This window comes from Pseudomonas sp. LLC-1, assembly GCF_002992185.1.
GTDB classification, from domain to species: Bacteria; Pseudomonadota; Gammaproteobacteria; order Pseudomonadales; family Pseudomonadaceae; genus Aquipseudomonas; species Aquipseudomonas monteilii.
In genome coordinates this window covers 113971-162039 of the sequence record NZ_LUVY01000005.1, presented here as the reverse complement: position 1 = coordinate 162039, position 48069 = coordinate 113971, and the positions used below count along the sequence as shown (strand labels likewise).

The window sequence follows — 48069 nt, the reverse complement described above, 5'->3', positions numbered from 1 at the left end:
CGTCGCCGTGTTCGGTAAAGGCATCTTCCGCCTGGTGCCGATCATTGCAGGCGTGCTGGTAGGCTTTGCCCTGTCGTTCGCCTTTGGCGTGGTCGATACTACCAAGATCGCTGCTGCGCCGTGGCTGGAGATTCCCAACTTCACCGCACCGGCGTTCAACTGGCAGGCCATCCTGTTCATCGTTCCGGTAGCCCTGGCTCCGGCGATCGAGCACATTGGCGGGGTGATCGCAGTGGGCAGCGTGACCGGCCGTGACTACCTGAAAAAGCCTGGCCTGCACCGCACATTACTGGGTGACGGCCTGGCCACCACGGCAGCCGGCCTGTTCGGTGGCCCGCCCAACACCACCTACGCCGAAGTGACTGGCGCGGTGATGCTGACCAAGAACTACAACCCGAAGATCATGACCTGGGCGGCGGTCTTCGCCATCACCCTGGCATTTATCGGCAAGTTCGGCGCGCTGCTGCAGAGCATCCCGGTGCCGGTGATGGGCGGCATTCTGTGCCTGCTGTTCGGCTCGATCGCGGCAGTGGGCATGAACACCATGATCCGCCACAAGATCGACCTGGCCGAAGCGCGCAACCTGGTGATCGTGTCGGTCACCTTGGTGTTCGGTATCGGCGGCGTGCTGATCGGCAGCGGTGACGGCCCGGATGACTGGGGCCTGAAAGGCATCGCCCTGTGCGCCATCGTGGCGATTGCCCTGAACCTGATCTTGCCGGGCAATGATGGCTGGAAGCACAAGAAGCTGGATGATCAGTTGCCTTGATCCAGCTTTAACCTGAACCGGCCTCTTCGCGGGCAAACCCGCGAAGAGGCCGGTTCAGGCAACCATCAAATCAGGCCTTTTCGCACATCTGCGCCAACACCCTCACCCACTCGGGGTGATCATTCAGGCACGGCACCAGCACCAGCTCCCGCCCGCCGGCCTCGACAAACTGTTCGCTGCCACGCATGCCGATCTCTTCCAGCGTCTCGATGCAATCGGCCACGAATGCCGGGCACATCACCAACAACTTCTTCACCCCTGCCTTGCCCAGCTCATCCAGCCGCGCTTCGGTATAGGGCTCGATCCACTTGGCCCGCCCCAGCCGCGACTGGAACGACACCGACCACTTGCCATCCGGTATGCCCATCTTCTGCGCAAAGGCCTTGGCCGTGGCCAGGCACTGCCCGCGGTAGCACACCGCACGCATCTCGGCGCTGGCATCCTTGCAGCAGTCGGCTGCCTGGAAATCGTGTTTGCCGGTCGGGTCCAGCTTCTTCAGGTGCCGCTCCGGCAAGCCGTGGAAGCTCAGCAACAGGTGGTCGTAATCCTGCTCCAGGTACGGCCGCGCGCTGGCGGCCAGCGCCTCGATGTAGTCCGGATGCTCGTAGAACGGTTGCAGCACACGCATCTGCAACGGCAACTGACGCTCGTTGACCGTCTGCCTGGCCAGCTCGACCACAGTGGTCACCGTGCTGTCGGCGAACTGTGGATAAAGCGGTGCCAAGGTCACCTTGCGTACACCCTGGGCCGCCAGGCGCTCCAGCACGTCAGGCAGGGCCGGCTGGCCATAGCGCATGGCAATTTCCACCGGGCCGTGGGGCCAGTGTTCGACCATGGCGGCCTGCAGACGACGGGTCAGCACCACCAGCGGCGAACCCTCCTCCCACCAGATCGAGCCATAGGCATGTGCCGACTGCTCCGGGCGCTTGACCAGGATCAGCGACACCAGCAGCCGCCGCACCGGCCAGGGCAGGTCGATCACGTACGGGTCCATGAGGAACTGGTTGAGGTAACGGCGTACATCGGCCACCGATGTGGAGGCCGGGGAACCCAGGTTGACCAGCAGCAGGGCGTGATCGGTCATGCAGCGTCCTATGTCAGAGGCGGCTGGACAAGTTGTCCAGGGCCGATTGCAGATCGTTGAAGCGGAAGGTGAAGCCAGCCGCCAACAAGCGTACCGGGCGTGCCCGCTGGCCACCCAGCAGCAAGGTCGACAGCTCGCCCAGTCCAGCCTTGAGCAGCAGTGCCGGCACCGGCAGCAACGCCGGCCGATGCAGGGTGCGCCCCAGACGCCTGGCGAACTCGCGGTTGCGCACCGGCTCCGGGGCGCAGGCATTATAAGGACCGCTGGCATCCTTGTGCTGCAAGAGAAAATCAATCAGGGCGACCTGGTCGTCTATATGGACCCACGGCATCCACTGCCGACCATCGCCCAAAGGCCCGCCCAGCCCTAGCTTGAAGGGCACGCGCAGCCGCGACAAAAAGCCGCCATCGCTGGCCAGCACCAGCCCGGTTCGCACCAGCACCACGCGGATGCCCTGTGCCTGGGAACGCAGGGCCGTTTCCTCCCAGGCAATACACAACTGGCTGGCAAAATCTTCGCGCACCGGCGGTGATGCCTCGGTCAGCTCGCGCTCACCACCATCACCGTACCAACCGACCGCAGAGCCGGAGATCAGCACGTCTGGTCGCTGCTCGCGGGTACCCAGCCAGCTCAGCAACTGCTCGGTCAGGGTAACGCGGCTGGCCCACAGCAGGTTACGCCGGGCTGCCGTCCAAGGCCGGTCGGCAATCGGCGCGCCGGCCAGGTTGACCACCGCATCCAGGTGATCGTCCGCTTCCAGTTGCTCCAGGCGGGCAATGCCACGCACACCACTGCCACACATTTTCGGCACTTGCTCAGGTCGCCGGCTCCACACCGTCAGGCGATGGCCTTGGCCAAGCCAGTGCTGGCAGAGGTGCCTGCCTATCAACCCGGTGCCGCCTGTCAGCAATATATGCATGGCTGTGTCCTCGCAGAATGCGGCGGTGGTCTATTTTTAACATCAAGGCACTTTTTTGACCCGACGCTCTCGGATAAACATAGGCCAACCTGCCCGCCAAAGCGGAATAACCTTATACAGAAATTCTGGATTGTACAGGTTTGCCTGACAGCGTAGTCTGCTTACAGCAAGGTTTGAAGAGGCCATCATGACAGTACCTATCGCCATCATCGGGGCCGGTATCGCCGGCTTGTCAGCTGCCCAGGCCTTGCAGAAGGCGGGGCAATCCGTGCATTTGTTCGACAAAGGCCACGGCAGTGGCGGTCGCATGGCCAGCAAGCGCAGCGAAGCTGGCGCGCTCGACCTCGGCGCGCAGTATTTCACTGCCCGTGACCGGCGTTTCGTCGAGCAGGTACAACAGTGGGTCGCCGCTGGCTGGGCCGAGCAGTGGAAGCCGCAGCTGTACAACTACCGTGACGGCGAACTCACCCCCTCTCCCGACGAGCAGACGCGCTGGGTAGGCGTGCCCCGCATGAGTGCCATCACCCGTGGCTTGCTCAAGGATGTGACGGTGAACTTCGGCTGCCGCATCGCCGAGGTGTTCCGCGGCAAACAGTACTGGCACCTGCAGGACACCGAAGGCTGCAGCCATGGCCCCTACAGCCGCGTGGTGATCGCAGTACCGGCACCACAGGCTACGCCGCTGCTGGCTGCCACCCCAAAACTGGCTGCCGTGGCCGCTGGCGTGCAGATGGAGCCCACCTGGGCCGTCGCCCTCGCCTTCCAGGCGCCGCTGGATACGCCGATGCAAGGCTGTTTCGTGCAAGACAACCCGCTTGACTGGCTGGCCCGCAACCGCAGCAAACCCGGCCGTGACGAGCAACTCGACACCTGGGTGCTGCACGCCACGTCTGACTGGAGCCGGCAACACATCGACCTGCCCAAGGAAGAAGTGATCGAACAGCTGTGGGGCGAGTTCGCCGAGCTGGTCGGCTGCGTGGTGCCCGCACCTACCTTCGCCCTGGCCCACCGCTGGCTCTATGCACGCCCCAGCAGCAACCACGAATGGGGCGCACTGGCCGATGCCGACCAGGGCTTGTACGCATGCGGCGACTGGTGCCTTTCCGGGCGCGTCGAGGGCGCCTGGCTCAGCGGCCAGGAAGCGGCACGGCGACTGCTCGAACACCTGGAATGATGTAGCGCTATACAAAAATAATGGTTTGCATAACTTCAGTGCTGTGCTGGAATAAACCTGTACAAGTTTTTTGTCATGTACAGGTTTACCGGAGGCAGCCATGCACGACCCTTCCGCCCACAGCAAGCCGCGTATCGCCATCAGCGCCTGCCTGACGGGTCAAAGCGTGCGCTATAACGGCGGCCACAAGGCCTCCGACCTGTGCCTGACGCAACTGGAACAACATTTCGACTGGCAGCCGGTGTGCCCGGAAGTGGCAATCGGCCTTGGCGTCCCGCGTGACCCTATCCGCCTGGTAGGCAACCCCGAACATCCCGAAGTGGTCGGCACCCGTAACCCCGGCATGGACCTGACCGGCCCGCTGCGCACGTATGGCGAACAAATGGCCGACGAGCTCGACGACATTTGCGGCTACATCTTCATGCAGAAATCACCGTCTTGCGGGCTGGAACGGGTCAAGGTCTATCAGGACAACGGCCACCCGGCCTTCCAGGGGGGACGCGGCGTCTATGCGCAAGCGTTCTGTGTGAAACGCCCGGACCTACCCGTGGAAGAAGAAGGCCGCCTGCACGACGCCGTGCTGCGAGAGAACTTCATCAGCCGCGTGTATGCCTACGCTGACTGGCAGCGCCTGCTGGCCGAGGGCCTTAGCCGTGGCGCGCTGGTGCGCTTCCATTCGCGTTACAAATACCTGGTGATGGCCAACAACCCCCAGGCCTACCGCACCCTCGGGCGCCTGCTGGGTAGCATGAGCCGCGATGACGACCCGCAAAGCATCGGCCCGCGCTACTTCAGCCAACTGATGCAGGCCCTGCGTCGCTGCGCCAGCCGCGGAACCCACAGCAATGTGCTGCAGCATCTCTGCGGCTATTTCAAGGACAGCCTGACGCAACAGGACAAAGCCGAACTGCAGACGGTCATCGGCCAGTATCAAAAAGGCGTGGTACCGCTGGTGGTGCCACTGACCCTGCTCAAGCACCATTTACGCAACCATCCCGACCCCTACCTGCAGCAGCAAGCGTACCTGCAGCCGCACCCCGAAAACCTGGGCCTGCGCAATGCCGTCTGAAACCTTGTTGCCCATCGGTGAGCTGGCCCGCCGCACCGGCGTCAACCCGGTCACCCTGCGCGCCTGGGAGCGCCGATATGGCCTGCTCAAGCCACAGCGCACCGCAAAAGGGCACCGCCTGTACCCGCTGGAACAGGTCGAACGGGTCGAGGCCATCCTTGCCTGGCTGCAGCGGGGGGCCTCGGTCGGGCAGGTGCGCGAGCTGCTCGACAAACCCTCCAGCACTGCGCCCAAAGGCGACTGGCAGGCCCGGCAGCTCCAGCTGATCGAGGCTATCGCCAACCTGTCACAGCGCGCCCTTGACCACCAGCTCAACCAGGCAATGGCGCTGTACCCTGCCGTTACCCTGTGCGAACAATTGCTACTGCCACTGCTCGACCTGCTCGACCTGCGCTGGCGCAATTACTTCAACGCGCAACTGGAGCAGGTGTTTTTTCACAGCTGGTTACGCAGCAAGCTCGGCGCCCGCGTGTACCACGACAACCAGTTGCTGCAGGGCCCGGGCGTATTGCTGGTGGAAGACGGTGAACGTGCTTTCAGCCCCGGTTTATGGCTATGCGCCTGGTTGCTCACCAGCAACGGTTTCCCGGTAGAGGTGCTGGAGCACCCGGTCACCGGCCCACACCTGCAACGTGCCGTAAGCACGCTTGCCCCGCGTGCCGTGCTTCTGCACCTGGGGCCACGCTTTGATGGCAAGGCACTGCAACGCGCCCTGCACAACCTGCCCGTGAAAACCTTGGCCGGTGGTGCGACGGTGGTACTACATGAAGCGCAGCTGCGTGCCCTCGAGCTGCCAGACCTCGCCCTGTTCGACACCCCTCAGGCGGCATTGCGCTTGCTTCAAGCCCATGACCGCCAGCCTGAAGAGACGCCTGCCCCATGCATTTGACCTGGCTGCGCAGTGACCTGCGCATCGATGACAACACTGCGCTCAGCGCCGCCAGTGAACGCGGCCCGACCATCGCCCTGTGGCTGGTCAGCCCCGGTCAGTGGCTGGCCCACGACGACGCCGCCTGCAAAGTCGACTTCTGGCTACGCAACCTGCGCGACGTGCGCCAGTCGCTGGAAGGCCTGAATATTCCCCTGCTGATCCGCAGCATCGACACCTGGGACCAGGCACCACAGGCCGTGCTTGAGGTATGCCGCCAGCACCAGGTGGCAAGCGTTCACTGGAATGAAGAGTACGGCATCAACGAACAGCGCCGTGACGATGCCACCCGAGCCCTGCTGGAGAAGTCGGGCATTCAGGCACACAGCCACCTCGACCAGCTGTTCTTCCGCCCAGGCACAGTCCTCACTCGCAGCGGTGATTACTTCCAGGTTTTCAGCCAGTTCAAAAAAACCTGTCTGGAGCACCTGCACCGTAGCCTGCCAGCCATGGCTCACCGGGTTAAACAGCAAGCGCCCCTGCAGATCCAGAGCGACCCGATTCCGCAGCATGTGGAGGGTTTTGAAAAGCCCGAGCGTGCCCTGCAAGCACATTGGCCGGCGGGTGAAGCCGAAGCGCAGGGGCGATTGTCTCGCTTTCTCGATGAAACCATTGATGACTACCAGCAACTGCGTGACCTGCCAGCCAAACCCGGCACCAGCCAGCTTTCGGCCTACCTGGCCGCAGGGGTGATCTCGCCGCGCCAGTGCCTGCACGGTGCCCTGGCCAGCAACCGGGGCGAGTTCGACAGCGGCAGCACCGGCGTGCAAACCTGGATCAACGAGCTGCTGTGGCGCGAGTTCTACAAGCATATCCTGACCGGTTACCCACAGGTCTCGCGCCACCGCGCCTTCCGCGCGCAAACCGAAGCGCTGCCTTGGCGCGATGCACCGGCAGATCTGGAAGCCTGGGAACAGGGCCGCACCGGTTTCCCGATCATCGACGCCGCCATGCGCCAGTTGTTGCACACCGGGTGGATGCATAACCGCCTGCGCATGGTGGTGGCCATGTTCCTCAGCAAGAACCTGCTGATCGACTGGCGCAAGGGCGAGCGCCACTTCATGCGCCACCTGATAGACGGTGACCTGGCCGCGAACAACGGCGGCTGGCAGTGGAGCGCGTCTACCGGCACCGATGCAGTGCCCTACTTCCGTATCTTCAACCCGATTTCGCAGTCGCAGCGTTTCGACCCGCAGGGGCGGTTCATTCGGCACTGGCTGCCGGAATTACGTGACCTCGACGATAAAACCATCCATGAACCCGTGAAATTCAGGGATCTTTTTGATAATAATTTGTATCACTGTCCAATGGTGAATCTCAGTAGCAGTCGCCAGCGTGCACTGGAAGCCTTCAAGGGGCTACCACGTCGGCAGAATTAGAGGGCACAACGTCTTGACTAACTCACGCAGTTTTTGGGTTACAGGCGCCAGCAACGGATTAGGTCTGGCTTTGGTGGAACGCTTGCTCGAACAGGGCCATCGCGTTGCCGCCAGTGCTAAGGAAAGCGATGAATTGAACGCCTTGGCGGCACAGCATGGGCGGCGCTTCTTGCGCCTGCCCTGGCAGTTGCATGCCGATGGGCAAGCGGCGGATGCGTGCCGGCAGATATGCCATGCCTGGTGCACGTTGGATGGCCTGATCCTCAACGCCGCTACCAGCGACTACCTGGATGCCCCTCTGGCGGGCAGCGATGTGTTCGAGGCGATTGTCACCAGCAACCAGGTGGCGGGTGAACATAGCCTTGCCAATGCGCTGCCTTTGCTGTTGAAAGGTGAATCACCGCAGGTGATGGCCGTTTTCAACCGCTATTCGGCGCTGCAGCTGTACGCACCAACCCAGGTGAGCGCCGGCTGGAACAACATGCCGCAATGGATACGTGAACAGCGCAAGACGCTGAAAGGCCAAGGGGTAGACGTTACGGTGGTCAGCCCCCAATCGCTAAAGACACCCGTGACACCGGCGCAAGCGATACCGGAGGAATGGACGCCGCAGCGTGCGGCTGAAGAACTGCTGCGGCGGTGGCCACAGAGAGAGCCAGAGTTGGTGCTGGAAACACTTGATCTGAGCAGTCTATGGCCGCTGCCACGCAGCTAGTCGGCTAACGTGCGGCCTACAGCGCCATACGGTAATGCAGGCTATAACTCTCTACTCCATCGTTGGGCTCTTTGATGCCCGCGTTGGAGTAGTGAATGGCCCGTACGCCGATCTCATGCCCGCCGGCAAAGCGCAAGCCAAAGCCGATGCGGTCTTCGAACTGGAATGCCGAGCCCAGCTCGTTGCTTTCCAGCTCGGTGCTGGAGAACGCTGCAACACCGATTCCCGCCTCGATGTAAGGCTTCACCGACTCCCCGGCAAACTCATAGACGAACACTGGCGCAAACGACAGGCTATGGTTGCTTGCCGTCTTGTCGCCACCCCAGTAGGTGTATGCCCCATCCCAATAGCCGGTCAGGCGACCGACGCTGGTTTGCCACCAGCTTGTATCCCAGTTCGATTGCAGCCCCAGCCGGTAGACCATGGTCGAATCACCGGTCTGCCCCACTGAAAAAGAAAGGTCCGCAGCTTGCGCCGCCAGTACTTGCCCCAGGGTAAAGGCAGCAGTCGCCGCCAAGCCGAGCAGCTTTTTCATGAGCAACATCCTTCTTTGCTGTTATTAGTGTCCGCCTCATGTCAGGCAAAGCGGTAGAAAGCGGCAGTGGAACGATAGTTCAGCTGGTTTTCACGTTTTTTTCACAACGCAAAGCTTTGCACACTGCCGGACTTATGCCACAGCAAAGGTAGGATTTTTCTGAGAGATTGCGGATCGGCACTGGTCCAGAAGCGGGTATCCCGGGCCGGCCCGTCGGCCAGCAGGTCATTCGCGCCCAGCAGCCGCTGCAACTGGCGCGCCACCGCGGCGCCGGTGTCGATGATGGCCACATCGGCTGGCACCATGCCGGCCAGCAACGGGCGCAGGAAGGGGTAATGGGTGCAGCCCAGGATCAGCGTGTCGCAGCCAGCGGCCAGCAACGGCTGCACATAACCTTGCAACAACTGGCGCATTGCCGGGCTGGCCAGGTCGCCGGCCTCGATCAACTCGACCAGCCCCGGGCAAGGTTGGGTGATGACCTGTACGTCATTGGCAAAACGGTCGAGCAAGGCGGCGAACTTGGCGCTTTGCAAGGTGCCGGTAGTGGCCAGCACACCGACCACGCCCGAGCGCGTGGCGGCGGCAGCGGGCTTCACCGCCGGCTCCATGCCCACCAACGGCCAGGTCGGATACAACTCGCGCAAGTCGGCCACCGCCGCCACCGTGGCGGTATTGCAGGCCAGTACCATGGCCTTCGCGCCCTGTTCATGGAAGAACGCAGCAATGCGCCGGAGACGCTCACGGATATAATCTGGCGACTTCTCGCCGTAGGGTATGTGGCCGCAATCGCCCACGTACAGCAGCGTCTCGTTGGGCAGCAGCCGCTGGATCTCGGCGAGCACCGACAAGCCGCCAACCCCGGAGTCCATTACGCCGATCGGCGCCGAACGCTCAGCCATCGCGCTTGCCGCAGACTGCACAGGCCGGGTCGCGCTTGACCCGCAATTCGCGGATGCGCGTGCCGAGAGCATCGATCAACAACAGGCGGCCGACCAGCGGCTCGCCGAACCCGGCCAGCAGCTTCATCGCTTCCAGCGCCTGCAAGCTGCCCACCAGCCCCACCAGTGGGCCGATCACACCGGCTTCGCTGCACGTCAGCTCGGCTTCGCTGCCATGCCCGTACAGGCAGTGGTAGCAAGGGCTGTAGTCACGTCGTGGGTCGAACACCGACAACTGCCCTTCCAGGCGGATCGCCGCGCCGCTGACCAGTGGCTTGCCAGCCGCGACACACGCGGCGTTTACCGCCTCGCGGGTACCGAAGTTGTCGGAGCAATCCAGTACCAGGTCGACCGCCGCCACGGCGGCAGCGAGCGAGTCCTCGTCCAGTGCCTGGCGGTGGGCAACCAGGCTGATTTCCGGGTTGATCGCCTCCAGGCGCTGCAAGGCCGAGTCGACCTTGCTCATGCCGACGCTGGCACTGTCGTGGATGACCTGGCGTTGCAGGTTGGTGAGGTCGACGGTGTCGAAGTCGGCCAGGTGCAGCTCACCCACCCCGGCGGCGGCCAGGTACAGGGCAACTGGCGAGCCAAGGCCACCGAGCCCGACGATCAGCGCCTTGCTCTGCTTGAGCCGCAACTGGCCATCGATGTCGATCTGGGCCAGCAGTACCTGCCGGCTGTAACGCAACAGTTCCTCATCACTCAGCATGGCAGGCGCCCCAGGGTAATGCGTTCATGGCCGCCCAGGTCCGTGCGGCTGGCAACCTCGATAAAACCGTGTTCCGCCAGCAAGGCGCGCACCGCTGCTGCCTGATCGTAGCCATGCTCCAGCAACAACCAGCCCCCCGGCAACAGGTGCACAGGGGCCTGGGCGGCGATCACGCGCAGGTCGTCCAGGCCATCGACGCCAGCGACCAGCGCACTGCTGGGCTCGAAGCGCACGTCACCGGCCACCAGATGAGGGTCTGCAGCTGCGATGTATGGCGGGTTACTGACAATCAGGTCAAAACGCTCGCCGACCAGGCTATCGAACCAATGGCTTACCCGCACCTGGGCATTAGCCAGGCCCAGACGCTGGCGGTTGCGCTCAGCCAGGGCAGCGGCCTCTTCTACCCGGTCAACCGCAGTCACCTGCCAGGCCGGGCGATCGCTGGCCAAGGCCAGGGCAATCGCGCCCGTACCGGTGCCCAGGTCCAGCACCTTGGCTGGCGAGGCGGGTTGCAGTTCGAGGGCCGTCTCGACCAACAGCTCGGTGTCTGGCCTCGGGATCAGGGTATGCGGCGCCACTTCCAGGTCGATTGTCCAGAAGCCCTGCTGCCCGAGGATATAAGCGACCGGCTCGCCGCCACGGCGGCGCTGCAGGTAACCCGCGTAAGTCTCGGCATCTTCGCTGCTGACGATACGCTCAGGCCAGGTGTGCAGGTAGCTGCGCGACTTGCCGATGGCAGCCGCCAACAGCAGTTCGGCATCCAGCCGTTCGGTGGGCGATTCGGGCAACTGCGCGTTGCGCAGCAGGCTGGCGATGATGGTCATCAGTCCCCCAGAGCGGCCAGTTGATCGGCCTGGTATTCGGCCAGTAGCGGTTCGATCACCGCCTCTACGCCACCACTGAGGATGTCGTCCAGCGAGTACAGGGTCAGGTTGATGCGGTGGTCGGTCACCCGGCCCTGTGGATAATTGTACGTGCGGATGCGCTCGGAGCGGTCGCCAGAGCCCACCAGCAGCTTGCGCTCGCTGGCGATGGCATTCTGTGCTGCGCTGGTCTGCATGTCGTTGAGCTTGGCCGACAGCCAGGACATGGCGCGAGCCCGGTTCTTGTGCTGCGAACGCTCTTCCTGGCATTCGACCACGATGCCGGTAGGCAAGTGAGTGATACGGATGGCCGAGTCGGTCTTGTTCACGTGCTGGCCACCGGCGCCGGATGCACGGTAGGTGTCCACGCGCAGGTCGGCCGGGTTGATTTCGATGGCGGCCTGTTCGTCCGGCTCGGGCAGCACCGCCACCGTGCATGCGGAGGTGTGCACACGGCCCTGGGATTCGGTCTCGGGTACGCGCTGGACGCGGTGAGCGCCCGACTCGAACTTGAGCTTGCCGTAAACGTTTTCACCCTCGACACGGGCGATGATTTCCTTGTAGCCGCCGTGCTCGCCTTCGTTCTCGGACAGAATCTCCAGGCGCCAGCCACGCTTTTCAGCGTAGCGCGAGTACATGCGGAACAAGTCGCCAGAGAAGATCGCCGCCTCGTCGCCACCGGTGCCGGCGCGGATTTCGAGGAACACGTTGCGACCGTCGTTAGGGTCTTTGGGCAACAGCATGCGTTGCAGCTGCGCCTCCAGCGTCAACAGTTGCTCCTTGGCTTCACGCACTTCTTCCACGGCCATTTCGCGCAGGTCCGGGTCACTGTCCTTGAGCAGCGCCTGGGCGCCTTCGAGGTCGTCCTGCACTTTGCGCCACTCTTTATAAGCAGCGTAGACCGGCTCGACCTCGGCGTACTCACGGGAATACGCGCGAAAGCGTGTCTGGTCGGAAATGACCTCGGCGTCACCGAGCAGGGCGGTGAGTTCTTCGAAGCGGTCCTGGAGGATTTCCAGTTTGTTCAGCAGCGACGCTTTCATTGCGGGGATTTGTCCGTGGAGCCCTCGTTGAGGGCAAAGAGTTCCTGGGCCATGGCCAGCGCATCGAGGCGGCCCTCGGCCGAGAGCTTTTTCAACTGCACGCTGGGCGCATGCAGGAGTTTGTTGGTCAGGCCCCGGGCCAGTTGGGCCAGCACGTCTTCGGGGTTGCCGCCGTTCGCCAGCAGGCGCTGGGCTTTTTGCAGTTCTTCGTCGCGCAGGCGCTCGCTTTGCTGGCGATAGGCCTTGAGCACATCCACCGCAGCCAGTTCACGCAGGCGCAGCATGAAGTCTTCGGCGCCCACCGACACCAGCTCTTCGGCAGCCTGGGCAGCGCCCTGGCGGCTCTTGAGGTTTTCCGCCACCACGTCGTGCAGGTCATCGACAGTGTACAGGTAGACATCGTCCAGTTCGCCGACTTCAGGTTCGATGTCACGCGGTACGGCGATGTCGACCATGAAGATCGGCTTGTGCCGGCGCTGCTTGAGCGCACTCTCGACCGCGCCTTTGCCCAGGATCGGCAACTGGCTGGCGGTGGAGCTGATGACGATGTCGCTGTTGGCCAGCTCCTGGGGGATGTCGGCCAGCAGCACGGCATGCGCACCGAACTGCTCGGCCAGCGTGCTGGCGCGCTCCAGGGTACGGTTGGCCACAACGATACGACGTACGCCCTGCTCGTGCAGGTGGCGGGCGACCAGGGTGATGGTTTCGCCGGCACCGATCAGCAAGGCCTGGCTGCGACCCAGGTCGGCGAAGATCTGTTTGGCCAGGCTGACCGCGGCAAACGCCACTGAAACCGGGTTTTCGCCGATTGCGGTGTCGGTACGCACCTGCTTGGCGGCGCTGAAGGTGGCCTGGAACAGGCGCCCGAGCAACGGGCCGACAGTACCTGCTTCACGCGCCACGGCGTAGGCCGACTTCATCTGGCCGAGAATCTGCGGCTCGCCGAGCACCAGCGAGTCCAGGCCCGAGGCCACGCGCATCATATGCTTCACGGCATCGTGCTCTTCGTGCACGTAGGCGCTGGCGCGCAGTTCGTCGAGGCTGAGGCGGTGATAGTCGGCCAGCCATTGCAACACGGCGTCGGCGGACAGGTGGTCCTGCTCTATATAGAGCTCGCTGCGGTTGCAGGTCGACAGGATCGCCGCTTCGCGGCTGGATGTCAGTCGGCAGAGCTGCTGCAGGGCGTCTACCAGCTGCTCTGGGGTAAACGCCACGCGCTCGCGTACGTCTACCGAGGCAGTCTTATGGTTGATACCAAGTGCAAGAAAGGCCATGCAAGGTCGCTGGTTGTGACGGGAAGCCGATAATTGTCCTCTTTCGCAGGTTTTTGGACAACCACCGTTCGCTATTGTCGTAATGGCCACACTTGATCGGAACCCGCACTGTCCTGCCATGGTCGCAGTTAGCCGAATGCTTCGCAGGTGGGTTTGCCACCGCGCTTGTGTCATCATGCTCCGACCGCCGGTGAGTCCTTCTAAAGCCTTCTATGAACAAACCATACGCATTGCTGCTTGCCTTCGCCCTGCTCCAGGGCTGCCAGAGCCTGGCCCCGCAAAAGGCCGAGCCTCCCGTCGCCGAGGCCGCAAAGAGCGAGGCCCAAAAGCCCGTGGTGTATGGCTCGTTCAAGCAGGACACACTCTATAGCCTGCTGGTCGCAGAGCTGGCCGGCCAGCGCAACCGCTTCGATATCGCCTTGGCCAACTACACCGACCAGGCCGCCAAAACCCAGGACCCCGGGGTTTCCGAGCGGGCCTATCGCATCGCCGAATACCTCGGCGCCGACGAGCCATCGCTGGAAAACGCCCTGGTCTGGGCCCGCAACGACCCGCAAAACCTCGACGCCCAACGCGCCGCCGCCATCCAGCTGGCCCGCGCCGGCCGCTATGACGACGCCATGGCCTATATGGAAAAGGTGCTGCAGGGCCAAGGCGACACCCACTTCGACTTCCTCGCCCTGTCTGCCGCCGAAACCGACCAGAGCACCCGCGATGGCCTGCTGCAAAGCTTCGAGCGCCTGCTGGTGAAATACCCGAACAACGGCCAGCTGGTGTTCGGCAAAGCGCTACTGCTGAATCAGGACGGCAAGGCCGAAGAGGCACTGGAGCTGCTGGAGTCGCACCCGGCGCAAAACGGCGAAATCGCCCCGATCCTGCTGCGCGCCCGATTGCTGCAGGCCCTGGACCGTGGCCCGGAAGCCCTGCCACTGCTGCGCGGCGCTATCCGCGACAACCCGGATGACAAGCGCCTGCGCCTGACCTACGCCCGCACCCTGGTCGAGCAAGACCGCATCGCCGATGCCAAGGGCGAGTTCCTCAGCCTGGTCCAGCAGTACCCTGACGATGACGAACTTCGTTACTCCCTGGCGTTGGTGTGCCTGGAGAACAAAGACTGGGATGAAGCCGAAGGCTACCTGCAGGAACTGATCGAGCGTGACAGCAACGTCGACGCCGCGCACCTGAACCTGGGCCGCATCCGGGAAGAGCGCCACGACCCCGCAGGCGCCCTGCGCGAATACGCACTGGTCGGCCCTGGCCCCGATTACCTGCCAGCGCAACTGCGCCAGGCCGACATCCTGATTGCCAACGGCCGAGGCACCGACGCCTCGCGCCTGCTCGCCGAAGCCCGCGAAGCCCAGCCGGACCTCGCCATCCAGCTGTACCTGATCGAGTCGGAAAGCTACAGCAACAACAACAAGGACGCCCAGGCCAACCAGGTGCTTCAACAAGCCATCCAACGGTACCCGGACGACCTCAACCTGCTGTACACCCGCGCCATGCTGGCCGAAAAACGCGACGACCTGGCACAGATGGAAAAAGACCTGCGCGCCATCATCACCCGCGAGCCAGAAAATGCCATGGCCCTGAACGCCCTGGGTTACACCCTGGCCGACCGCACTACCCGCTACGGCGAAGCCAAGGCGCTGATCGACAAGGCCCACCAGTTGACCCCGGACGACCCGGCAGTGCTCGACAGCCTGGGTTGGGTCAACTATCGCCTGGGTAACCTCGACGAGGCCGAAACCTACCTGCGTCAGGCCTTTGCCAATTTCCCCGACCATGAAGTGGCCGCCCATCTGGGCGAAGTGCTGTGGGCCAACGGCAAGCGCCGCGAAGCCCGCCAGGTGTGGGCCAAAGGCTTCGAAGCCCAGGCCGACAGCCCCATCCTGCGCAAGACCCTCCTGCGCCTGACCGGATCCGAGACCCTTTAACGCCATGTTCCTGCGCCATTGCATCACCTTCACCCTGATCGCCCTGCTGGCCGGTTGTGCCGGTTTCGGTAGCCGCGAGGCCCTGCAGGGCCACGGCAACCCACAACAGTGGCGCGCCCATAAAGAACAACTGAGCAGCCTTGATGGCTGGCAGATCAACGGCAAGGTCGGCATCCGCGCCCCGCGCGACTCCGGCAGCGGCACGCTGTTCTGGCTGCAGCGCCAGGACTACTACGACATCCGCCTTGCCGGCCCGCTGGGCCGTGGTGCCGCACGCCTGACCGGCCGCCCGGGTGGCGTGGTACTGGAAGTGGCCAACCAGGGCCGTTACGAGGCCACGAGCCCCGAAGCCCTGCTGGAAGAGCAGCTTGGCTGGCAGTTGCCGGTGTCGCACCTGGTCTGGTGGGTACGCGGCCTGCCCGCCCCCGACAGCAAGAGCAAGCTGACCCTGGACGGTGACAGCCGCCTGGCCAGCCTCGACCAGGACGGCTGGCAAGTACAGTACCTGAGCTACACCGAGCAGAACGGCTACTGGCTGCCCGAGCGCCTGAAACTGCACGGCAAGGACCTGGACGTGACCCTGGTGGTCAAGGACTGGCAGCCACGCCAGCTGGGGCACTGATCACATGCAAACGCTCACCCTGCCCGCCCCGGCCAAGCTCAACCTGTGGCTGCACATCATCGGCCGCCGCCCAGATGGTTACCACGAGCTGGAAACCGTGTTCCAGTTTCTCGAGCATGGCGACGAACTGAGTTTCGCCCTGCGTGACGATGGCGTAATCCGCCTGCACACCGAGATAGAAGCCGTACCGCACGACAGCAACCTGATCGTGCGCGCCGCCCGCAAGCTGCAGGAGCAATCCGGCACCCCGCTCGGCGCCGACATCTGGCTGACCAAAGTACTGCCCATGGGTGGCGGCATCGGTGGTGGCAGCTCGGACGCCGCCACCACCCTGCTGGCCCTGGCCCACCTCTGGCAGCTGGACTGGGACGAAGACCGCCTGGCCGCACTGGGGCTGAGCCTGGGCGCCGACGTACCGGTATTCGTGCGCGGCCATGCAGCGTTCGCCCAGGGCGTGGGCGAACAACTCACCCCGGTAGACCCGGAAGAACCCTGGTATGTCGTACTGGTGCCGCAAGTGTCTGTCAGCACAGTAGAAATTTTTTCACATCCACAGTTGACACGTGATTCACTCCCCCTTAAGATGCGCCCCGTTCCCAAGGGAAACAGTCGAAATGACTGCCAACCGGTGGTAGAGCAGAATTATCCAGAAGTTCGCAACGCGTTGAATTCACTGGGGAAATTCACTGAGGCTCGACTAACCGGCACTGGAAGTTGTGTGTTTGGGGCCTTCCCAAGCAAAGCCGAAGCTGATAAAGTTCTGGCCCTTCTTTCAGCGACCCAAACAGGGTTTGTGGCGAAAGGAAGCAATGTTTCGATGTTGCATCGCAAGCTGCAAAGTCTGGTCAAGAAGTCGAGCGCATAAGCGTTCGCAGCAACAGATACAGGGGCGTCGCCAAGCGGTAAGGCAGCAGGTTTTGATCCTGCCATGCGTTGGTTCGAATCCAGCCGCCCCTGCCATTTTCCTTATACTCATCCAGGTATACCCTCAGCCTTCAGGTACTGCGCGTGTCCAAGATGATGGTCTTTACGGGGAACGCTAACCCCGATCTGGCTCGGCGTGTCGTACGTCAGCTGCATATCCCTCTCGGTGACGTCTCTGTCGGTAAATTCTCCGACGGTGAGATCAGCACTGAGATCAATGAAAATGTTCGCGGTAAAGACGTTTTCATTATTCAGCCGACCTGTGCCCCGACCAACGATAACCTGATGGAACTGGTAGTGATGGCCGACGCCTTCCGCCGCTCCTCAGCATCCCGAATCACCGCCGTGATTCCTTACTTCGGATATGCCCGCCAGGACCGCCGTCCGCGTTCGGCACGTGTAGCCATCAGCGCCAAAGTCGTCGCTGACATGCTCACTGTCGTGGGTATCGACCGTGTTCTCACCGTCGACCTGCACGCTGACCAGATCCAAGGCTTCTTCGATATCCCGGTCGACAACATCTACGGCTCGCCCGTACTGGTCGACGACATCGAAGACCAGCGTTTCGAGAACCTGATGATCGTCTCCCCGGACATCGGTGGTGTCGTGCGTGCACGTGCAGTCGCCAAGTCCCTGGGTGTCGACCTGGGTATCATCGACAAGCGCCGCGAAAAGGCTAACCACTCCGAGGTTATGCACATCATCGGCGACGTCGAAGGGCGCACCTGCATCCTGGTAGACGACATGGTCGACACCGCCGGCACCCTGTGCCACGCGGCCAAAGCCCTGAAAGAACACGGCGCTGCCAAGGTTTATGCCTACTGCACGCACCCTGTCCTGTCGGGCCGCGCGATCGAGAACATCGAGAAGTCGGTACTGGACGAGCTGGTGGTGACCAACACCGTTCCGCTGTCCGCCGCAGCTCAAGCCTGTGACCGTATCCGCCAGCTGGATATCGCACCGGTTGTCGCTGAAGCGGTACGCCGCATCAGCAACGAAGAATCGATCAGCGCGATGTTCCGCTAAGCGGAACGCGTGTTGATATGAAGCGCCCCGCCCCAACATGTGTTGGGGCGGGGCTTTTTTGCCATCCCCGTTGGCGCTGGTCGCAAACGCCCTCGGGGGGCTATTTTGGAGAAGCAAAATGACTGATTTCATCCTGAACGCCCAAGCGCGTACTGACCTGGGGAAAGGTGCGAGCCGCCGCCTGCGTCACTCGCTGAGCATCCCAGCCGTTGTCTACGGTGGCGATAAAGAAGCTCAATCCCTGACCATCCTGGCCAAGGAAATCACCAAGCTGTTCGAAAACGAAGCTGCCTTCAGCCACGTTATCGAGCTGAACGTTGACGGCGTTAAGCAAAACGTCATCATCAAGGCCATGCAGCGCCACCCAGCCAAGCAGTTCATCATGCACGCCGACTTCGTTCGCGTTGTTGCTGGCCAGAAACTGACCGCTGTTGTTCCAGTGCACTTCATCAACGAAGAAGCACCGGTCAAGAAAGGCGGCGAGATCTCCCACGTTGTTTCCGAGATCGAAGTTTCCTGCGAAGCCAAAGACCTGCCTGAGTTCATCGAAGTTGACCTGGCCAACGCCGAAGTCGGCACCATCATCCACCTGTCGGACCTGAAAGCTCCGAAAGGCGTAGAGTTCGTAGCTCTGGCCCACGGTGATGACAAAGCTGTTGCCAACGTTCACGCTCCACGCGTTGCTCCAGAAGCAGAAGGCGCTGCCGAGTAATCTACTCGCACGCCGGCGTTGATCGGGTTACAGTGCCGCGCGCCCTGTAACCCACCAACTCCAAGGAAGAGCCCCTGACGTGACCGCCATCCAGTTGATCGTCGGCCTGGGTAACCCCGGCCCCGAATACGAACAGACCCGGCATAACGCAGGGGCTCTTTTCGTTGAACGCATTGCCAGCGCCCAGCGTGTTTCGCTGACCGCTGACAAGAAATATTTCGGCCTGACGGCTAAGTTCAGCCATCAGGGCAACGACGTTCGTTTGTTGATCCCCACCACCTACATGAACCGTAGCGGCCAGTCCGTGGCGGCCTTGGCCAATTTCTTCCGCATCAAGCCGGAAGCGATCCTGGTGGCGCACGACGAACTCGACCTGCCTCCGGGCGTTGCCAAGCTCAAGCGCGGCGGCGGCCATGGTGGGCATAACGGTCTGCGCGACATCATCGCGCAGCTCGGCAACCAGAACGACTTCCACCGCCTGCGGCTTGGCATCGGCCACCCGGGCGACGCCAAACTGGTCTCCAACTTCGTCCTGGGCCGCGCGCCGCGCGCCGAGCAGGAGAAGCTCGACGCCAGCATCGATTTTGCCCTCGGCGTGCTGCCGGACGTGCTTGCCGGCGACTTCGCCAAGGCGATGCGCGAGCTGCACAGCCAGAAGGCCTGATTTCCTTTAGAGAGGGGAATACCCATGGGTTTCAATTGCGGCATCGTCGGCCTGCCCAACGTCGGCAAGTCCACCCTGTTCAACGCCCTGACCAAGTCTGGCATCGCGGCGGAGAACTTCCCTTTCTGCACCATCGAGCCAAACAGCGGCATCGTGCCGATGCCCGATGCGCGCCTGAATGCGCTGGCTGAAATCGTCAAGCCAAACCGCATCCTGCCAACCACCATGGAATTCGTCGACATCGCCGGCCTGGTGGCGGGTGCGTCGAAAGGCGAAGGCCTGGGCAACAAGTTCCTCGCCAACATCCGCGAGACCGACGCCATTGCCCACGTGGTGCGCTGCTTCGAAGACGAAAACGTGATTCACGTTTCCAACAGTGTCGACCCCAAGCGTGACATCGAGATCATCGACCTCGAACTGATCTTCGCCGACCTCGACAGCTGCGAGAAGCAACTGCAGAAGGTTGCCCGCAACGCCAAAGGCGGCGACAAGGAAGCCTTGGCGCAGAAGGCTATCCTGGAGCAACTGATCCCGCACTTCACCGAAGGCAAGCCAGCGCGCAGCCTGATGAAGAACATGAGCGCCGAAGACAAGGCGGTCATCCGCGGCTTCCACCTGCTGACCAGCAAGCCGGTGATGTACATCGCCAACGTGGCGGAAGACGGCTTCGACAACAACCCGCACCTGGACGTGGTCAAGGCCATTGCCGAGGAAGAAGGCGCGGTGGTGGTGCCGGTGTGCAACAAGATCGAAGCGGAAATCGCCGAGCTGGACGACGGTGAGGAGAAGGACATGTTCCTAGAGGCCCTGGGCCTGGAAGAGCCTGGCCTGAACCGCGTGATCCGCGCCGGTTACGAACTGCTGAACCTGCAAACCTACTTCACTGCCGGCGTGCAGGAAGTACGTGCCTGGACCGTACGCGTGGGTGCCACCGCACCACAAGCCGCTGGCGTGATCCACACCGACTTCGAAAAAGGCTTCATCCGCGCTGAAGTGGTGGCCTATGACGACTTCATCCAGTTCAAGGGTGAGAGCGGTGCCAAGGAAGCCGGTAAATGGCGTTTGGAAGGCAAGGATTACATCGTCAAAGACGGCGACGTGATGCACTTCCGCTTCAACGTCTAAGCGCTAGCCTGCTGTAACCAAAAACCCCTTGAGGCTCGCGCCTCAAGGGGTTTTGTTTTCAGGGTCACGCAGCTGCTGCAGTGTGAGTTCAGGCTGCAGCCGGCACCGATACTTGCTCAGTTTGCCCGCCCCTCCCTAGAATCCCGCTTCATTGAAAAGGGACGAACAATGTCATTCAGGGTTCTGGTAGTCGGTGGCTACGGCAATTTTGGCTCAATCATCTGCCGGCACCTCGCCGGGGCCGCCGGTATCGAAGTGATCGCTACAGGTCGTGATCGCACGCGCCTTGATGCCCTGGCCGAGCATCTGCCACTGCAAACCGTATGCACAGATGCACAAGGTGCGGGCTTTGCCGACACCTTGCGAGAACTGCAGGTGGACTTACTGATACACACGGGCGGGCCTTTCCAGGGCCAACCTTACCGGGTTGCCGAACACTGCATCGCAGCGGGTGTGCATTACTGCGACCTTGCCGACTGCCGTACCTTCGTCAACGGCATCGATGTGCTCGACCAAGCCGCCAAAGCGGCCGGCGTGGCGGTGCTCAGCGGTTGCAGCTCGGTGCCCAGCCTTGCGGCAGCGTTACTCGATGAAAACCGCGCCCCCTTCAAACGCATTGACCGAATTGAACACGGCATCTCGTCTTCCGCGAAAATGCCTGGCCTGGCGACGGTGGAAGGCGTGTTGGCCTATGCCGGCAAACCGATCCTGCAACGGCGCAATGGCAAGCCATACGCAGTGCCGGGCTGGCTCGGCCTGCAACGGCGCAACCTGCCGGGCCTGGGCTGGCGCTGGCTGGCCAATGTCGATGTACCGGACATGGACCTGTTCGGCGAGCGCTACGGCGCCACCGACCTGGTGTTCAAGGCAGGCCCCGGCCTGATGCCCGGCGCACTGGCGAATGCAGCCTTGGCCTTGGCGCGCCGCGTCGGCCTGATCGGCGACCCAACGCCTTGGGCCAAGCGCTTGCACCGCCTGGGCAGCGCCTGCGAACGCTTTGGTGACGGCCTCAGCGCGCTGTATATCGAGGCGAGCGGTATCGACCACAACGACCAGCCCCGGCACTTGAACATCCAGCTCACCGCTCGATGCAACAAAGGCCCGGAGATCCCCAGCTGTGCCTCGGTAGCCCTGGCCTTGAAGATGATGAACGGCTACCGCCCGGCTGCCGGGGCTCGCCCTTGTGTTGGCGAGATCAGCGTGGACGAGTACCTGGCCGCGATTGACGCGCCACAGGACATACAGCTCGACATACGTCATCAGGGCCAGCCGTGAGCTATTTCTACCTCAAGTACCTGCACATCATCGCGGCGGTGTTTCTGTTCGGCTTCGGCATGGGCTCGTACCTGTACCTGATCGCAGCCCAACGTACCCGCCACCCGGCCGTGATCGCCCAGGTGGCCAGGCAAGTGGTGCGCTTCGACACCTGGATCACCACCCCGGCCGGTGTGCTGCAACTGGCCAGCGGCTTGGGCATGCTGCACCTGACGGGTATGCAACCTACCCTGCCCTGGCTACGTGATGCACTGATCATTTTTGTCGCTGTCGGCCTGTTATGGCTACCGGTGCTGGTCCTGCAGAAGCGCATGCAACGCCTTGCCGAACAAGCCGCCGCCAACAACACACCATTACCTGCAAACTGGCAAAGGCTTTACCGCCCCTGGCTGTGGATGGGGGTGGCAGGTTTTGCCGGAATGTTCGTGATCGTGTGGCTGATGGTGTCCAAACAAGGGCTGTTTTGACGCTACGCGGCAAAGGCCCCCACAGACAGACTGTGCCCACAAGAGCAACGAATGGCTGTGGGGCCAGGCCTTAGAAGTCCCCGCGCAAACTCAGCATGTAGCTGCGCGGCATGCCGTAGGTGGTACCGCGCGTCCAGTAGCCGGTCGAGTCGAAGTACTTGCGGTCCAACAGGTTCTCCACGTCCACGCCTACCGTCCAGTGCTTATCGAGCTTGTACGCCGCCCGTGCATCGAACACCGCCCGGCCGCTGTTGCTCACACCGTTGTAGGCATCGTAGTAATGGGACTGGGCCGACACGCCACCCCCGACACTGAGGCGGTTCCACTCACCCGGCAGGGTGTAGTTGGTATTCACCCGCAACAGGTGCTTGGGCGTTTGCGCCGAGATCGGCCCACCCGTCTCTGACTGCGTGGTGTTGAAGGTGTAGCCAGCTGCCACTTGCAGGCCTGGCAGCAACTCACCGCTGGCCTCCGCTTCGAAGCCCTTGCTGCGGCTGATGCCATCGCTGTTCACGTAGCAACGGCCGGCAACGTCGGTCGGGCAGTTGCCGTCGTTCTCGTAGTCACGAGCGGCAACGTCTTTCTGCTCGATGTAGAACAACGCAAAGGACAGGTTCAGGCGCTTGTCGAACAATTCGCCTTTGATGCCGGTTTCGTAGTTGGAACCGATGGCGGGGTCGAGCATCTTGCCGCCGGCACTGCGGTAGCTGGCCTGTGGCATGAAGATATCGGCGTAACTGGCGTACAGCGACCAGTTGTTGTCCAGGTCGTATAGGGCACCGACAAAAGGCGTGAACTCATGCGTCTGTTCGTTGGTGCTTTTCAGCCCGCCGCTCCAGGCCTCGGTCTTGTACCAGCTCAGGCGACCACCCAGCACCAGGCTCAGGTCCTCGGTCATGTGCAGGCGGGCATTGAGATAGGTGCCGTAACGGGTATCGAAGGTATCTTCCTTGTAGTCCCAGCCCTGCCGCGAAGGCTCGGGGACAATGCTGTGGTCCGGGTCGAACACATTGAGCGGGATGGGGCTATCCAGCTTTACCGTGGCGTCCTTGTCATTCATCTTGCGCCTGGACCAGTTGGCCCCCAGCGACAGCTGATGGCTCAGGCCAAAGGCTTCGAACTCGCCGTCCAGGTGGCCGTCCACCGCGTTGGCGGTGACATCGAACTTGTGAAAACTGGTGTCGTTGATCATCGGCCCCGTGGGGCTGCCGTACTCCAGCGTATCTTCTGCGCTCCACTCGATGGCACTGCGGTTGTAGCGGCTTTCGGAATGCGACAGCGCCAGCTTGCCCGTCCAGTTGTCGTTGAAGCGGTGGTTCAGGTCGGCAAATACTTCATCGGTACGGGTTTGCAGCGTAGCCCAGTCCTGGCCCAGGAAGGTGGAACGCTTGAGGTGCGGGTTGCTGCCGTCGGGGTTGTTCGGCAGGCCCAGCACACTGTAACCATCGATGCGCGAGGTTTGCCGGCGCAAGCCCAGGGCCACGGTAGTGGCGTCGCTCAGGTCGCCTTCGACAATGCCGTACAGCAACGGCCGCTTGGCCTTGCTGACATCGGTGAAGTAGCCACGGTCCTCGTAGGACGCCACCATGCGGCCACGCAAGGAGCCTTCCGGGTTCAGCCTGCCACTGGCGTCCAGATCGAGGCGGTAGTAATCCCAGGAGCCCGCGCGGGTGGTCACGGACAAACGCGGTTCAGCAGTCGGGCGCTTGCGCACCAGGTTCACCGCGCCCCCGGGGTTACCTGCCCCCACCAGCAGGCCCGAAGCACCGCGCAGTACCTCGACACGGTCGAACACCGCCATGTCGGGGATCATCCAGCCGGTGTAGGCATAGGCCTGCCCGGCCACGCCGTCGACCATGTAACTGTCGTCGGTGATGTCGAAGCCGCGGGAACTGAAGTGGTGGTTGCCATAGCCACGGTTGGCGCGGGTGATACCGGTGGTCTGCGCCATCACCTGGTCAAGTGACACCAGGTTCTTGTCGTCCATCAGTTTGCGCGTGACCACGGTCACCGACTGGGGGGTGCGCCGCAGCGATTGAGGGGTTTTGCCGATGGTCACGGCACCCGTGGTGTACGAGCCTGAACCCTCGGTGGTTTCACCCAGGCCCACGCTATTGATATTGGTGGCCCCCAGCTCCAGCGCACCTTTGGCATCGACCGCCGGCACCACACTGAAGGTGCCACTGCCGGTGACGATCAGTTGCAGGCCGCTGCCCGCCAGCGCCTGTTGCACAGCTTGCAGGGCGCTCATCTCACCCTGGATGGCGGGTGCCTGTTTGCCGACGACCAAGGCGGGGTCCAGCGACATCACCTGCCCGCCTTGGCGGGCAATGGCGTTGAGGGTATGCGCCAGGCTGGCGGCGGGCAGGTCGAAACGCAGCAGCTGTTGCTGCGCGGAACCTTCTGCCCAGGCGAAGGCCGTTGGCACGGCGGCCAGGGTGATGGCAAGGGCGAGGGGCCAGGGTTTGAACACGTGGATACTCCTGAATTTTTGCTGTTGTCAGGAGAGAGGTGGGACGAGCGAAAAAAACCGGACACGAATGATAAAAATTTTCATTCAATGACAGTCCCCGTTACAAAATCCGCGCCCATGAACACCTCATCAGCGCGCTTCAATCAGGGTCATCCAGGAGCCATAGCGCTCCACCCGTATCGGCATGGTCTCTTCAAGGGCAGCCAAGGTGCGCTCGCTGTCATCCAGCGGGAACACGCCCTGCACGCGCAAGTTGCGCACCTGTGGGCTGACGCGGATAAACCCGGGGCGATACGGGCGCAGTGCGTCGATCACTGCCGCCAAGGGTTCGTCCAGCACGCTGAGGTGGCCCTGTACCCAATCGGCGCGGTAGGCCTGGCCGGTAAGCAACGGCTCGATGCGTTGAGCGTGCAACAACGCCGCTTGGCCCTCCTGCAGATCCCGTTCGGTACCACTGGGCAGCGACGCGCGCACGGCATGCTCCAGCACCACTACACGTGTGGCATCGGCCAGTTGCTCGACCAGAAAACGCGTGCCCAACGCGCGTACATCACCCTGGTCGCTGCGCACGATGAACGGCCGGGCAGGGTCTGCCGCAACCTGCACTACCAGCCCTCCTCTGTGCAGGCGTAGCAGGCGACGGCCGTCGGAAAAGGCCAGGTCGACCGCCGTGCCGGCATTCATGGTCAGCCGGCTGCCATCAGCCAACGTCAGGCTACGACGCTCGCCAGTGCCGGTACGGATATCGGCAGTCAATGCCTGGCCGGTATCGCTACGGACTGCAAACCACAGGCTGCCACCCAGCAGAGAAAACCCGGCCAATGCCCGTAGCACATCACGTCGGCCTGCTTCCGGTTCCAGCAAGGTATCGCGCAAGGTACCAGGAGCCCGGCGCACCACCTCGAAGTGCCCGCCCAGGCCGCGTTGCAACTGCTCCCAGGCGTGGGCGTTAGCCGGGTCGTGCCCCAGCCACTGCTGGAACAGTGCCTGTTGCCGGGCATCGTCACGCCCGGAGCGCAGGCGCACCATCCAGGCAATGGCCTGCTCGGCAGCCGGGCTCAGTGCATGGCGGCTCATGATTGCGCCCCACTCAGGTAGCACTGGCGCAAGGCCTGTGTCATGTAGCGGCCGACCGTTCGTTCGGATACATCCAGACGTCGGCCGATTTCCGCGTAGGTCAGGCCATCGAGCTGGCTCATGAGAAAGGCCCTCTTCACCACCAGTGGCAGCCCGGCCAGGCTACGGTCGATGGCGTGCAGGGCCTCCAGCAGCAAGTGGGTGTCTTCTGGCGAGGGCGCCAGTGCCTCTGGCAGCAGCATCAGCCGCTCCAGATAGGCCTGCTCCAGGCGTCGGCGGCGCAGGCGGTCGGAGATCAGCCGTCGGGCAATGGTCGAGAGGTAGGCTCGCGGCTGCTCGATGGACGCGGGGTCGACCCGGGCGGCAAGTAGCTGGCAAAAGGTTTCGGCAGCCGTGTCCTCGGCGTCCGGGCGGTTGCTCAGTTGCCGATGCACATGCCGCAGTAACCAGCGGTGGTGATCGCTGAAAAACAGACCCAGCTTGCTGGTGTGGGATGCGGGCACAGGCGGGACCAGAAGTTAATGAGAATTTATCGCATCTTATAGATAGGGCGCCGGAAGCGCTACCCGGCTCCAACACCTATTCTGTCAATCAGCACCCTCCTCCCCCAGAGCCCGCACCATGCCCGAACCCACTCGCTTCGACTGGCAACGCTGGTTACCCGGCCTGGTCACCCTGCTCCACTACAAGCCCGCCTGGCTAGCCAAGGACATCGCCGCCGGCCTGGTGCTCACCACCATGCTGGTACCCGTAGGCATTGCCTACGCTGAAGCGTCTGGCGTGCCCGGCATCTATGGCCTGTATGCCACCATCATTCCCCTGCTGGCCTATGCCCTGTTCGGCCCCAGCCGCATCCTCGTGCTGGGCCCGGACTCGGCACTGGCCGCGCCGATCCTGGCGGTGGTGGTGCAGTACGCCGCCAGCGACCCGCAGCGGGCAATCGCCATCGCCAGCATGATGGCGCTGGTCGCCGGGGCGTTCTGTGTGATTGCCGGGCTGCTGCGCCTGGGCTTCATCACCGAGTTGCTGTCCAAGCCGATCCGCTATGGGTACATGAACGGTATCGCCCTCACGGTGTTGATCAGCCAACTGCCCAAGCTGTTCGGCCTGTCGGTGGACAGCCAAGGACCGCTGCGAGACATCTGGAACCTGATTCAGGCCTTGCTTGCCGGCCAAGGGCATTGGCCAAGCTTAATGGTCGGTGGTGGCAGCCTGGTGCTGATCCTTTTGCTCAAGCCCTTCAAGCGGGTACCGGGCATCCTCATTGCCGTGGTGCTGGCCACGCTGGCGGTGAGCCTGCTGGGGCTCGACCGGCAAGGCGTGAAGGTGCTCGGCGAATTGCCCCAAGGGCTGCCCGGTTTTGTCTTGCCCTGGGTCAGCGACATCGACCTGGTGGAGGTGCTGCTCGGTGGCATCGCAGTAGCGCTGGTGTCGTTCGCCGACACCAGTGTGCTGTCGCGCTCCTATGCGGCACGCCTGAAAATGCCGGTCAACCCGAACCAGGAAATGTTCGGCCTGGGTATAGCCAACCTGGCTTCGGGGCTGTTCCAGGGTATTCCGATCAGCAGCAGTTCATCGCGCACGCCAGTGGCCGAAGCAGCCGGCTCGCAAACCCAGCTCACCGGTATTATCGGCGCGCTGGCGGTAACCCTGTTGCTGCTGGTGGCGCCCAATCTGATGCAGCACCTGCCCAACAGTGCCTTGGCCGCCGTGGTGATTGCCGCCGCACTGGGCCTGTTCGAGTTCACCGACCTCAAACGTATATTCCGCATGCAGCAGTGGGAGTTCTGGCTGTCGTTCACCTGCTTTGTCGGCGTAGCTGTATTTGGCGCTATTCCCGGTATCTGCATCGCCGTGGCTATCGCAGTGATCGAGTTTCTGTGGGACGGTTGGCGGCCGCACCATGCGGTACTGGGCCGGGTGGATGGCACGCGGGGCTACCATGATGTGCAGCGTTATCCACAGGCCCGACGCATTCCAGGGTTGGTGCTGCTGCGCTGGGACGCGCCGCTGTTCTTCGCCAACGCCGAGCAGTTCCAGAGCACAGTGATGGCGGCAGTGGACGCGTCGCCTACACCGGTGCAGCGGCTGATCATCGCGGCGGAGCCAGTGACCAGTATCGACATCACTTCGGCCGACATGCTGGCCGAGCTGGACCGGGCGCTGGAGGTACGGGGGGTGGAGTTGCAGTTTGCCGAGATGAAGGACCCGGTGAAGGACAAGATGCGGCGGTTCGGGTTGTTCCAGCATATGGGGGAGAAAGCCTTTCATCCAACGGTGGGCGCGGCGGTGGATGCCTACCTGGATGAGAGCGGGGTTGACTGGCAACCCTAGGCAGCCCGAACCCGGCGCCGATCAATCCAGATCAGCATGGCACTGGCATACACCGACACCGCCAGAAACAGTGCCATGCGCACCGCAAACGCCTTGTACACATCCTGCCCGCCAGCACTGTCCTGCACCGACTGCCCCAGCAGGATCAACAGCGTCGTCAGGCAGCTCACCCAGTACGCCGGGCTCTGCCGGTTCTGCACCACCTGGTACAGCCGCCGCGCCTGCCAGAGCGCGAACAGCAGCACCCACAGAAAAAACATCCACAGGTGCACGAACAGGCTCAACGCTCCCCACATCAGTATCGCCAGCAACCCGGCGAGCAACGTTGAGCCAACCAGTTCACGGCTGGCGTGCCGCGCGCGGGTTTCGCCGGCCTGTTGCCCCACACTCACGGCCTTCATGATCAGCGGCATGTACTGGTCCGGGGCAATCAGCGCCAGCAGGAAGGCCGGCATCACAATCAACGTGGCGCGCAACGCTACCCAGCTGACATGCGCGCGCCCCAGCAGCGGCGGTACCGGCTGTGCCGGCGCATTGGCAGGCTCGGGAAACAGCACATGCGCCAAGGCCGTGCCCAGCACCGCAAGCAACATGCCTTTGGCCAGCGCTTCGACCACCGAGAGAGCCAAGGTGAAGTCACTGGTACCCGCAGCAGCAATCATCGTCAGGCCGACTATCAGCAAGTTGGCCAGTAGGCCGTTGCCGCCCATCAGGGCATAGCGCAACGTGAGAAAAACGCCCACGCCCACCAGCAACACTCCGCTGACCGGGGCGTGACGCAACAGTGGAATCAGCAACAACCCGCTGCCACACGCGAGCAGCACCAGTACCGCCAAGGCGGGTGCCGCTCGCAACGGCAATGGCTGGCTGCGCATGGCCAGCAACAGCACGGCGAACACCGGTGCCAGGATCGGCACGGGCAGGCCGATACCGAAGCTGACCACCAGGCATAGCGCCACGCCCCAGGCCAGGCGCAGGGCCCGCAGGCGGCGCAACTCAATAGGCATACGACAGCCAGCTCATCAGCCACATGAACAACCGGCCCAGCAGGTTCAGCGGGTTGCCTTCGCCGGGCAAGGCCATGACCTCGGCCTGGCCGCCGACCCGCAGCACGGTCTTGTCCTGAAGTTGGTCGCGCTCAAGCTCGACGATCACCGGGAAGCGCTGTGCCGAACGCAGCCACTCGCGGCTGTTCTGAACGGTCGGCAACGTACCCGGCGGGGTGCCCTGGCCCACGCTCACGCCGTAGCCAATGCTGCGAACACGCCCCTTCAACACGGTACCGGGCAGCGCATCGAGCACCACCAGCACCGGGGTGTCGGGGCGCAGGCGGCCGAGGTTGTTCTCGGTCATGTCGGCACTTATCCACACGTCGTGGATACTGATCAGCGTCATCATCGGGCTACCAGCCCCGACATAATGCCCAACGTCAGTGCGCAGGTCGGTGATCAGGCCATTCGCATCAGCGCGCACCACCGTGCGCGCCAGGTCAAGCCGAGCCTTTTCGACATTGGCCGCCGCACTGCGCAGCTGGGCGTTGTCCTCCTGCGCCCCGCCCTGCTGCTCACGGGCCCGCTCCACCTCCGCACGGGCCGCCGCCACCTGGCTGATGGCCTGGTCGCGGGTAGCCTGGGCGCCTTCCAGGCGACGTACCGATACCGTGCCGGGGTCCTCATCGATCAGGCGCTTGAGCCGCTCGGCGTCCTGCCGGGCCTTGCGTGCGTTGGCCTGGGCGGCCACGAGCGCGGCCTGGGCCGAGTCGATGCCGGCGGTACTGGCACCGATCTGACGGCGCACGGTTTCGAGGTCGGCTTCGGCGCGGGCCAAGGCAATGCGGTACTGCTCCTGATCGAGTTCGAACAGCACATCGCCCTGGCGCACCTCCTGGTTGTTGCCTACTGCCACACGCTTGATCTGCCCGGCCACTTCGGCGGCCACCGGGACCACGTACGCCTGCAGGCGGGCCTGCTGGGTGTACGGCGTGAAGCGGTCGGCCAGCAGGTACCAGAGCAGGCTCACGGCAATCAGCAGCAGCACCCAGCGCATACCGCGATCAGGGGCCGACGGAGGTGGCGTAGGCGTGCTGTCGCTCATTGGTTTTCACCTTGTGCATGTGCGGTGGGGGCTGGCTCGTCGAGCAGCTCGCCCCAGTCGGTGCGGTGCTGCATGTGCTGGCGGGTGGCCGGGTCGATCGGTGCGCGGCGGGCATCCCAGCCGCCGCCCAAGGCCTTGTACAAGGTCACCAGGCTGCTGACTGCGTTGCCACGGCTGACCAGGTAACCGTCCTGTTGCTGCAACAGCAGTTGTTGGGCATCGAGCACGCGCTGGAAATCGGCAAAGCCTTCGCGGTACTGCGAGCTGGCCAGGTTCAGCGAACGCTGCGCAGCCTGCGAGGCCTGGTCGCGAATGGTTGCGCTCTGCAGCGAGCGGACAAGCCCGCTGGCGGCATCGTCGGCTTCGCGGGCCGCTTCGCGCACGTTTTGCTGGTACAGCTCGATCAGTTGCTGCAAGCGGGCATCCTCTACGCGCACGGCATTCTTGCGCCGGCCATAGTCGAACGGGTTCCAGATCAGGCTCGGGCCAGCAGCCAGGTCGAAGGAGTCGGGCAGGTGACTGGCGGATAAAAAGGTCCAGCCAATGCTGCCCAGCAGGCTCAGCTGTGGATAAAGATCGGCCTCGGCGACCCCGACCAGCGCCGACTGCGCCGCCACCGCCTGCTCGGCGGCGCGGATGTCCGGGCGGCGCTGCAAAAGGTTGGCCGGTACGTCCTGAAGCACGGCGCGGTCTGGCAATGGCAGCTGGCCATGGCCGGCCTCCAGCTGCGGCAGCGGCCCGGGCGGGCGGCCCAGCAGCGAGCACAGCACGTTGCGCAGGGCGTTGAGCTGGTTTTCGAGTTCAGGGATGGTGGCCAGGGTCGCCAGGTATTGGGTGCGCGCCTGCTGCCAGTCGAGTTCGTCATTTTCGCCATGGTGAAACAACCGCTCGGTGATCTCCAGGCTACGCGCCTGACGCTCGGCGTTCTCGCGCGCGATATCCAGCCGTGCCTCGGCGGTACGCAGGGCGAAGTAGGTGTCGGCCACTTGTGCACGCAACAGCAGCATGGCATCGGCGTAATTGGCCTGGGAAACGAAGTAGGCCGCATCTGCGCTTTCGATGGCGCGGCTGAAGCGCCCCCAGAAGTCAATTTCCCAACCGATGTCGAAGCCCACGCTGGATTGCCAGAACACCGAGTCGCGCGCGGCTGCAGCGCCGGACTGGTCTTGCTTCAGGTACAGGCTCTGCGCGCTCAACTGTTGCAACTGTGGATAACGCCCGGTCTGCACGATGGCCAGCTGGGCCCGGGCTTCGGCGATGCGCAGGCCCGCCACGCGAAGGTTGGTGTTGTGGGCATCGGCCTCGGCAATCAGCGCGTCCAGCATTGGGTCGGCGAACACCGTCCACCAGCGGCGCAGGTCGGGCGCCGCAGCGCTGCGCCCTGCCTGCTCCAGCAAAGGCGTGCTCCAGCCGGCCAGCCAAGGGGCCTGGGGCTTTTCGAAATCCGGGCCAACCTGGGTGCAGCCGGCCAGCACTACCAGCAGCCCCAGACCATAGCCGTGCGTGGGCATGGCAGCCCCTGGCTCAGGCAGCAGGTGGTGCCGGTTGCTCCGGCACCTGCAGTGCAACCCATTGCCAGAACAACACGTAGGTGACGCCAAGGATCACCGGGCCGATGAACAAGCCGATGATCCCTTTGACCACCATGCCGCCCAGCGCCCCGATCAGCACCACCGGCATCGGCACGTCCACCCCTCGCCCCAGCAACAGCGGTTTGAGCACGTTGTCGGCCAGCCCGGCAACGAAGGTGTAGATGGCAAACACGATAGTCGCGGCAGTAAAGCCTTCGACGTTGAACACATAGATGATCACCGGCACCGTGACAAGGGTAGCGGGCGCCTGGGCAATCCCCAGCATGAGGATGACGATGGCCAGCATGCCGGCCCCTGGCACCCCTTTGACCACGAAGCCGACGCCGATCAGCAGCATCTGGATGAACGCAATGCCGATCACACCCTGGGCCACCGCACGAATGGTCGCGGTGCACAACTTGGCCAATGGCTTGCCCCGCTCCTCACCCGACACCCGCATGGCGATGCGCTGTGCCGCGATTTCACCACGGTCACCAAAGGCCATGATCACCCCGGAGATGATGATCGCACCGATGAACAGCAAAAAGGCCCCCCCGGCACTGGCCGCAGCCCCCAGCACCGTGCGCCCGGCGCCCTTGAGCTGGGGCATCCACTGGTTCAGCACACTGGCCATGTTTTCGGAGGCCGCCAACCAAAGGGCATGCACCTTCGGCCCGATCAGTGGCCACGCCGCCACGGCGTCAGGTGGGGTCGGCACGCTCCAGGCTCCGCTTTTGAGCAACGTCACCAGGCTGTCCACCGATTCGCCGATGGACATCACCACCAGGTAGATCGGCACCAGCAGCACCACCAGTACCAGCACCACCACCAGCGCCGCCGCATACCCCTGCTTGAGGCCGGTACGGCGCTGGAGGCGACAATGCAAAGGGTACAGGGTGACCGCGAGGATAACCGCCCACAGCATCAGCTCCAGAAATGGCTGGAACACCTGAAAGGCAAAGATCACCAAGGCAGCCACCAGGCCGGCTTTGATCAGCACATCGAGCAAACCCCGCGACACGGCGCTGTCCAGCTTGATACCTGGTTGCATGCTTCACCTCCGAACATTCAGTTCGCCATGTGCACCGTTCAGTCGCTCGTTTCCGGGGTTGCCTGCACGGGGCTGTCGTCCCGTAACTGTCGCGCCAAGGCCATCATCACCAGCGGTACCACCGCCATCGACAAGGTAATGGCCAGCACCAGCACGTCATGCACCTGCCGAGTCAGCACCTGATGTTCCAGCGCCAGCTTGAACACCACGAAGGCAAACTCGCCACCCGAGGCCAGCACCACGCCCAGGCACAACGCCTGGGCCTTGTTGAGCCCGCCAACCGTACGCCCGAGGCCATACAGCAAGGGCAGCTTGATAGCGACCAGCAACACGGTCAGGCCTAATACCATCAGTGGCATGCCAAACAACAGGCGCAGGTCGGCACTCATGCCCACGCCAACGAAGAACAGCCCCAGCAGCAGGCCTTTGAGCGGCTCGATCTGGGTTTCCAGTTCGTGGCGAAATGGCGACTCGGCCATCAGCACGCCGGCCAGAAATGCCCCTAGTGCCATCGACACGCCCACGTGCTCCATCAGCCAGGCGGTGCCCAGCACTACCAGCAAGGCCGTGGCCGTCGACAGCTCGGGCAAGCCCGAACCCACCGTCCACTTGAATACCGGGGTCAACAGATAGCGACCAAAGACAATCAGCACACCAATGCCGACAGCCACGGCCAGCACTGGCCAGGCCCCTTCGTCGGCGGTGCTGACATCGCCCCCGAGCAGCGGCACCACGGCAATCAAGGGAATGGCGGCAATGTCCTGAAACAGCAGGATGGCCACCGCCAGGCGACCGTGCGGCTTGCCCAGGTCCTTGCGCTCGGCCAGTACCTGCAAGCCAAAGGCGGTGGACGACAGCGCCAGGCCCAGGCCCAGCACGATGGCAGCGGGTTTCGATTGGTCGAACAGCCAGTACGCCAGCAGCCCAAGCAGCACCGCAGTCAGCCCCACCTGCAAGCTGCCGACGCCAAACAGCGCCCGGCGCATGGTCCACAGACGCCGGGGTGAGAGCTCAAGGCCAATCACGAACAGCAGCATGACCACGCCCATTTCCGACAGCCGCGCCACGTTGTCCGGGTTGTCGAGCAGGCCAAGCACCGAAGGACCAATCAGGATGCCCGCCAGCAGGTAACCCGGTACCGCCCCCATTTTCAGGCGCTGTGCCAGCGGTACCAGAAGCACCACGGCCAACAGGAACACCACCGTCGCCTGCAACAGGCTGCCGTCATGTGGCATGAGCTCGTACCTTCGCAGCTCCCCGCAGGGAGAGGGTCAGAAGCGTTCTTCGACGACCTTGAACGGATAGGCCACAGCCTTGTACTTGCCGATCTTGCCGCGTTTGGGCAGCTTCACCAGCTGGTCGCGGGTGATGTCCTTGTAGGGAATGCGGCCAAGCAGATGGCTGATGATGTTCAGCCGGGCGCGCCGTTTGTCGTTGGAATGGGCCATGAACCACGGTGCCCAGGCGGTATCCGACGCCTGGAACATGTCGTCACGCGCCTGGGTGTAGTCATCCCAGCGGGTGTACGACTTGAGGTCCATCGGCGACAGCTTCCAAAGCTTGCGGCCGTCATTGATGCGGTCCTGCAGGCGCCGGGTCTGCTCTTCGGCGCTGACTTCAAGCCAGTACTTGATGAGGATGATCCCCGACTCGACCATGACCTTTTCGAACACGGGCACACCGGTCAGAAACTTGTCCACTTGCTCGCCAGAGCAGAAGCCCATGACCCGCTCGACCCCGGCGCGGTTGTACCAGCTGCGGTCGAAGATCACCACTTCGCCCGCAGCGGGCAGGTGGCCCAGGTAGCGCTGCAGGTACATCTGGGTTTTCTCTCGCTCGGTCGGTGCGGGCAGTGCCACCACGCGGAACACCCGTGGGCTGACGCGCTCGGTGATGGCCTTGATGGTGCCACCCTTGCCGGCACCGTCACGGCCTTCGAAGACGATACACACCTTCAGGCCCTTGGCGACCACCCACTCCTGCAGCTTCACCAGCTCTACATGCAGGTGTTTGAGCGCTTTTTCATAGGCCTTGCCGCCCAGTTTTTCTGGCATTTCCTGGGTGGGTTTCTTCCTGGACGGCTTCGACATGACACTCTCCTGAAGGGGAATGAAGAGTCAGTATGGTCGATTCATGACGGTTTGCCGCTTCGCTTACCGGTTGAAGGGGGCTGCAGTGCAGCCCCCAAAAAAACTACTTGGCCAACTTGTTGTAGCTGGTCATCAGGTTGCGGTAATCCGGAATATGGTTGGAGAACAGGGTGCCCAGCCCTTCAATGTCATTGCGCCAGTCACGGTGCAGCTCACAGGCCACGCCGAACCAGGTCATCAACTGTGCACCGGCAGCCTCCATGCGCCGCCAGGCGGAGTCGCGGGTGAGTTCGTTGAAGGTGCCGGAGGCGTCAGTGACGACGAACACCTCGAAGCCCTCCTCCAGCGCCGACAGTGCCGGGAAGGCCACGCACACTTCGGTGACCACACCGGCAATCAGCAGCTGCTTCTTGCCAGTGGCTTTTACCGCCTTGACGAAGTCTTCGTTGTCCCAGGCGTTGATGTTGCCGGGGCGTGCAATGTAGGGGGCGTCGGGGAACTGTTCTTTCAGCTCCGGCACCAGCGGGCCGTTGGGGCCAGTCTCGAAGCTGGTGGTGAGGATGGTCGGCAGCTTGAAGTATTTGGCCAGGTCGGACAGGGCCAGCACGTTGTTCTTGAAGCGGTCGGGGTCGATATCCCTTACCAGCGAGAGCAGGCCGGTCTGATGGTCGACCAGCAGCACCGCAGCGTTGTTCTTGTCCAGACGCTTGTATTGGAAGGCCATGGCGGATCTCCTTGCTTCAGCGGGTTGGGAGTATCAGCGTAGGCAAGGATGCAAGGGGCTGGAGGCCGTCGGTCGGGTTCCGTCGGGTCAGTACTCCCGCCGTTTGCGAAACGCCCAGCGCCCCACCAGCACGGTAAAGGTCGCCACCAGGGCCACGAGCACCCAGAAGCCATGGGGGTTTTCTGCCAGCGGTACACCGCCGACGTTCATGCCGAAGAAGCCGGCGATGATGTTGATTGGCAGCGCCAGCACGGTGACCACGGTCAGGGTGAACAGGGTGCGGTTGGTCTGCTCGTTGAGCTTGGCGGCGATTTCTTCCTGCAACAGCTTGATCCGCTCGCCCAGGGCGGTGAGGTCACTGATCACCAGGGTGAACTCTTCCGTGGCCGCGCGCAGCTGGCGAATATCCTGTTCCTGCAACCACTCGGGCGGGCGGTTGAGCAGGCGCAGCAGCGCCCCCGGCTCCAGCGCCAGCAGGCGCTGCAGGCGCACCAGCACCCGGCGCATGCTGCCCAGCTCGGCGCGGTTGTCGCTCAGGCGCTGGGACAGCAACTGGTCTTCGATGCGGTCGACGCTGGTGGTGGTTTCGCGCACGATCTGGGTCAGTACATCACCCTGGTCGCGCAGCAGGTGCACCAGCAGCTCGATGGACGAATGGAAACGCTCGCCCTGCTTGACCGACGAGCGCAGCTTGTCCACCGAATGCAAGGGCTGCAAGCGCGCACTCACCAGCAGTTGGCTGCTGGCGCAGGCCCACAAGGTGGAAATGTCTGACGACACCAGGCCGAAGTTGAACACCACATCGTTCACCACGGCCAGCAGTGCCGAGTCGGCGTGTTCGATGCGGGTCGAGCGGGAGCCTTCGCGCAGGGTTTCAAAGAACGCATCGGGCAACTGCAAATGGGTGCGCAACCAGCGCTCACAGGCGGCGTGGGCCAGGTTCAGGTGTACCCACAGAAACTCGCCGGGCTCCAGTGGCTGACCGAGTGTGCGCAACAACTGCGCCGAATCGATTTCACGCCCGGGCTGGCCGGGGCGGAAGACGAAGGCGTAGAGCAGGCCGAACAGGTCGTGGTCCTGTGGCAGGTGCAGCGCGGGATGGCCCATTCGAACTCGCCATGAGGCACGGGGAGATGGCAGAAATGTTGCTGAATTAACGTTGCAGTCGGATGACAGCAACCCTCAGTGGCACAGCCAATACAACCCCTGTGGGAGCGGGCAAGCCCGCTCCCACAGGCTCGGCGTTTACCAGCGATAGGTCGCCGTGCCCAGCACCGTGCGGCCATTGCCGTAGATGCATCGGGTCGCGTCATAACAACCCGCCACATACTCCTTGTCGGCCAGGTTGCTGGCATTGACAGCAAACCGCCATGGCCCGGTTTCGTAATGCACGGCCGCATCCAGCAAGGTATAGGCTGGCACGTTCAGCGAGTTGTCCGGTGCTCCCGGGTTGCGCCCCGTGTAGCGCACCCCGGCGCCAAAACCCAGGCCCTTGAGCAGGCCGTCGTGCAAGGTGTAGTCAGCCCAAACCGACGCCAGGTTGCGCGGTGTCGGGATGCTGATGGGCGTCTTGCCATCGGTCTCGTCATTGGCCTTGGTCACCTTCACGTCCTGATAGGTGTAGGAGGCGATCAGGTTGAGTTCGTTGCTCAGGCTGGCCACCCCTTCCAGCTCGATGCCACGCGAACGCACCTGGCCGGTCTGCACCTTGTCGTTGGGGTTGCCTGGCGCAGTGGTCAGTACGTTGTCCTGGGTAATCTCGAATACGGCGGCGGTTACCGAACTGTTCGAGCCCGGCGGCTGGTACTTGATGCCCGCTTCATATTGCTTGGCTTCGGTGGGCTCGAATGGCTGGTTGTTGGCATCGGTGCCAGGGTTGGGCGTAAAGCCTTCGCTGTAGCTCAGGTAGGGCGCCAGGCCGTTATCGGCCAGGTACACCAGGCCAACCCGGCCACTGAACGCCTCATCGCGGGTATGTATTTCGGGGTCGGAACCGGCATCGGTCCAGTTGCGGGTTTCGGACGTCGCCCAGTCATAGCGGCCACCCAGGGTCAGTACCCAATGGTCGTCGAAATGCAGCTGGTCTTGCAGGTAGAGCCCGGTTTGCCGGCTAGTCTGGTGGCTGTAGCTCCAGGTGTCCGGGGTGAACTGGCTGGGGTCGACCGGGCCATAGTCCGTGCCGCCATACAGGTCGACGGGGGTCGTCAGGACGTAGGCCTGCGGGTCCGACGTTTGCTGGCGCTGCCAATCCAGGCCAATGAGCAAGGTGTGGCGGATGTCGCCCGTGCTGAAGTCGGCCTGGGCCTGGTTATCCACAGCCCAGCGGCTGTACTTGGGGTTCTCGATGCCGGCGTAGCGCAGCAACGTACGATCGTCACCGCCTTCCATGCCGTAGTAGCCGGTGGTACCGACGCCGAAGACCATATTGTCGTTCAGGTCCAGGTGCGAATAGCGGAGGTTCTGGCGCAGCTGCCAGACGTCGTTCAGGCGCGTTTCGAATTCATAGCCGAGGCTGAACTGGGTCTTCTCGTACTTGGAGAAGTGCTTGTCGCCAGTGAAGGTATCGCGGCCGATCTTGCCGTAGGGCGAGTGGGACAAAGTACCAACTGCCGGCAGGAAGTTGTCCTGGGCGTTGGAATCATCGGCCAGGTAGTTGCCCATTACCGTCAGCCGGGTGTCTTCGGAAGGCTGCCAGGTCAGGGCGGCCGAAATCGCCTGGCGTTTGTCTTCCCAAGGCGTGTCGCGGATGTTGGCCTCATGGCCGATGGCTGTGAAGCGGTAGCTCCATATACCCTCGTCATCCAGTGCGCCAGTGCTGTCGAAGCCCAGCTGGCGGCGCGCATCGGTGCCGTATTGAGCCTGGATCTCATGACTGCTGACTGTGCTCGGACGCTTGGACACCTGGTTGATCACCCCGCCCGGATCGCCCTGCCCGTACAGCACACCTGCCGGGCCGCGCAGCACTTCGACACGTTCAAGCATGTAGGGGTCGACCATCCAGCTGGCCAGGTTGATAGTGGTCGGTAGTTGCAGGCCGTCGAGATAAGTGGTGGGCGAGAAGCCCCGTACCACCGTGTACCAGTCGGAGCGGTTATTGGCACCGTAGGAGGACACGCCTGGTGTATAGCGCAGGGCTTCGTTGACCGACTGCACGCCTTGGGCCTCCATGCGCTCACGGGTTACCACCGAGATCGATTGAGGGGTCTCGTGAACCGGCGTGTCGGTCTTGGTGGCGGTGACGCTGCGCTTGGCCACGTAACTGCCCACCGGCCCCAGCGGGTTCTCTTCCCCTGCGGCGGAAATGGTCTGCGCCTGCAAGGTGACAGCACCTTCGGTCGTTGCGTGTACCAGGCGCCAGCTGCCATCGCTGCTGGCCTCTGCGGCCAGGTCGGTATTGCCGAGCAAGGTGGCGAAGCCCACATCGACCGGGTAATCACACGACAGGCCGCGACTGCTCAGGCCACGCGTGAGAGCCGGGTCGAAACTCAACAGCACGCCGGCCTGGCGGGCGTAGGCGTTCAGCGCACCTTCCAGGCTACCGGCCGGGACTTCGAAGTGATGGCTGGGCGCGGCCTGCGCCAGGCTGCCCAGGGGCAGGCTGACGCTCAGGCCCAGCAGGGCGATACGCAGGGCGCGGGCAAGCGGGGTGTGCGGGGACGACGCCATGGGGTTTCCTTGTTGTCATGAGCGGAATTGCAAGGAGGCCGAGCCACGGCGAAAAAACTGCAAAAGAAATTGAAATATTTTCTGTGAGCGTTGCGTGAGCTTGTCAGGCCGGTTCCAGGGTCACCCACCACCGGGTTAGGTACCGTGCCCGCACTGGCAGGCTGCGGCCCAATGCCGCCAGCACCCGGTCCGGCTCATCCAGCGGGAATACGCCAGAAATCTGCAAGTCGGCAACAGCAGGGTCGCAGCGCAACACTCCGCTGCGATAACGCCCAAGCTCGACACACAGACGTGCCAAAGGCCATTGCCGAACCACCAGGTACCCATCGCGCCAGGCCAGCGCATCGCGGTCCAGCGGCTGGGTTGCAAATACCCCTTGTCGGTCGAACCGTACCTGCTCCCCGGCGTGGATGACGGCTGCCGGTTGCTGCAAGGTGCCCGGCCATACAGCAACAGCCCCCTCCTCCACGGCCAGAAACGCGTTGTCGTCATTCAGCCGTACCGAGAAGCCAGTCCCCAATGCCTGCAAGGTTCCCAAGGGGGTCTCGACCCAGAATGGCCGCTGCGCCCCCTGCTTGCCGGTCTGGATCATTACCTCGCCAGCCAACAGTTTTACCCGCCGTTGCTGGCTGTTGAAGGCCAGGTCCAGCGCGGTGTCACTGTTCATCTGCAACCAGCCGCCGTCAGGCAATTGCAGCCGCCTGCGCTCCCCCATGGCCGTGCGCTGTCCTGCCAGCCAGGGGGAGCCGCGCAACCCCAGGCTTGCACTACCGACCACGGCGGAGCCACCCAACAGCAATACCAGCCCCTTGAGCACCGTGCGCCGGTCGCGGTAACGCAGGGCCTGGCTTGCCTGTGGCGGCGGCATTGCGCCCAGGCGCCCGTCGAACACCGCCAGGCGTTGCCAGGCCTGCTCATGGGTTGGGTGCAACCCACGCCAGCGCTGGCAAGCTTCCAGCTCTTCCACCTGGGCCAGCCCCGAGGCGAGGCGCACGCGCCAGTCGATGGCCTGCGCCACCACCTGCTCAGTCGGTTCGGCCGCGCTCACGAATACAGCACCCGGTAGCAGTGACCGAACGCCTGGGTCATGTACTGCTGCACGGAGCTAAGCGAGATCCCAAGCTGTTCGGCAATTTGTGGATAAGTCAGCCCGTCGAGCTGCGACAGCAGGAAGGCGCTGCGCACCTTGGGTTTCAGCCCGTCAAGCATGCGGTCGATTTCCACCAGGGTTTCCAACACCAGCACCCGTGCTTCGGCGGACGGGGCTTCGGGGTCGGGCAGTGCCGCCAGGCTGTCGAGCCAGGCGCGCTCCAGGCTCAGCCGGCGGTAGTGATCCACTACCAGCCCCTTGGCAACGGTGGCCAGAAACGCGCGAGGTTCGCGCAAGCCGTTTAGGGTGTCACGCCCCAGCAGGCGCAGGAAGGTGTCCTGAGCAAGGTCGGCAGCCTGGTGATGGCACTCCAGGCGCTTGAACAGCCAACCGCGCAACCACGAGTGATGACCACGGTAAAGCTCGCCGACTTGAGCGTTATGGGGCAGCGACGACACGGGAGTACCTCGGGGCAGGGTTACGCGAGGGTGTTAATGGGAAGCAGTATTATTTACATGGGAGTGCATTTCAATACTCGTCCGCCAGGGGAGCAGACAAATGGCATCAGCTGCCTCTGCGCTACTTGGTCGGCTACTTGGCCGGTTACTTGGCCGCTACCATCACTTCACGAATTCCTGAACTGATTATTTGCCGCCAGCGATTTTTCCCCTCGCCAACCGCCACCAGAATCGCTTCACCATAATCACAAAAACCGTGAGGCCACTCCCGTGGACCAGACTCTCCAGGTACGGCAGGCGGCCGCCGACCTCGTCGCCGCGTTTGCCAGCAACGATACCGCCCGCTATTTCGCCTGCTTCAGCGAAGACGCCACCTTCCTCTTCCACACCTTGCCGCATCCGCTGCTGTCGCGCCGTGCCTACGAAGACCTCTGGGCCCAGTGGCAGGCAGAGGGTTTTGCCGTGCTCGCCTGCGAGTCGGGCAATGCCCAGGTGAGCCTGCAAGGTGATGTGGCGATCTTCATGCACGATGTGGCCACCCATATCCGCATCGCCGGTGAAGAACACCAGTTGAGCGAGCGCGAAACCATCGTGTTCCGCCGCCACGGCGAACAGTGGCTGGCCTGCCACGAGCACCTGTCGGTCGTATCGCCGGCCTGATCATCTTTTTACGCGGCCCTGCCGCCCTGCCATCGCACCCACAAGAAGGCCCGCGCACTGCGCAGGCTACAACAACCGCGCTGGAGCATCACCATGAGCCACTCGACCGGTATCGAGACCAACGGCGTCGAACAGATCCCCGACGATCAACGCGACGCTTCCCCGCTGGACCTGTTCCGCCTGATCTTCGGCGGTGCCAATACCTTTGCTACCGCCGTGCTGGGCAGCTTCCCGGTGCTGTTCGGGCTGTCGTTCCAGGCGGGTGTGTGGGCGATTCTGCTCGGCGTTGCCGTCGGCGCGCTGATCCTTGCACCAATGGGCCTGTTCGGGGCGCTGAACGGCACCAACAACGCAGTGTCTTCAGGCGCACACTTTGGCGTGCATGGGCGTATCGTCGGCTCGTTCCTGTCGCTGCTGACAGCGGTGGCGTTCTTCTCGCTGTCGGTGTGGAGCTCGGGCGATGCTTTGATCGGCGGGGCCAAGCGCCTGGCCGGCCTGCCGGAAACCGACCTTACCCTTGGCCTGGCCTACGGCCTGTTCGCGGTGCTGGTGCTGGTGGTGTGCATCTTCGGCTTCCGCTTCATGCTGTGGGTCAACAAGATTGCCGTGTGGGCTTCGAGCCTGCTGTTCCTGCTGGGTATCGTCGCCTTTGCAGGGCCGTTCGATGCCGGTTACGCCGGCAGCGTCAACCTGGGCCAGGCGGGCTTCTGGGCAGCCTTCGTCGGTGCAGCGATCCTGGCCATGAGCAACCCGGTGTCGTTCGGCGCCTTCCTGGGTGACTGGTCACGCTACATCCCGCGTGAAACGCCCAAGGCGCGCATCATGCTGGCCGTGATTGCCGCCCAGGGCGCCACGCTGATTCCGTTCCTTTTCGGCCTGTGCACGGCCACCCTGGTTGCAACCCAGGCACCGGACTACATCGCCGCCAACAACTATGTAGGTGGCCTGCTGGCCGTGGCACCGACCTGGTTCTTCCTGCCGGTGTGCCTGATTGCGGTGATCGGCGGCATGTCCACCGGCACCACGGCGCTGTATGGCACCGGTCTGGACATGTCCAGCGTGTTCCCGCGCTTGCTCAGCCGCGCCGGCGCCACGTTGCTGATCGGTGTACTGGCGATCGGCTTCATTTTCGTCGGCCGTTTCACCTTCAACCTGGTGCAAAGCGTGTCGACCTTTGCGGTGCTCATCATCACCTGCACCAGCCCGTGGATGGTGATCATGATCCTCGGCCTGATTACCCGCCGCGGCTTCTACCACGCCGATGACCTGCAGGTGTTCACCCGTGGCCAGCGCGGTGGCCACTACTGGTTCCTGCACGGCTGGAACTGGCGCGGCATGGGGGCGTGGATCCCCAGCGCGGCGGTCGGCCTGTGCTTCGTCAACCTGCCGGGGCAGTTCGTCGGCCCGCTGGGCGACCTGGCCGGCGGCATCGACCTGAGCCTGCCGGTCACCCTGGGGCTGGCTGGTGTGCTGTACCTGCTCTTGCTCAACCTGTTCCCTGAACCTGCTGGCGTGTATGGCCCTCAAGGCCCGCGTTGGGTGCGTTGCAAAAGCACCACGCACACGCCCGTGACCACTGCCGAAATGGCCTGACTGGAAACCGACCATGACCACTTCCCACTATATCGCCGGCCGCTGGGTCGAAGGCCAGGGCAGCGACTGCATCAGCGTCAACGACCCTGCGCTGGGGCAACCGTTCGCTGAATTCATGGCTGCCAGCGTTGCCCAGGTCGACCAGGCCGTGGCCGCCGCCCGTAGCGCCCTGCCCGCCTGGAAAAGCACCGGCGCCAGCGAGCGTGCAGCCTTCCTGCGCGGCTTTGCCGAACAGCTCGGGCAGCGCCGCGAAGCGTTGATCACGCTGCAGATGCGTAACAACGGCAAGCCGCGCCACGAGGCGGAAATCGACCTGGATGACGCCATCGCCACCTTCACCTACTACGCCGAACTGGCAGAACAGCTGCCCTCGAAAAACCGCGATGTACCGCTGGCCGTACCCGGCTTCACTGCCCGCACCCGCCTGGAGCCTGTGGGCGTGGTTGGCCTGATCGTGCCGTGGAACTTCCCGCTGGTGACCAGCGCCTGGAAGCTCGCCCCGGCCTTGGCCGCTGGCTGCACCGTTGTGCTCAAGCCGTCGGAAGTCACCCCACTGATCGAGCAGGCCTACGGCCAGATCGCCGATGCCCTGGGCCTGCCGGCTGGCGTGCTGAACATCGTCAATGGCAAGGCCGAGACTGGCGCTGCGTTGAGCAACCACAACGGCCTGGACAAGCTGTCGTTCACTGGCAGCAACAGCGTCGGTAGCCAGGTGATGCGCAGCGCTTCGGCGCAGTGCCGGCCGGTAACGCTGGAGCTGGGCGGCAAGTCGGCCATCGTGGTGTTCGATGATTGCGATGTGGACCAGGCCGTGGAATGGATCGTCGCCGGCATCACCTGGAACGCCGGGCAAATGTGCTCGGCCACTTCGCGCCTGCTGGTGCAGGACGGTATTGCCGATGCGCTGCTGCCGCGCCTGCAGGCGGCACTGGAAAACTTGCGGGTGGGTAACCCGCTGACCGAAGAAGTCGACATGGGCCCGCTGACCAGCCAGGCACAATGGCTGAAAGTGGCCAGCTACTTTGCCACCGCACGCGAGGAAGGTTTGCAGTGCCTGGCCGGTGGCAAGGCGCTGGACCGGGACGGCTGGTTCGTCAGCCCGACGCTGTATGCCGATGTGCCAAAAGACAGCCGTCTGTGGAGCGAGGAGATCTTTGGGCCGGTGCTGTGTGCACGGCGGTTTGCCAGCGAGGAACAGGCCATTGCCGAGGCCAACGACAGCCGCTTCGGGCTGGTAGCCACCGTCTGCTCCGCTGACCTGGAACGTGCCGAGCGCGTGGCCGATGCGCTGGAAGTCGGCCATGTGTGGATCAACTCGGTGCAGGCCGTGTTCGTCGAAACCTCGTGGGGCGGCACCAAAGGCAGCGGGATCGGCCGTGAGCTGGGGCCTTGGGGGTTGTCGGCCTACCAGTCGGTCAAGCATGTGACGCGGTGCCTCGGCTGATACTGCAGGGGCCGCGCTGCGGCCCTTTTCGCGATACAAACCCTCCCCGCGTGACTTTCCCCTCCCCCCGCAAAGTCCCACTTCCTGGTACCCCCACAATCACAACACCAGGCCGGACCACCCATGCACCCTCAACGCACCGCCTTGCACAACGAACTGCACGCCCGCCCGTCGCTGTATTTCGACGGCCCGGCGCATGTCTTCCACCTGGCCCTGCTCGGCGGTGATGCTGCCTGTGCAGCCCTGCTGCAACGCTGCTGCCCGGGTGCCCTGGACACAACGGCAGCCCAAGGCATCACCCGCCTGGACGGCCACCCGTTCAAGTGGGAACGGCACACCGAATTCTTCAGCCTGACACTGGTAGTGCCCTGCACAGCTGCCGATACCGAGTGGCAAGCCCTGCCACCCGTGCTGGCCGAGGCCATCGCCCCGCAGGGGGCACAGGTGATCAACGCCGTGCAGGTGCTGGTACGCGACGAACAAGGCCTGGACCTGCCCCAGTACGGTTTCAAAGACCCCTGCGGCTCGTGCGTCGGTGGTGGCGATGCGGTGGTGTGGAGTGACTTCCGCCTGACCGAGGACGGCACCAACCGCTTCCTGTTCATCAACCGCCGCCTCAATGCCTACCGCCAGGGCCGCATGATCCGCCGCCTGCTGGAGATCGAGACGTACCGGATGATGGCCTCGCTCACCCTGACCACGGCCAAGGCCCTGAGCCAGGAACTGGATGCCTTCGACAAAACCCTGGTCACCCTTTCCGAGCGCAGTGCCGGGGGTGAAGGGCATGACTCCAAAGGACTGCTGGAAGCCATTGCCCACCTGTCACGCCAGGTTGTAAGCCGCACGGTAAAAACCCGCCACCGCTTCGGCGCCACCCAAGCCTATGCACAACTGGTGTTCGAACGCCTGGGCGAACTGCGGGAGAGCCATGTGGGGGACTGCCAGCGCTTGGGGGTGTTCATCGAGCGTCGGTTCAAGCCGACCGTGCGCTACTGCGCGGCCACCGAGCAGCGGCTGGAACAATTGGCGAAGAACGTGGCGAACCTGGGCGACTTGTTGCAGGCGCGGGTGCAAGTGGAGATGGAAGAACAGAACGCCGGCATTCTGCACAGCCTCAATGCCCGGGCTGATGCCCAGGTAAAGATCCAGCGGGCGGTGGAGGGGCTGTCGATCATCGCCATCACCTACTACCTGCTGAATCTGTTCAAGCTGCTGTATGGCGGGCTGAATGTGCTGGGGTTGGGGCTGACGGCGCGGGATGGGTTATTGGCCATGGCGCCGCCAGTGTTGTTGGTGTTGCTGGTGATTTTGCTGCGGATCAGGCAAGCCAAGCAGCATTGAGGTCGGGGGCGCTTGGCGCCCCCGCTCTTTACACCGACTCGTCAGCGGGGCGAGCGCCCTCTTGCACCAGCACCATGCTCTGTGGGGATGACAGCGGAATGCCTTCGTCGCGCAACCGCCCGAGAATGGTGAACAGCAGGTCACTGCGGGTACCCGATACCTGTCGCGGCCCGGCTACATAACCACTCACGCCAATCACCATTCCGCTGCTGGTCAAGTCCTTGAACGACACCGACGTAGCCGGCGCATCCAGAATCGCCTCATGCTCGTGGTATGCCGCCAGCAGCAGCTCGCGCACACGGTTGGCATCGGTTTCCAGTGGCAACGTCAGGGTAATGCCGACCACCCCCAATGCATTGCCCATGGTCACGTTGCGCACGTTCTGCGAAATGAACTGCGAGTTGGGCACGATCACCGTCGAACGGTCCGACATCTGGATCTCGGTGGCGCGCACGTTGATGCGGCGGATATCACCCTCGACACCTGCCAGGCTCACCCAGTCGCCCACCTTTACCGGGCGCTCGGTCAGCAGGATCAGGCCGGAGATGAAGTTCTGCACGATTTGCTGCAAACCGAAACCGATACCGACCGACAGGGCACTGACCACCCAGGTCAGGCTGGTGAGGTTGATGCGCAAGGTCGACATCACCAGCATGGCCAGGAACAGGAAGCCCAGGTAACCCACCAGGGTCACCAGCGAGGCGCGCATGCCGGCGTCCATGTCGGTTTCCGGCAGCAGGCGATCACTCAGCCAGCGCTTGACCACGCGAATGGCGAACAGGCCACCGAAGAAAATCGCCAGGGCCAGCAGAATGTCCTGCGGCACGATGTTCAGGTTGCCGAGCAGCTTGCCGCCGGTGCCGTCCCAGTCGCCCAGGCTCAGCAACAGTTCGCTGGGGCTGGTGCCCGATGGCATCAATACCAGCAACAGCGCCAGGAACAGCACGATGGTGCGGCCGATGCCGGCCAGGATGGTGCTGGCCTGCGCCTGATGGCGCGGCGCCAGGCCCAGGGTAGAAGCCAGTGCCAGGCCACCGGGCTGACGCGGCGACAACAGGGTTTCGCACAGGTCGCCAAAGAACGTGGTCAGCAAGTAGGCACAGGTGACGACCAGGCTGACCCACAGCAACTTGGCGGTGAGGAAGTAGGCAAGCGTCAGGTAACCGGCGAGCAGCGCCAGCAGAATCAACGACAACCAGATGACCATCACGAACGGGATCAGCCCGGCCAGGCCCGTGGGGCGCTCCAGGTCATGCTTGCGCAGGGTGCGGCGGTAACGCAGCAACGCGCCGGCAAAGATGAACGCCACCACCAGCGCAGTCAGCCCGTTGACGGCCACCGTCAGCGCCAGGCTGGCGCCGATCACGCTGTTCATGCGCTCCATGGTCATCATGACCATCAGTGCCAATGCCAGCACCTTGGGGAACCAGCCCAGCGCACTGGCCACTTCGTCGTGGATCGGCGGCAACCGCCAGGACGGGCGCTGCAGCATCAGCATGGCGCGGCCCAGGCCGGTGATGAAGGCACTGAACACCACCAGGGCGAGAATGTGGTTGGTCAGGCTGGCGATATCGCTGCCCAGCTCGGCGCTGCTCTCCAGCCCCCAGCGCAGCAGCGAAACAGAACCGGCGATGGTGCCCAGGGTTGCCAGGCTGACGCCCAGGGCCAAGGCGCTGCGGCGAAGACGGCCCTCAGGCAACCAGCCCACCATGGCGCTGGCCAGCAACCGCTCAAGCACGCGCCGCACCAGAGTCCAGACCAGAATCGCCGCCACCAGGCTGGTAATGAACAGCCAGCGGTTTTCGGCGCTGAAGGCACTGCTGATGGCATCGGCTGCCTCGCCGCGCAGGTCACGCAGGCGCGCCACGTCGTCCTGGGTGGGGCGGATGATGCTCTGCCAGAACGCCGGGCTCAGTGGCGAGGCCGCACGGCTGGTGATCTGCGAGTTGAACTGACTGCGGCGCAGGTTGACGATTTGCGTGGACAGGTCGCGTGCTGACTGGGTCAGCTTGGTGGCCTGATCCTGCTGGGCCACCAGCGCCTTTTTTTCGGCCTCCAGGGCTTTGCGCTGCTGGGTCAGGGTGGCGGCCTCGTCCGGCTGGACCGGGCCAATCACCTTCAGCTTGTCGTCGAGCTTTTCCACATCGGTGGTGCGCTGCGCACTCAAGGCGTCCGCCTGGCGCTGCACCTGCATCGCGGCCAGGCGCAATTGCGACAGCAGGTCGTCGTTGGCCTCACTAGTGACGCCCTGACGG

Annotated in this window: 43 protein-coding genes and 1 tRNA gene (1 of these 44 only partly in view); 21 read left to right on the top strand and 23 right to left on the bottom strand. The window is 63.4% G+C overall.

Going from position 1 to position 48069, the window contains the following annotated elements:
- Positions 1 to 769: uracil-xanthine permease family protein (locus A0O30_RS03805; protein WP_305891556.1), on the top strand; the 769-nt coding region annotated here is incomplete at its 5' end.
- A 70-nt stretch (positions 770 to 839) separates the two neighbouring features.
- On the opposite strand, the gene hemH is transcribed toward A0O30_RS03805, so the two are convergent.
- Both hemH and A0O30_RS03795 read right to left on the bottom strand, forming a co-directional pair.
- The gene (hemH, locus tag A0O30_RS03800) at positions 840 to 1853 is read right to left on the bottom strand and encodes a ferrochelatase (protein WP_105945631.1); all 1014 of its coding nucleotides are present in this window, start codon (positions 1851 to 1853) and stop codon (positions 840 to 842) included.
- 13 nt (positions 1854 to 1866) lie between these two features.
- A complete protein-coding gene (locus A0O30_RS03795; RefSeq protein ID WP_105945630.1) occupies positions 1867 to 2772 on the bottom strand; it encodes a TIGR01777 family oxidoreductase in 906 nt (301 codons plus the stop codon).
- Positions 2773 to 2959: 187 nt separating this feature from the next.
- On the opposite strand from A0O30_RS03795, the gene A0O30_RS03790 reads away from it, so the two are divergent.
- The 5 genes from A0O30_RS03790 to A0O30_RS03770 all read left to right on the top strand — a co-directional run bounded on the left by A0O30_RS03790 (position 2960) and on the right by A0O30_RS03770 (position 8037).
- A complete protein-coding gene (locus tag A0O30_RS03790) occupies positions 2960 to 3946 on the top strand; it encodes an NAD(P)/FAD-dependent oxidoreductase (protein WP_060500133.1) in 987 nt (328 codons plus the stop codon).
- 100 nt (positions 3947 to 4046) lie between these two features.
- Positions 4047 to 5015 (top strand): DUF523 and DUF1722 domain-containing protein, encoded by a 969-nt coding sequence (locus A0O30_RS03785; RefSeq protein WP_105945629.1) that lies wholly within the window; start codon positions 4047 to 4049, stop codon positions 5013 to 5015.
- Positions 5005 to 5904, top strand: a complete 900-nt coding sequence (locus tag A0O30_RS03780) for a MerR family transcriptional regulator (RefSeq protein ID WP_105945628.1) — start codon at positions 5005 to 5007, stop codon at positions 5902 to 5904. Before A0O30_RS03785 ends, A0O30_RS03780 begins: the two co-directional genes overlap by 11 nt.
- On the top strand, positions 5895 to 7322 hold the full coding sequence (gene phrB, locus A0O30_RS03775; protein WP_105945627.1) for a deoxyribodipyrimidine photo-lyase: 1428 nt from the start codon (positions 5895 to 5897) through the stop codon (positions 7320 to 7322). Before A0O30_RS03780 ends, phrB begins: the two co-directional genes overlap by 10 nt.
- Positions 7323 to 7335: 13 nt before the next feature.
- The gene (locus A0O30_RS03770; RefSeq protein WP_105945626.1) at positions 7336 to 8037 is read left to right on the top strand and encodes an SDR family oxidoreductase; all 702 of its coding nucleotides are present in this window, start codon (positions 7336 to 7338) and stop codon (positions 8035 to 8037) included.
- Positions 8038 to 8053: 16 nt separating this feature from the next.
- Here A0O30_RS03770 and A0O30_RS03765 read toward each other — a convergent pair whose 3' ends face one another.
- From A0O30_RS03765 to hemA, 6 genes are all read right to left on the bottom strand, one after another.
- On the bottom strand, positions 8054 to 8572 hold the full coding sequence (locus tag A0O30_RS03765) for an acyloxyacyl hydrolase (RefSeq protein ID WP_105945625.1): 519 nt from the start codon (positions 8570 to 8572) through the stop codon (positions 8054 to 8056).
- 101 nt (positions 8573 to 8673) lie between these two features.
- Entirely contained in the window at positions 8674 to 9471 is a 798-nt protein-coding gene (gene murI / locus A0O30_RS03760) for a glutamate racemase (protein WP_105945624.1), read from the bottom strand.
- Entirely contained in the window at positions 9464 to 10219 is a 756-nt protein-coding gene (locus A0O30_RS03755) for a molybdopterin-synthase adenylyltransferase MoeB (RefSeq protein ID WP_016713305.1), read from the bottom strand. Before A0O30_RS03755 ends, murI begins: the two co-directional genes overlap by 8 nt.
- Positions 10213 to 11043 carry a peptide chain release factor N(5)-glutamine methyltransferase gene (gene prmC, locus A0O30_RS03750; protein WP_105945623.1) on the bottom strand — a complete coding sequence of 277 codons (831 nt, stop codon included), beginning with the start codon at positions 11041 to 11043 and terminating at the stop codon, positions 10213 to 10215. Before prmC ends, A0O30_RS03755 begins: the two co-directional genes overlap by 7 nt.
- Positions 11043 to 12125 carry a peptide chain release factor 1 gene (gene prfA / locus A0O30_RS03745; RefSeq protein WP_016713307.1) on the bottom strand — a complete coding sequence of 361 codons (1083 nt, stop codon included), beginning with the start codon at positions 12123 to 12125 and terminating at the stop codon, positions 11043 to 11045. The genes prmC and prfA overlap by 1 nt, the downstream gene beginning before the upstream one ends.
- Positions 12122 to 13399: a glutamyl-tRNA reductase gene (gene hemA / locus A0O30_RS03740; protein ID WP_105945622.1), complete on the bottom strand. Its 1278-nt coding sequence runs from the start codon at positions 13397 to 13399 to the stop codon at positions 12122 to 12124. Before hemA ends, prfA begins: the two co-directional genes overlap by 4 nt.
- 212 nt (positions 13400 to 13611) lie before the next feature.
- Here hemA and A0O30_RS03735 point away from each other — a divergent pair, with 212 nt between their 5' ends.
- The 10 genes from A0O30_RS03735 to A0O30_RS03690 all read left to right on the top strand — a co-directional run bounded on the left by A0O30_RS03735 (position 13612) and on the right by A0O30_RS03690 (position 22148).
- Positions 13612 to 15333 carry a tetratricopeptide repeat protein gene (locus tag A0O30_RS03735; RefSeq protein WP_105945621.1) on the top strand — a complete coding sequence of 574 codons (1722 nt, stop codon included), beginning with the start codon at positions 13612 to 13614 and terminating at the stop codon, positions 15331 to 15333.
- 4 nt (positions 15334 to 15337) lie between these two features.
- Complete coding sequence (lolB, locus tag A0O30_RS03730) at positions 15338 to 15955, top strand: lipoprotein insertase outer membrane protein LolB (RefSeq protein WP_016713311.1); 618 nt, start codon at positions 15338 to 15340, stop codon at positions 15953 to 15955.
- 4 nt (positions 15956 to 15959) lie between these two features.
- Positions 15960 to 16820, top strand: coding sequence for a 4-(cytidine 5'-diphospho)-2-C-methyl-D-erythritol kinase (ispE, locus tag A0O30_RS03725; protein ID WP_105945620.1), 861 nt, complete (start codon positions 15960 to 15962; stop codon positions 16818 to 16820).
- Between the two features lie 20 nt (positions 16821 to 16840).
- Positions 16841 to 16915, top strand: a tRNA-Gln gene (locus tag A0O30_RS03720).
- A 48-nt stretch (positions 16916 to 16963) separates the two neighbouring features.
- Positions 16964 to 17905, top strand: a complete 942-nt coding sequence (locus tag A0O30_RS03715) for a ribose-phosphate pyrophosphokinase (RefSeq protein ID WP_003247410.1) — start codon at positions 16964 to 16966, stop codon at positions 17903 to 17905.
- 118 nt (positions 17906 to 18023) lie between these two features.
- A complete protein-coding gene (locus A0O30_RS03710; RefSeq protein ID WP_016713313.1) occupies positions 18024 to 18617 on the top strand; it encodes a 50S ribosomal protein L25/general stress protein Ctc in 594 nt (197 codons plus the stop codon).
- Positions 18618 to 18696: 79 nt separating this feature from the next.
- Positions 18697 to 19281, top strand: a complete 585-nt coding sequence (gene pth / locus A0O30_RS03705; protein WP_012270476.1) for an aminoacyl-tRNA hydrolase — start codon at positions 18697 to 18699, stop codon at positions 19279 to 19281.
- A gap of 24 nt (positions 19282 to 19305) precedes the next feature.
- The gene (ychF, locus tag A0O30_RS03700; RefSeq protein WP_016713314.1) at positions 19306 to 20406 is read left to right on the top strand and encodes a redox-regulated ATPase YchF; all 1101 of its coding nucleotides are present in this window, start codon (positions 19306 to 19308) and stop codon (positions 20404 to 20406) included.
- A 168-nt stretch (positions 20407 to 20574) separates the two neighbouring features.
- Positions 20575 to 21681: a saccharopine dehydrogenase family protein gene (locus A0O30_RS03695; RefSeq protein WP_105945619.1), complete on the top strand. Its 1107-nt coding sequence runs from the start codon at positions 20575 to 20577 to the stop codon at positions 21679 to 21681.
- Positions 21678 to 22148 (top strand): DUF2269 domain-containing protein, encoded by a 471-nt coding sequence (locus A0O30_RS03690; RefSeq protein ID WP_105945618.1) that lies wholly within the window; start codon positions 21678 to 21680, stop codon positions 22146 to 22148. Before A0O30_RS03695 ends, A0O30_RS03690 begins: the two co-directional genes overlap by 4 nt.
- Positions 22149 to 22218: 70 nt before the next feature.
- Here A0O30_RS03690 and A0O30_RS03685 read toward each other — a convergent pair whose 3' ends face one another.
- From A0O30_RS03685 to A0O30_RS03675, 3 genes are all read right to left on the bottom strand, one after another.
- A complete protein-coding gene (locus tag A0O30_RS03685; protein ID WP_105945617.1) occupies positions 22219 to 24621 on the bottom strand; it encodes a TonB-dependent siderophore receptor in 2403 nt (800 codons plus the stop codon).
- 129 nt (positions 24622 to 24750) lie between these two features.
- The gene (locus tag A0O30_RS03680) at positions 24751 to 25698 is read right to left on the bottom strand and encodes a FecR domain-containing protein (protein ID WP_105945616.1); all 948 of its coding nucleotides are present in this window, start codon (positions 25696 to 25698) and stop codon (positions 24751 to 24753) included.
- A complete protein-coding gene (locus A0O30_RS03675) occupies positions 25695 to 26201 on the bottom strand; it encodes a sigma-70 family RNA polymerase sigma factor (protein WP_105945615.1) in 507 nt (168 codons plus the stop codon). Before A0O30_RS03675 ends, A0O30_RS03680 begins: the two co-directional genes overlap by 4 nt.
- Before the next feature lie 118 nt (positions 26202 to 26319).
- Here A0O30_RS03675 and A0O30_RS03670 point away from each other — a divergent pair, with 118 nt between their 5' ends.
- Positions 26320 to 28032 carry a SulP family inorganic anion transporter gene (locus A0O30_RS03670; RefSeq protein WP_105945614.1) on the top strand — a complete coding sequence of 571 codons (1713 nt, stop codon included), beginning with the start codon at positions 26320 to 26322 and terminating at the stop codon, positions 28030 to 28032.
- Here the strand turns inward: A0O30_RS03670 and A0O30_RS03665 are convergent.
- From A0O30_RS03665 to A0O30_RS03615, 11 genes are all read right to left on the bottom strand, one after another.
- The gene (locus A0O30_RS03665; protein WP_105945613.1) at positions 28029 to 29039 is read right to left on the bottom strand and encodes a DUF2955 domain-containing protein; all 1011 of its coding nucleotides are present in this window, start codon (positions 29037 to 29039) and stop codon (positions 28029 to 28031) included. The genes A0O30_RS03670 and A0O30_RS03665 overlap by 4 nt on opposite strands.
- The gene (locus A0O30_RS03660) at positions 29029 to 30126 is read right to left on the bottom strand and encodes an HlyD family secretion protein (protein ID WP_105945612.1); all 1098 of its coding nucleotides are present in this window, start codon (positions 30124 to 30126) and stop codon (positions 29029 to 29031) included. The genes A0O30_RS03665 and A0O30_RS03660 overlap by 11 nt, the downstream gene beginning before the upstream one ends.
- Positions 30123 to 31637: an efflux transporter outer membrane subunit gene (locus A0O30_RS03655; protein ID WP_105945611.1), complete on the bottom strand. Its 1515-nt coding sequence runs from the start codon at positions 31635 to 31637 to the stop codon at positions 30123 to 30125. Before A0O30_RS03655 ends, A0O30_RS03660 begins: the two co-directional genes overlap by 4 nt.
- 13 nt (positions 31638 to 31650) lie before the next feature.
- Complete coding sequence (locus A0O30_RS03650; protein ID WP_105945610.1) at positions 31651 to 32748, bottom strand: AI-2E family transporter; 1098 nt, start codon at positions 32746 to 32748, stop codon at positions 31651 to 31653.
- Positions 32749 to 32786: 38 nt separating this feature from the next.
- Positions 32787 to 33983, bottom strand: coding sequence for a monovalent cation:proton antiporter-2 (CPA2) family protein (locus A0O30_RS03645; RefSeq protein WP_105945609.1), 1197 nt, complete (start codon positions 33981 to 33983; stop codon positions 32787 to 32789).
- A 36-nt stretch (positions 33984 to 34019) separates the two neighbouring features.
- Positions 34020 to 34838, bottom strand: coding sequence for a polyphosphate kinase 2 (ppk2, locus tag A0O30_RS03640; RefSeq protein WP_105945608.1), 819 nt, complete (start codon positions 34836 to 34838; stop codon positions 34020 to 34022).
- A 103-nt stretch (positions 34839 to 34941) separates the two neighbouring features.
- Positions 34942 to 35562 carry an isochorismate family cysteine hydrolase YcaC gene (ycaC, locus tag A0O30_RS03635; RefSeq protein ID WP_010951959.1) on the bottom strand — a complete coding sequence of 207 codons (621 nt, stop codon included), beginning with the start codon at positions 35560 to 35562 and terminating at the stop codon, positions 34942 to 34944.
- A gap of 87 nt (positions 35563 to 35649) precedes the next feature.
- Complete coding sequence (locus A0O30_RS03630; RefSeq protein ID WP_105945607.1) at positions 35650 to 36669, bottom strand: transporter; 1020 nt, start codon at positions 36667 to 36669, stop codon at positions 35650 to 35652.
- A gap of 138 nt (positions 36670 to 36807) precedes the next feature.
- Positions 36808 to 39228, bottom strand: a complete 2421-nt coding sequence (locus A0O30_RS03625) for a TonB-dependent siderophore receptor (protein ID WP_105945606.1) — start codon at positions 39226 to 39228, stop codon at positions 36808 to 36810.
- A gap of 103 nt (positions 39229 to 39331) precedes the next feature.
- Entirely contained in the window at positions 39332 to 40276 is a 945-nt protein-coding gene (locus A0O30_RS03620; RefSeq protein ID WP_105945605.1) for a FecR domain-containing protein, read from the bottom strand.
- The gene (locus A0O30_RS03615; RefSeq protein ID WP_105945604.1) at positions 40273 to 40776 is read right to left on the bottom strand and encodes a sigma-70 family RNA polymerase sigma factor; all 504 of its coding nucleotides are present in this window, start codon (positions 40774 to 40776) and stop codon (positions 40273 to 40275) included. The genes A0O30_RS03620 and A0O30_RS03615 overlap by 4 nt, the downstream gene beginning before the upstream one ends.
- Positions 40777 to 41046: 270 nt before the next feature.
- Between A0O30_RS03615 and A0O30_RS03610 the strand changes: the two genes are divergently transcribed.
- The 4 genes from A0O30_RS03610 (at position 41047) to A0O30_RS03595 (ending at position 45814) form a co-directional block, all read left to right on the top strand.
- A complete protein-coding gene (locus A0O30_RS03610; protein WP_105945603.1) occupies positions 41047 to 41436 on the top strand; it encodes a nuclear transport factor 2 family protein in 390 nt (129 codons plus the stop codon).
- Between the two features lie 93 nt (positions 41437 to 41529).
- The gene (locus A0O30_RS03605; RefSeq protein WP_105945602.1) at positions 41530 to 43029 is read left to right on the top strand and encodes a cytosine permease; all 1500 of its coding nucleotides are present in this window, start codon (positions 41530 to 41532) and stop codon (positions 43027 to 43029) included.
- 13 nt (positions 43030 to 43042) lie between these two features.
- Entirely contained in the window at positions 43043 to 44473 is a 1431-nt protein-coding gene (locus A0O30_RS03600; protein WP_105945601.1) for an aldehyde dehydrogenase family protein, read from the top strand.
- Between the two features lie 123 nt (positions 44474 to 44596).
- Entirely contained in the window at positions 44597 to 45814 is a 1218-nt protein-coding gene (locus tag A0O30_RS03595; RefSeq protein ID WP_105945600.1) for a DUF3422 domain-containing protein, read from the top strand.
- Positions 45815 to 45842: 28 nt separating this feature from the next.
- On the opposite strand, the gene A0O30_RS03590 is transcribed toward A0O30_RS03595, so the two are convergent.
- Positions 45843 to 48069 carry the 3' portion of a DUF3772 domain-containing protein gene (locus A0O30_RS03590; RefSeq protein ID WP_105945599.1) on the bottom strand. The gene runs 176 nt beyond the window's last position, so only the last 2227 of its 2403 coding nucleotides appear in the window; the start codon falls outside the window, past its right edge — the gene reads right to left on this strand; its stop codon occupies positions 45843 to 45845.

Coding starts and splice junctions, on each gene's coding strand:
- A0O30_RS03600 (WP_105945601.1), top strand. CDS start 43,043: ATGACCACTTCCCACTATATCGCCGGCCGCTGGGTCGAAGGCCAGGGC.
- A0O30_RS03780 (WP_105945628.1), top strand. CDS start 5,005: ATGCCGTCTGAAACCTTGTTGCCCATCGGTGAGCTGGCCCGCCGCACC.
- ycaC (WP_010951959.1), bottom strand. CDS start 35,562: ATGGCCTTCCAATACAAGCGTCTGGACAAGAACAACGCTGCGGTGCTG.
- A0O30_RS03695 (WP_105945619.1), top strand. CDS start 20,575: ATGTCATTCAGGGTTCTGGTAGTCGGTGGCTACGGCAATTTTGGCTCA.
- A0O30_RS03670 (WP_105945614.1), top strand. CDS start 26,320: ATGCCCGAACCCACTCGCTTCGACTGGCAACGCTGGTTACCCGGCCTG.
- A0O30_RS03630 (WP_105945607.1), bottom strand. CDS start 36,669: ATGGGCCATCCCGCGCTGCACCTGCCACAGGACCACGACCTGTTCGGC.
- ppk2 (WP_105945608.1), bottom strand. CDS start 34,838: ATGTCGAAGCCGTCCAGGAAGAAACCCACCCAGGAAATGCCAGAAAAA.
- A0O30_RS03665 (WP_105945613.1), bottom strand. CDS start 29,039: ATGCCTATTGAGTTGCGCCGCCTGCGGGCCCTGCGCCTGGCCTGGGGC.
- lolB (WP_016713311.1), top strand. CDS start 15,338: ATGTTCCTGCGCCATTGCATCACCTTCACCCTGATCGCCCTGCTGGCC.
- ispE (WP_105945620.1), top strand. CDS start 15,960: ATGCAAACGCTCACCCTGCCCGCCCCGGCCAAGCTCAACCTGTGGCTG.
- A0O30_RS03710 (WP_016713313.1), top strand. CDS start 18,024: ATGACTGATTTCATCCTGAACGCCCAAGCGCGTACTGACCTGGGGAAA.
- hemA (WP_105945622.1), bottom strand. CDS start 13,399: ATGGCCTTTCTTGCACTTGGTATCAACCATAAGACTGCCTCGGTAGAC.
- A0O30_RS03785 (WP_105945629.1), top strand. CDS start 4,047: ATGCACGACCCTTCCGCCCACAGCAAGCCGCGTATCGCCATCAGCGCC.
- prfA (WP_016713307.1), bottom strand. CDS start 12,125: ATGAAAGCGTCGCTGCTGAACAAACTGGAAATCCTCCAGGACCGCTTC.
- A0O30_RS03660 (WP_105945612.1), bottom strand. CDS start 30,126: ATGAGCGACAGCACGCCTACGCCACCTCCGTCGGCCCCTGATCGCGGT.
- murI (WP_105945624.1), bottom strand. CDS start 9,471: ATGGCTGAGCGTTCGGCGCCGATCGGCGTAATGGACTCCGGGGTTGGC.
- phrB (WP_105945627.1), top strand. CDS start 5,895: ATGCATTTGACCTGGCTGCGCAGTGACCTGCGCATCGATGACAACACT.
- A0O30_RS03790 (WP_060500133.1), top strand. CDS start 2,960: ATGACAGTACCTATCGCCATCATCGGGGCCGGTATCGCCGGCTTGTCA.
- A0O30_RS03655 (WP_105945611.1), bottom strand. CDS start 31,637: ATGCCCACGCACGGCTATGGTCTGGGGCTGCTGGTAGTGCTGGCCGGC.
- A0O30_RS03595 (WP_105945600.1), top strand. CDS start 44,597: ATGCACCCTCAACGCACCGCCTTGCACAACGAACTGCACGCCCGCCCG.
- A0O30_RS03755 (WP_016713305.1), bottom strand. CDS start 10,219: ATGCTGAGTGATGAGGAACTGTTGCGTTACAGCCGGCAGGTACTGCTG.
- A0O30_RS03735 (WP_105945621.1), top strand. CDS start 13,612: ATGAACAAACCATACGCATTGCTGCTTGCCTTCGCCCTGCTCCAGGGC.
- prmC (WP_105945623.1), bottom strand. CDS start 11,043: ATGACCATCATCGCCAGCCTGCTGCGCAACGCGCAGTTGCCCGAATCG.
- A0O30_RS03605 (WP_105945602.1), top strand. CDS start 41,530: ATGAGCCACTCGACCGGTATCGAGACCAACGGCGTCGAACAGATCCCC.
- A0O30_RS03795 (WP_105945630.1), bottom strand. CDS start 2,772: ATGCATATATTGCTGACAGGCGGCACCGGGTTGATAGGCAGGCACCTC.
- A0O30_RS03625 (WP_105945606.1), bottom strand. CDS start 39,228: ATGGCGTCGTCCCCGCACACCCCGCTTGCCCGCGCCCTGCGTATCGCC.
- A0O30_RS03645 (WP_105945609.1), bottom strand. CDS start 33,983: ATGCCACATGACGGCAGCCTGTTGCAGGCGACGGTGGTGTTCCTGTTG.
- A0O30_RS03680 (WP_105945616.1), bottom strand. CDS start 25,698: ATGAGCCGCCATGCACTGAGCCCGGCTGCCGAGCAGGCCATTGCCTGG.
- A0O30_RS03650 (WP_105945610.1), bottom strand. CDS start 32,748: ATGCAACCAGGTATCAAGCTGGACAGCGCCGTGTCGCGGGGTTTGCTC.
- ychF (WP_016713314.1), top strand. CDS start 19,306: ATGGGTTTCAATTGCGGCATCGTCGGCCTGCCCAACGTCGGCAAGTCC.
- A0O30_RS03765 (WP_105945625.1), bottom strand. CDS start 8,572: ATGAAAAAGCTGCTCGGCTTGGCGGCGACTGCTGCCTTTACCCTGGGG.
- hemH (WP_105945631.1), bottom strand. CDS start 1,853: ATGACCGATCACGCCCTGCTGCTGGTCAACCTGGGTTCCCCGGCCTCC.